General features: G+C 56.1%; 55 protein-coding genes, 5 tRNA genes and 1 other RNA gene (1 of these 61 running past the window's edge). 23 read left to right on the top strand and 38 right to left on the bottom strand.

Translation table 11 applies throughout. The annotated features are described in order from the left end of the window. Positions 1-9 precede the first annotated feature (9 nt). From eptA to pmrB, 3 genes are read left to right on the top strand one after another with little or no spacing between them, the layout of a single operon-like run. Positions 10-1656 carry a phosphoethanolamine transferase EptA gene (gene eptA / locus ACMYSK_RS11230; protein WP_434643049.1) on the top strand — a complete coding sequence of 549 codons (1647 nt, stop codon included), beginning with the start codon at positions 10-12 and terminating at the stop codon, positions 1654-1656. Next, positions 1653-2324, top strand: coding sequence for a two-component system response regulator PmrA (pmrA, locus tag ACMYSK_RS11235; RefSeq protein WP_434643051.1), 672 nt, complete (start codon positions 1653-1655; stop codon positions 2322-2324). Before eptA ends, pmrA begins: the two co-directional genes overlap by 4 nt. A gap of 4 nt (positions 2325-2328) precedes the next feature. Further along, positions 2329-3420: a two-component system sensor histidine kinase PmrB gene (gene pmrB, locus ACMYSK_RS11240; protein WP_434643053.1), complete on the top strand. Its 1092-nt coding sequence runs from the start codon at positions 2329-2331 to the stop codon at positions 3418-3420. Positions 3421-3650: 230 nt separating this feature from the next. Here the strand turns inward: pmrB and uvrB are convergent, their stop codons facing one another. After that, positions 3651-5672, bottom strand: coding sequence for an excinuclease ABC subunit UvrB (gene uvrB, locus ACMYSK_RS11245; RefSeq protein WP_434643055.1), 2022 nt, complete (start codon positions 5670-5672; stop codon positions 3651-3653). A gap of 737 nt (positions 5673-6409) precedes the next feature. On the opposite strand from uvrB, the gene ACMYSK_RS11250 reads away from it, so the two are divergent. Next, entirely contained in the window at positions 6410-7132 is a 723-nt protein-coding gene (locus ACMYSK_RS11250; protein ID WP_434643057.1) for an ABC transporter ATP-binding protein, read from the top strand. Here the strand turns inward: ACMYSK_RS11250 and bioD are convergent. From bioD to bioB, 4 genes are read right to left on the bottom strand one after another with little or no spacing between them, the layout of a single operon-like run. Then, entirely contained in the window at positions 7098-7796 is a 699-nt protein-coding gene (bioD, locus tag ACMYSK_RS11255; protein ID WP_434643059.1) for a dethiobiotin synthase, read from the bottom strand. The two genes, ACMYSK_RS11250 and bioD, sit on opposite strands and share 35 nt — an antisense overlap. Further along, a complete protein-coding gene (gene bioC / locus ACMYSK_RS11260) occupies positions 7789-8544 on the bottom strand; it encodes a malonyl-ACP O-methyltransferase BioC (RefSeq protein ID WP_434643061.1) in 756 nt (251 codons plus the stop codon). The genes bioD and bioC overlap by 8 nt, the downstream gene beginning before the upstream one ends. Further along, on the bottom strand, positions 8528-9685 hold the full coding sequence (gene bioF, locus ACMYSK_RS11265) for an 8-amino-7-oxononanoate synthase (protein WP_434643063.1): 1158 nt from the start codon (positions 9683-9685) through the stop codon (positions 8528-8530). The genes bioC and bioF overlap by 17 nt, the downstream gene beginning before the upstream one ends. Next, entirely contained in the window at positions 9682-10722 is a 1041-nt protein-coding gene (bioB, locus tag ACMYSK_RS11270) for a biotin synthase BioB (protein ID WP_434643064.1), read from the bottom strand. Before bioB ends, bioF begins: the two co-directional genes overlap by 4 nt. A gap of 85 nt (positions 10723-10807) precedes the next feature. Between bioB and bioA the strand changes: the two genes are divergently transcribed. Both bioA and ACMYSK_RS11280 read left to right on the top strand, forming a co-directional pair. Further along, positions 10808-12097 (top strand): adenosylmethionine--8-amino-7-oxononanoate transaminase, encoded by a 1290-nt coding sequence (gene bioA, locus ACMYSK_RS11275; RefSeq protein WP_434643066.1) that lies wholly within the window; start codon positions 10808-10810, stop codon positions 12095-12097. A gap of 70 nt (positions 12098-12167) precedes the next feature. Further along, positions 12168-12644, top strand: a complete 477-nt coding sequence (locus tag ACMYSK_RS11280) for a kinase inhibitor (protein ID WP_434643068.1) — start codon at positions 12168-12170, stop codon at positions 12642-12644. 90 nt (positions 12645-12734) lie between these two features. Here ACMYSK_RS11280 and ACMYSK_RS11285 read toward each other — a convergent pair whose 3' ends face one another. The 6 genes from ACMYSK_RS11285 to hutI all read right to left on the bottom strand — a co-directional run bounded on the left by ACMYSK_RS11285 (position 12735) and on the right by hutI (position 20668). Next, positions 12735-14129 (bottom strand): amino acid permease, encoded by a 1395-nt coding sequence (locus ACMYSK_RS11285; RefSeq protein ID WP_434643070.1) that lies wholly within the window; start codon positions 14127-14129, stop codon positions 12735-12737. Positions 14130-14226: 97 nt separating this feature from the next. Continuing rightward, on the bottom strand, positions 14227-15759 hold the full coding sequence (hutH, locus tag ACMYSK_RS11290) for a histidine ammonia-lyase (protein ID WP_434643072.1): 1533 nt from the start codon (positions 15757-15759) through the stop codon (positions 14227-14229). A gap of 1 nt (position 15760) precedes the next feature. After that, positions 15761-17446 carry a urocanate hydratase gene (gene hutU / locus ACMYSK_RS11295; protein ID WP_434643075.1) on the bottom strand — a complete coding sequence of 562 codons (1686 nt, stop codon included), beginning with the start codon at positions 17444-17446 and terminating at the stop codon, positions 15761-15763. A gap of 143 nt (positions 17447-17589) precedes the next feature. Beyond that, a complete protein-coding gene (locus tag ACMYSK_RS11300; RefSeq protein WP_434643078.1) occupies positions 17590-18315 on the bottom strand; it encodes a histidine utilization repressor in 726 nt (241 codons plus the stop codon). A 56-nt stretch (positions 18316-18371) separates the two neighbouring features. Further along, positions 18372-19328: a formimidoylglutamase gene (gene hutG, locus ACMYSK_RS11305; RefSeq protein ID WP_434643080.1), complete on the bottom strand. Its 957-nt coding sequence runs from the start codon at positions 19326-19328 to the stop codon at positions 18372-18374. Next, positions 19325-20668, bottom strand: coding sequence for an imidazolonepropionase (gene hutI / locus ACMYSK_RS11310; RefSeq protein ID WP_434643083.1), 1344 nt, complete (start codon positions 20666-20668; stop codon positions 19325-19327). The genes hutG and hutI overlap by 4 nt, the downstream gene beginning before the upstream one ends. Before the next feature lie 240 nt (positions 20669-20908). Between hutI and ACMYSK_RS11315 the strand changes: the two genes are divergently transcribed. From ACMYSK_RS11315 to ACMYSK_RS11350, 8 genes are all read left to right on the top strand, one after another. Next, positions 20909-22192, top strand: coding sequence for a putative acyl-CoA thioester hydrolase (locus ACMYSK_RS11315; RefSeq protein WP_434643085.1), 1284 nt, complete (start codon positions 20909-20911; stop codon positions 22190-22192). A gap of 268 nt (positions 22193-22460) precedes the next feature. Beyond that, positions 22461-22967 carry a tetratricopeptide repeat protein gene (locus ACMYSK_RS11320; RefSeq protein WP_434644045.1) on the top strand — a complete coding sequence of 169 codons (507 nt, stop codon included), beginning with the start codon at positions 22461-22463 and terminating at the stop codon, positions 22965-22967. Beyond that, the gene (locus ACMYSK_RS11325) at positions 22954-23505 is read left to right on the top strand and encodes an RNA polymerase sigma factor (protein WP_434644047.1); all 552 of its coding nucleotides are present in this window, start codon (positions 22954-22956) and stop codon (positions 23503-23505) included. Before ACMYSK_RS11320 ends, ACMYSK_RS11325 begins: the two co-directional genes overlap by 14 nt. Next, positions 23502-24305 carry an anti-sigma factor family protein gene (locus ACMYSK_RS11330; protein WP_434643088.1) on the top strand — a complete coding sequence of 268 codons (804 nt, stop codon included), beginning with the start codon at positions 23502-23504 and terminating at the stop codon, positions 24303-24305. The genes ACMYSK_RS11325 and ACMYSK_RS11330 overlap by 4 nt, the downstream gene beginning before the upstream one ends. A gap of 166 nt (positions 24306-24471) precedes the next feature. Beyond that, positions 24472-25044, top strand: a complete 573-nt coding sequence (locus ACMYSK_RS11335) for a peroxiredoxin (RefSeq protein ID WP_434643090.1) — start codon at positions 24472-24474, stop codon at positions 25042-25044. A 15-nt stretch (positions 25045-25059) separates the two neighbouring features. Beyond that, positions 25060-26298 carry a protein-disulfide reductase DsbD family protein gene (locus tag ACMYSK_RS11340; RefSeq protein WP_434643092.1) on the top strand — a complete coding sequence of 413 codons (1239 nt, stop codon included), beginning with the start codon at positions 25060-25062 and terminating at the stop codon, positions 26296-26298. Between the two features lie 17 nt (positions 26299-26315). After that, positions 26316-26873, top strand: coding sequence for a sigma-70 family RNA polymerase sigma factor (locus tag ACMYSK_RS11345; protein WP_434643095.1), 558 nt, complete (start codon positions 26316-26318; stop codon positions 26871-26873). Continuing rightward, positions 26860-27489 (top strand): NrsF family protein, encoded by a 630-nt coding sequence (locus ACMYSK_RS11350; RefSeq protein WP_434643097.1) that lies wholly within the window; start codon positions 26860-26862, stop codon positions 27487-27489. The genes ACMYSK_RS11345 and ACMYSK_RS11350 overlap by 14 nt, the downstream gene beginning before the upstream one ends. Before the next feature lie 385 nt (positions 27490-27874). Here the strand turns inward: ACMYSK_RS11350 and pgl are convergent, their stop codons facing one another. Next, positions 27875-28870 carry a 6-phosphogluconolactonase gene (gene pgl / locus ACMYSK_RS11355; protein WP_434643100.1) on the bottom strand — a complete coding sequence of 332 codons (996 nt, stop codon included), beginning with the start codon at positions 28868-28870 and terminating at the stop codon, positions 27875-27877. Between the two features lie 173 nt (positions 28871-29043). Here pgl and ACMYSK_RS11360 point away from each other — a divergent pair, with 173 nt between their 5' ends. Further along, positions 29044-29862, top strand: coding sequence for a pyridoxal phosphatase (locus ACMYSK_RS11360; RefSeq protein WP_434643102.1), 819 nt, complete (start codon positions 29044-29046; stop codon positions 29860-29862). Here the strand turns inward: ACMYSK_RS11360 and modC are convergent, their stop codons facing one another. The 4 genes from modC to ACMYSK_RS11380 form a co-directional block, all read right to left on the bottom strand. Further along, on the bottom strand, positions 29863-30921 hold the full coding sequence (gene modC, locus ACMYSK_RS11365) for a molybdenum ABC transporter ATP-binding protein ModC (protein ID WP_434643105.1): 1059 nt from the start codon (positions 30919-30921) through the stop codon (positions 29863-29865). A gap of 2 nt (positions 30922-30923) precedes the next feature. Next, the gene (modB, locus tag ACMYSK_RS11370) at positions 30924-31613 is read right to left on the bottom strand and encodes a molybdate ABC transporter permease subunit (RefSeq protein WP_434643108.1); all 690 of its coding nucleotides are present in this window, start codon (positions 31611-31613) and stop codon (positions 30924-30926) included. Then, positions 31613-32386 (bottom strand): molybdate ABC transporter substrate-binding protein, encoded by a 774-nt coding sequence (gene modA, locus ACMYSK_RS11375; RefSeq protein WP_434643110.1) that lies wholly within the window; start codon positions 32384-32386, stop codon positions 31613-31615. The genes modB and modA overlap by 1 nt, the downstream gene beginning before the upstream one ends. A gap of 151 nt (positions 32387-32537) precedes the next feature. Next, the gene (locus ACMYSK_RS11380; protein WP_032688779.1) at positions 32538-32687 is read right to left on the bottom strand and encodes an AcrZ family multidrug efflux pump-associated protein; all 150 of its coding nucleotides are present in this window, start codon (positions 32685-32687) and stop codon (positions 32538-32540) included. Between the two features lie 153 nt (positions 32688-32840). Here ACMYSK_RS11380 and modE point away from each other — a divergent pair, with 153 nt between their 5' ends. The 7 genes from modE (at position 32841) to gpmA (ending at position 40598) form a co-directional block, all read left to right on the top strand. Then, positions 32841-33629: a molybdenum-dependent transcriptional regulator gene (modE, locus tag ACMYSK_RS11385; protein WP_434643112.1), complete on the top strand. Its 789-nt coding sequence runs from the start codon at positions 32841-32843 to the stop codon at positions 33627-33629. 67 nt (positions 33630-33696) lie between these two features. Further along, positions 33697-35172, top strand: a complete 1476-nt coding sequence (gene modF, locus ACMYSK_RS11390) for a molybdate ABC transporter ATP-binding protein ModF (RefSeq protein WP_434643114.1) — start codon at positions 33697-33699, stop codon at positions 35170-35172. Between the two features lie 206 nt (positions 35173-35378). Beyond that, on the top strand, positions 35379-36395 hold the full coding sequence (galE, locus tag ACMYSK_RS11395; RefSeq protein ID WP_434643116.1) for a UDP-glucose 4-epimerase GalE: 1017 nt from the start codon (positions 35379-35381) through the stop codon (positions 36393-36395). Positions 36396-36404: 9 nt separating this feature from the next. Beyond that, on the top strand, positions 36405-37451 hold the full coding sequence (gene galT / locus ACMYSK_RS11400; RefSeq protein ID WP_434643119.1) for a galactose-1-phosphate uridylyltransferase: 1047 nt from the start codon (positions 36405-36407) through the stop codon (positions 37449-37451). Between the two features lie 2 nt (positions 37452-37453). Further along, on the top strand, positions 37454-38602 hold the full coding sequence (gene galK / locus ACMYSK_RS11405; protein ID WP_434643121.1) for a galactokinase: 1149 nt from the start codon (positions 37454-37456) through the stop codon (positions 38600-38602). Further along, positions 38596-39639, top strand: a complete 1044-nt coding sequence (gene galM, locus ACMYSK_RS11410) for a galactose-1-epimerase (protein WP_434643123.1) — start codon at positions 38596-38598, stop codon at positions 39637-39639. Before galK ends, galM begins: the two co-directional genes overlap by 7 nt. Positions 39640-39845: 206 nt before the next feature. Then, entirely contained in the window at positions 39846-40598 is a 753-nt protein-coding gene (gene gpmA / locus ACMYSK_RS11415; RefSeq protein ID WP_004859709.1) for a 2,3-diphosphoglycerate-dependent phosphoglycerate mutase, read from the top strand. A 94-nt stretch (positions 40599-40692) separates the two neighbouring features. Here the strand turns inward: gpmA and aroG are convergent, their stop codons facing one another. Beyond that, on the bottom strand, positions 40693-41745 hold the full coding sequence (gene aroG, locus ACMYSK_RS11420; protein WP_434643125.1) for a 3-deoxy-7-phosphoheptulonate synthase AroG: 1053 nt from the start codon (positions 41743-41745) through the stop codon (positions 40693-40695). Between the two features lie 417 nt (positions 41746-42162). On the opposite strand from aroG, the gene zitB reads away from it, so the two are divergent. Continuing rightward, a complete protein-coding gene (gene zitB, locus ACMYSK_RS11425) occupies positions 42163-43101 on the top strand; it encodes a CDF family zinc transporter ZitB (protein WP_434643126.1) in 939 nt (312 codons plus the stop codon). Here zitB and pnuC read toward each other — a convergent pair. The 21 genes from pnuC to sucC all read right to left on the bottom strand — a co-directional run. Beyond that, positions 43098-43817: a nicotinamide riboside transporter PnuC gene (gene pnuC / locus ACMYSK_RS11430; protein WP_434643128.1), complete on the bottom strand. Its 720-nt coding sequence runs from the start codon at positions 43815-43817 to the stop codon at positions 43098-43100. The genes zitB and pnuC overlap by 4 nt on opposite strands. 36 nt (positions 43818-43853) lie before the next feature. Further along, the gene (nadA, locus tag ACMYSK_RS11435; RefSeq protein WP_434643130.1) at positions 43854-44897 is read right to left on the bottom strand and encodes a quinolinate synthase NadA; all 1044 of its coding nucleotides are present in this window, start codon (positions 44895-44897) and stop codon (positions 43854-43856) included. A 290-nt stretch (positions 44898-45187) separates the two neighbouring features. Further along, positions 45188-45324, bottom strand: a non-coding RNA gene (locus ACMYSK_RS11440) — RtT sRNA. A 31-nt stretch (positions 45325-45355) separates the two neighbouring features. Then, a tRNA-Lys gene (locus ACMYSK_RS11445) sits at positions 45356-45431 on the bottom strand. A 129-nt stretch (positions 45432-45560) separates the two neighbouring features. Then, a tRNA-Lys gene (locus ACMYSK_RS11450) sits at positions 45561-45636 on the bottom strand. Between the two features lie 144 nt (positions 45637-45780). After that, a tRNA-Lys gene (locus tag ACMYSK_RS11455) sits at positions 45781-45856 on the bottom strand. Positions 45857-45859: 3 nt separating this feature from the next. Further along, a tRNA-Val gene (locus ACMYSK_RS11460) sits at positions 45860-45935 on the bottom strand. Between the two features lie 129 nt (positions 45936-46064). Then, positions 46065-46140: transfer RNA gene (locus tag ACMYSK_RS11465), tRNA-Lys, on the bottom strand. A gap of 162 nt (positions 46141-46302) precedes the next feature. Further along, positions 46303-47094 carry a cell division protein CpoB gene (gene cpoB / locus ACMYSK_RS11470; RefSeq protein ID WP_434643132.1) on the bottom strand — a complete coding sequence of 264 codons (792 nt, stop codon included), beginning with the start codon at positions 47092-47094 and terminating at the stop codon, positions 46303-46305. Positions 47095-47103: 9 nt separating this feature from the next. Then, complete coding sequence (pal, locus tag ACMYSK_RS11475; protein WP_004859700.1) at positions 47104-47628, bottom strand: peptidoglycan-associated lipoprotein Pal; 525 nt, start codon at positions 47626-47628, stop codon at positions 47104-47106. Positions 47629-47662: 34 nt separating this feature from the next. Next, on the bottom strand, positions 47663-48955 hold the full coding sequence (gene tolB, locus ACMYSK_RS11480) for a Tol-Pal system beta propeller repeat protein TolB (RefSeq protein ID WP_434644049.1): 1293 nt from the start codon (positions 48953-48955) through the stop codon (positions 47663-47665). A 129-nt stretch (positions 48956-49084) separates the two neighbouring features. Then, entirely contained in the window at positions 49085-50410 is a 1326-nt protein-coding gene (gene tolA, locus ACMYSK_RS11485; RefSeq protein ID WP_434643134.1) for a cell envelope integrity protein TolA, read from the bottom strand. Positions 50411-50513: 103 nt separating this feature from the next. Next, a complete protein-coding gene (gene tolR, locus ACMYSK_RS11490; RefSeq protein WP_434643136.1) occupies positions 50514-50942 on the bottom strand; it encodes a colicin uptake protein TolR in 429 nt (142 codons plus the stop codon). A 3-nt stretch (positions 50943-50945) separates the two neighbouring features. Beyond that, a complete protein-coding gene (gene tolQ / locus ACMYSK_RS11495) occupies positions 50946-51638 on the bottom strand; it encodes a Tol-Pal system protein TolQ (RefSeq protein ID WP_123756003.1) in 693 nt (230 codons plus the stop codon). Continuing rightward, entirely contained in the window at positions 51635-52039 is a 405-nt protein-coding gene (gene ybgC, locus ACMYSK_RS11500) for a tol-pal system-associated acyl-CoA thioesterase (protein ID WP_004859689.1), read from the bottom strand. Before ybgC ends, tolQ begins: the two co-directional genes overlap by 4 nt. A gap of 160 nt (positions 52040-52199) precedes the next feature. After that, entirely contained in the window at positions 52200-52484 is a 285-nt protein-coding gene (gene ybgE / locus ACMYSK_RS11505) for a cyd operon protein YbgE (RefSeq protein WP_434643138.1), read from the bottom strand. A 130-nt stretch (positions 52485-52614) separates the two neighbouring features. Beyond that, positions 52615-52728 (bottom strand): cytochrome bd-I oxidase subunit CydX, encoded by a 114-nt coding sequence (cydX, locus tag ACMYSK_RS11510; protein WP_434643140.1) that lies wholly within the window; start codon positions 52726-52728, stop codon positions 52615-52617. 15 nt (positions 52729-52743) lie between these two features. Next, entirely contained in the window at positions 52744-53883 is a 1140-nt protein-coding gene (gene cydB, locus ACMYSK_RS11515; RefSeq protein ID WP_434643143.1) for a cytochrome d ubiquinol oxidase subunit II, read from the bottom strand. A gap of 15 nt (positions 53884-53898) precedes the next feature. After that, entirely contained in the window at positions 53899-55467 is a 1569-nt protein-coding gene (cydA, locus tag ACMYSK_RS11520; RefSeq protein ID WP_434644052.1) for a cytochrome ubiquinol oxidase subunit I, read from the bottom strand. An 841-nt stretch (positions 55468-56308) separates the two neighbouring features. Continuing rightward, positions 56309-57178, bottom strand: a complete 870-nt coding sequence (sucD, locus tag ACMYSK_RS11525) for a succinate--CoA ligase subunit alpha (RefSeq protein ID WP_434643146.1) — start codon at positions 57176-57178, stop codon at positions 56309-56311. Further along, positions 57178-57671: the 3' end of an ADP-forming succinate--CoA ligase subunit beta gene (gene sucC / locus ACMYSK_RS11530; RefSeq protein WP_434643149.1), read on the bottom strand. It continues 673 nt past the right edge of the window; the window shows 494 of its 1167 coding nt (coding positions 674-1167); the start codon falls outside the window, past its right edge; it ends in the stop codon at positions 57178-57180. The genes sucD and sucC overlap by 1 nt, the downstream gene beginning before the upstream one ends.

Genomic DNA, 57671 nt, shown 5'->3' on the forward strand with positions numbered 1-57671 from the left:
ATAGTTGCTATGTCGTTATTCCCACTACGTCGGCCGGTCATGAGCCGTACGGTTTATCTGATTATTTTTGCCCTCTATATCGGGCTGCTGCTCAATCTTGCGTTCTATCGTCAGGTGTTCACGCTGCTGCCGGTCAACAGCCTGCACAACTGGCTGGTGTTCCTTAGCATGCCGGTTGTTGCCTTTAGCGTGATGAATATTCTCACCACGCTCGCCTCCTTCCTCAAGCTCGACCGCCTTGTTATCAGCCTGTTCATTTTGCTCAGCGCCTCGGCCCAGTATTTTATCTGGACCTTCGGGGTGGTTATCGACCGCGCCATGATTACCAATATTCTGGATACCACACCGGCGGAAAGCTTTGCCCTGATGTCCAGTAAGATGGTGCTGACGCTGGGGCTGTCCGGCGTTGTGATGGTTGCACTCGCCTGGTGGGTAAAAGTCAGTAAACCCAAATCGCTGTGGCGCGGCGTCGCCGTGCGGCTGCTGAATATTATCGTCTCCGCTCTGCTGATTATTCTGGTGGCGGCGCTGTTTTATAAAGATTACGCCTCGGTATTTCGCAACAATAAAGAGCTGGTGAAATCCCTGAGTCCATCGAACAGCATTGTCGCGATCAACTCGTGGTACGCGCACAATAAGATGGACAACCTGCCGCTGGTAAAAATCGGCGAAGATGCCGTGCAGAAGCCGGAAATGCGCCACGGCCCACGTAAAAATTTGACCATTCTGGTGCTGGGGGAAACATCCCGCGCGCAGAATTTCTCCCTGGGCGGCTACGAACGTGAAACAAACCCGCGTCTGAAACAAGATGATGTTATCTACTTCCCAAACACCACCTCATGCGGCACCGCCACGGCAGTATCGGTACCTTGCATGTTCTCCAACATGCCGCGTGCGCATTACGATGAGGAGCTGGCGCACCATCAGGAAGGCGTGCTGGATATTCTGCAACGCGCCGGTATCCGGGTGTTATGGAATGATAACGACGGCGGCTGTAAGGGCGCCTGCGACCGTGTCCCGCATCAGAACGTCACCGATCTGAACCTGCCAGGCCAGTGCATCGATGGCGAATGTTACGATGAAGTGTTGTTCCATAATCTGGAAAACTACATCGATAATCTGCAACAGGACGGGATTATCGTTCTGCACACAATCGGTAGCCATGGCCCGACGTACTACAATCGCTATCCCGCTGAATTCAAAAAATTCACGCCAACCTGCGATACCAATGAAATCCAGAGTTGTACCCAGCAACAGCTGACGAACACCTACGACAATACGATTCTGTATATCGATTATATTGTTGATAAAACAATAAAATTATTGCAATCAAAGCAGGATAAGTTCACTACCAGCCTGGTTTATCTCTCCGATCACGGTGAGTCGCTGGGTGAAGACGGCGTCTATTTACACGGGCTGCCGTGGTCAATCGCTCCAGAAACGCAAAAGCACGTGCCGATGCTTATCTGGCTGTCTCAGGATTACCAGCAGCGCTATGGCGTTTCCAGCCAGTGCCTGCAACAAAGAGCTAAAACAGACCCTTATTCTCAGGATAATCTGTTCTCTACCTTGCTCGGACTTCTTGGGGTAAATACCCGTGAGTACCAGGCAACCGATGATATTTTAACGCCGTGCAGAAGCGAGACCGCCAGATGAAAATCTTAGTCATTGAAGACGACGCACTCCTGTTACAAGGCCTGATCCTGGCGATGCAAAGCGAGGGATACGTCTGTGACGGCGTCGCCACCGCTCACGAAGCAGCCCTGTCTCTCGCCAGCAATCACTACAGCCTGATCGTGTTAGACCTCGGTTTGCCGGATGAAGACGGCCTGCACTTTCTGATGCGAATGCGCCGGGAAAAATTCAGCCAGCCGGTTCTGATTCTGACCGCACGCGATACCGTCGAAGACCGTATCAGCGGTCTTGATACCGGCGCGGATGACTATCTGGTAAAACCTTTCGCGCTGGAAGAGCTGAACGCCCGCATCCGCGCGCTGCTTCGTCGTCATAATAACCAGGGTGACAACGAAATGGCCGTCGGCGATCTGCGCCTGAATATCACCCGTCGCCTGGTGTGGCTGGGCGAAGAGGCGCTGGATTTGACGCCAAAAGAGTACGCCCTGCTCTCCCGTCTGATGATGAAGGCGGGCAGTCCGGTACATCGTGAAATTCTCTACAACGATATCTACAGCTGGGACAATGAGCCTGCCACCAACACCCTGGAGGTTCATATCCATAACCTGCGCGAAAAGGTGGGCAAAGCCCGGATTCGCACGGTCAGGGGGTTTGGCTATATGCTGGTGAATAATTCAGGAACGGAATAACGCCATGGCACTTTTCGACAGTGAAACCTGGACCATGCGCAACCGCCTGCTGCTGACGATTGGTTCAATTCTGGTGGTATGCCAGCTGATTAGCGTTTTCTGGCTTTGGCATGAAAGCAAAGAACAGATTCAGCTGCTGGTGGCGAGCGCCATAGAAGGGCATAACAATCAAAAGCACGTTGAACACGAAGTCCGTGAGGCGGTTGCCAGCCTGTTAATACCCAGCCTGCTGATCGTCGGCCTGGCATTGTATATCAGCCTGGTGGCGGTGAGAAAAATCACCCGCCCGCTGTCGAATCTGCAAACTGAACTGGAGAGCAGAACCCCGGACAACCTGCAGCCGATTACGCTGACAGAGTCCGTTCCGGAAGTCACGGCGGTGACGACGGCGATTAACCAACTGGTTTCCCGCCTTAACTTAACCCTCGATCGCGAACGCCTGTTCACCGCCGACGTGGCCCATGAATTGCGCACCCCGCTTGCCGGGCTGCGTCTGCATCTTGAGCTGATGGCGAAAGTACACCACGTAGAGGTGGCGCAGCTGATTCAACGTCTGGATCAGATGACCAATAGCATTTCGCAGCTGCTACAGCTGGCGCGCGTCGGACAGTCGTTTTCCGCCGGGAGCTACCAGCGCGTGCTGCTGAAAGAAGATGTGGTCGAGCCGATTCGCGGTGAGCTCGAGACCATGCTGGATCAACGTCAGCAAAAGCTGGAGCTTGCATACCCTGATGCAGAAGACGACGAAGATGTGGTTGTCTCCGGTGATGCCACCCTGCTGCGCGTTGTGCTGCGCAATCTGGTGGAGAACGCACATCGCTATAGCCCAGAAGGGTCGAAGGTAAAAATCTCGATACAGGCAGGCGCAACGCCGGTGATGGCCGTGGAAGATGAAGGTCCGGGGATTGATGAAGCAAAAAGCGGTGAGCTGAGTAAAGCATTTGTCCGTATGGACAGCCGCTATGGCGGAATTGGTCTGGGATTAAGTATCGTGACGCGGATCGTTCAGCTGCACGATGCCCAGTTCTTCTTACATAACCGCCAGCCGGGCCCCGGCGTTCGAGGCTGGATTTTGTTTCCTAAGCCTTCGCGTTAGAAAGTCAGCACCCACTGATGGAAAAAGGCAACAATCACAATAAAGGCGCAGGTTACGGCCAGGTACTCACGGACGTTTAATTTTTGCATGACACTATCCTCATCAGAATGAGGATAGTGTCTCCCGGCAAGATTAAGCGGACATTAAGCCAGCCTGAAAAGGCGCGGTAATGATAAAAAATCTGCTCTTCGTCACACTGCTGGTGTGCCAGCCTGTCGGATCCTGTGGTCTCAGGAAGCCGCAATAAACAGCTCGCGCAGCTGATGCAGCTGGTCACGAATTTGCGCGGCCTCTTCGAACTCCAGATTCTGCGCATGCTGCATCATCTGCCCTTCCAGCTCGTGAATTCTCTGCTGCAGCGCTTTCGGCGTCAGTACCACTTCCGGCGTATCTGCCTCAACCGGCGAGCGTGATTTACCGCGACCTTTCGCTTTCGTCTTCGCCAGGTTGCTGCCAAGCGCCAGAATATCGACCACTTTTTTATTCAGCCCCTGCGGAGTAATTCCGTGCTCTTCGTTATACTGCTGCTGTTTCTCACGACGGCGTTCGGTCTCGCTGATCGCTTTCGCCATCGAGGCGGTAATTTTATCGCCGTACAGAATCGCCTTCCCGTTGATGTTACGCGCCGCACGCCCAATGGTCTGAATCAGCGAACGTTCGGAACGCAGGAAGCCCTCTTTATCGGCGTCAAGAATCGCCACCAGTGAGACTTCCGGCATATCCAGCCCCTCACGCAGCAGGTTGATACCGACCAGGACATCGAACTCGCCCAGACGCAGATCGCGGATAATTTCCATACGCTCAACGGTATCGATATCCGAGTGCAGGTAGCGCACGCGCGCGCCGTGCTCTTCGAGATACTCCGTTAAGTCTTCGGCCATTCGTTTGGTTAACGTGGTGACCAGCACGCGCTCGTTTTCGGCAACGCGGATACGAATTTCTGACAGCAGGTCATCAACCTGAGTCGCCACCGGACGCACTTCTATAATGGGGTCAAGCAGCCCGGTCGGACGCACAACCTGATCGACCACCTCATCACCGGATTTTTCCAGCTCATAGGGGCCCGGCGTGGCCGACACGTAAATAGTCTGCGGTGCCAGCGCCTCAAACTCTTCAAACTTCATCGGGCGGTTATCCAGCGCCGAGGGCAGGCGGAAACCGTACTCCACCAGCGTCTCTTTACGCGCCCGGTCGCCGCGGTACATGCCGCCGATTTGCGGAATCGTCACGTGAGATTCGTCGATCACCAGCAAGCCGTCAGCCGGCAGGTAATCAAACAGCGTTGGCGGTGGCTCGCCCGGCCCACGACCGGAAAGATAGCGGGAGTAGTTTTCGATACCCGAGCAGTAGCCGAGCTCGTTCATCATTTCAAGGTCAAACTGTGTACGCTGCGACAGGCGCTGTTCTTCGAGCAGCTTGTTATTGCTCAGCAGCACCTTACGCCTGTCGGCCAGCTCAACTTTAATCTCTTCCATCGCCTGAACAATGCGCTCGCGCGGCGTCACATAGTGCGTTTTGGGGTAGATGGTATAGCGCGGGATCGTCGATTCAACCTGACCGGTGAGCGGGTCGAACAACGACAGGCGCTCAACCTCTTCATCGAACAGTTCAATACGCAGCGCGATGTCGTCAGATTCCGCCGGGAAGACGTCGATAACTTCGCCCCGCACGCGGAAGGTACCGCGCTGGAAGGCCTGATCGTTGCGGGTATATTGCAGCTCCGCCAGGCGGCGCAATATCGCCCGCTGGTCAATCAGCATGCCGGTGGTCAGGTGCAGCATCATCTTCAGATAGAGGTCAGGATCGCCCAGACCGTAGATAGCCGATACTGAAGCCACCACCACCACGTCGCGGCGCTCAAGCAGCGCTTTAGTCGCCGACAGACGCATCTGCTCGATATGTTCGTTCACAGACGCATCTTTCTCGATAAAGGTGTCCGAGCTCGGCACGTAGGCTTCGGGCTGGTAGTAATCGTAATAGGAGACGAAATACTCCACCGCATTGTCCGGGAAGAACTCTTTCATTTCACCGTACAGCTGCGCCGCCAGAGTTTTGTTCGGCGCCAGCACCATGGTCGGACGCTGAAGGTCGGCGATAACGTTAGCAATGGTGAAGGTCTTACCCGACCCGGTCACCCCCAGCAGCGTTTGGTGCGCCAGACCATCTTCCAGCCCCTCTTCCAGGCGCCGGATAGCTTCCGGCTGATCGCCAGAGGGACGGAATGCAGAATGCAGCGTGAACGTTTTACTCATATGTCTGACCCTGAAGAAGGATGAAGCGCCTGGTGATATGCGGCAGGTGTTTAATTCTACCCTTCACGCTCGCTTTTGCCAATAAATAACACTGGATATAAAACCAGTATCCTATTATTGTTTGTCTCTGAAATCGTCCGCCAGCGCGTCGTTATCGGGTGAAAATGGAGCATCTTGCAGAATAATCCGCCAGACAGTAGGGTTATCCCCAGAAAAATTTATCATTTAACATTTGTCAAGCAAGGTAATGAATCTTTTATGGCACCAGGTGACACTTTCCTTACAGCCATTGCTTTTATTCAACTAATTGATATTTAATGATATTAAACAAAAGATGGGTTTCGCGCCAATTCAGCCGCAGGCCGCGTAATCTCTAGCTTACCGCAAGTTCTCTAACTCTAATACACAAGGTTATCCACAGGAATAGTGGATAAGTATCTGCAGGCCAAGACCTCTGCCCCCCCGCAGAAATCGACCGTCGGTGAAAATCGACCGGCTAAAAAAAATTATCGAATTATTTTTGATATTTATCAGCTAAGGGAGCCTCCTTTTTTGTTGCTTTCTGCACCATTTTTCATACGTGTAAGCACCGGGAAAGTGCAACCGTCTCGCCAGACTGAATTCGCCATGCCTTGTGGCACCTGTCTTTGCAGGAAAACACCGAAACATCTTTTTCCTGGCAAGAGATTTGCAGAATCTTCATGTCGCCCGCTATCCCCAAAAAGGAGAAAACGTCTATGTTGAGTCTACGCGCAGTCAATCAGTACTACGGAAATCAGCACACGCTATGGAATGTCGACCTTGAACTTCAGCCAGGGGAGTGCACCTGTGTGATGGGGCTCCAGGGAATGGGGAAAACTACGCTGGTGAATTGCATCACCGGGCATCTCCCGGTGGCCAGTGGCAGCATGACCTGGCATGACGGCGGTTCGCCGCCCTGTGATATCACACCGCTCTCCGCCCACTCCCGTACGATTATCGGCATCGGCTATGTCCCGCAGGATCGGCGGATCTTTTCTCAGCTCAGCGTGGAGGAGAATCTGCATATTGCGCTGGCCGCCGGCGGGAATCCGGGCGCCGTCGTGAAGCGGGAGATTTACGATTTCTTTCCGGATTTGTACGGACTGCGTCAGCATAAAGGCGCCATGCTGTCAGAAGATGATCAGTACCAGCTGGCGCTGGCAAGAGCTCTGGTGGTCCAGCCGCGCCTGCTAATTCTGGATGAGCCATCCCGCGGCAGCGGGCAGCATTTCGTGCATAAACTGGGAGACCTGCTGGTCCGCCTGAACCGTGACATCGGCTTAACGGTGCTGCTTGCTGAACAGCATCTGCCGTTTATTCGTCGGGTAGCGGACCGATTTTGCCTGTTACACCGTGGGCGTAACGTAGCCCAAGGCAGTGTTATCCAGTTGGATGAGCCCCTGCTTACGCAGTGGATGACGCCCGATCCAGCGCGCTAAGATCAAGATACTGCCCAAGGTCCTCATGCTGCGGCGCATCCGCCAGCCACGGGATCTCGCCCAGGAACGGCGCCGCAAGCCGATCTTTAAGGGTCGCCAGATACTCCGCATGGCGTTTGCCCGGCGGCTGGATGTCATTTGCAATCCAGCCGACCAGCGGCAGCCCCGCCTGACGTACCGCCTGGGCGGTCAGCAGCGCATGGTTGATGCACCCTAGTTTGATGCCCACCACCAGAATAACTGGCAGCTGTTCATCGTGGACCCAGTCGGCAAAGCTCAGCGTGGAGGAAAGTGGCGTAAACCAGCCCCCGGCGCCTTCCAACAGCACCCATTCAGCCAGATTTTCCAGTTCTCTCAGCCCGGCGGAAAGCGCATCGCGGGTAATCAGACGCCCCTCCTCCGCGCTCACAATATGCGGCGAAGTCGGTTCAGCGAAGGTAAAAGGATTCACCTGGGCGTAGCTCAGTGCCACGGTACTGTTGCGCTGCAACGCCAGGGCATCTTCGTTGCGCAGCCCCTGTGGCGTATGCTCACTCCCGGACGCGACGGGCTTATAGCCCGCGCTTTTCAGTCCTGACAGATTCGCCGCCTGCAATAGGGCGCAGCTGGCGATGGTTTTTCCGACTTCAGTGTCGGTTCCGGTGACGAAAAAACGTTTAGTCACGTTCGATGACTCCTGTAAAAAGATGGTACGTCAGCGGGCACTGGCCCTGCTGTTTTGGCCAGGCCAGCTGCAGTTGACGCAGTTTTCCCCGGCTCAACGGCGCGGCGCGGCGCCCCTGATGCAAATGTGTCGCGCCAATGCCTTTAAGCGAACGCATCGCGCTCAGGGCGTCAGCGAACGGCAGGCTGACGGCGTGGATCTGCCCGACGGCCCGGCGTCCGGCCAGCGCCTCGCGCACCGCCTGCTCACTGAGAAAACGGTTGGCATGGGGATGCGCATCAATAGCGCGCCAGGCCTGATTCAGCTCGGGCAGTGAGTCGGCCAGCAATGTTGTGAAGGCTACTCGCCCGCCGGGACGCACGACCCGGCACAGCTCATCGAGCGCGCCGGTAAGACTCTCGCACCACTGCACCGCCAGGTTACTCCACGCCAGATCAACACAGGCATCGGCCAGCGGGAGCGACTCAATATCGCCTTCGAGGTAACGATGCGCGCACCGATCGCGCTGCGCCTGCGCCAGCATCTCGACCGACAGATCCAGCGCCGTGACGTAGCTTCCGGCATCGCGCCAGTAGCGGCTCATGCTGCCGGGTCCGCAGCCGGCATCCAGCACCGCGGCAAAAGAGCAACCATCGAGCTGGCGCAGCAGCAGTTCGGCGCTGTACCGCTGTAGCGCATCGTGCTGCGAATAGTGGGATGCCGCCCGGCCAAAGGCCGCTGCGACCGCACGTTTATTCACCGCCGCCATGCAGCACCTCCAGCAGACGAGTAATATCAGTCGGTTCGTGGGCCGCAGTCAGCGTCAGGCGCAGCCGCGCGCTGCCTGCCGGTACCGTTGGCGGACGAATAGCCGTCGCCCAGCATCCCTGCGCCTGCAGGCGGGCAGCCAGCCGCAATGCCCGCGTATTATCGCCGACGATCAGCGGCTGAATCGCACTGGTCGATGCGCTCAGCGCCACCGGAAAACCGGTCATGCCGTCGCGAAATTGCGCCACGCGGTTGGCCAGTTTTTCCCGCCGCTGCTGGCCGTCATCGCTGCGGATCACCGCCAGCGCGGCGCTCAGCGCCACCGCCTGGGCCGGCGGCATCGCGGTGCTGTAAATCAGATGGCGGGCAAATTGCAGCAGATAGTCTGCCAGCGCATCGTTGCACAGCACCGCCGCGCCGCTGACGCCAAAAGCTTTACCGAAGGTCACGACCAGCAGTTCCGGGCGGACGTTTTGCGCGTGACAGCTGCCGCGCCCTTCATCGCCCACGACGCCAATACCGTGCGCATCATCCACCAGCAGCCAGCCGCCGGCCGCTCGGGTCGTTTGGGCAATATCGCTAAGAGGTGCGCTATCGCCATCCATGCTGAACACCCCTTCCGTCACCACCAGCTGTTGCCCCGCCAGCGGCTTGCCGAGAAGTTCACTCAACTGCTGCACGTCATTGTGCGCAAAGCGTCTGAGCTGCGCCGGGCTCAGGCTGGCAGCCTCCAGCAAAGAAGCGTGGCTGAGTCGGTCCGCCACCGTCCGGTCGTCCTTTCCGAGCAGTGCGGCAATCAGCGCCTGATTGGCGGCAAACCCGGAAATAAACAGCAGCGCGCGCGGATATCCCAGCCAATCAGCCAGACTCTCTTCCAGTTCTCGATGCGCCTCGCTGTAGCCGCTGACGTGGCCAGAACCACCGCTGCCCACACCGTAACGCGCCGCCCCCTGCTGCCAGGCGGCGATAATCTCCGGATGTTGACTCAACCCGAGATAATCATTGCTGGAGAAATTCAGCCAGCGCCGATCTTCACGAATGAGCCAACGCCCGGCGCCCTGCGCCACCGGCTGACGGTGGCGGAATGCATCCGCCTCCCGCCGCTCGCTCAGCGCCTGGTCGATGCGTTGCTGCCAGCTCATAATACCGCCGCGTTATAGTATTCCTCTGTATCCGGCGTACGCAGCGCCTGCTCCAGACGCTGCTGCTGCTCGTTATCCCCTTCATGTACCGCCGTCTGCTGCGGGTTAAGCCCCAGCTTGCGGAACAGCTGCAGATCTTTGTCCTCTTCCGGGTTTGGCGTTGTCAGCAATTTACAACCGTAGAAAATCGAGTTGGCACCGGCCATAAAGCACATCGCCTGAGTCTGTTCGCTCATCTGCTCACGTCCAGCGGAAAGGCGTACGTAGGAGGTGGGCATCATGATGCGCGCCACGGCAATGGTGCGGATAAAATCAAAGGCATCCACATCGTCGTTGTCGGCCATCGGGGTGCCTTTTACCTTAACCAGCATGTTGATTGGCACGCTCTCCGGCGGCGTCGGCAGGTTTGCCAGCTGCAACAGCAGGCCGGCGCGGTCCTTCTCGGTTTCACCTAAGCCGACGATCCCGCCCGAACACACCTTAATCCCGGCGTCACGCACTTTGTCGAGGGTGTCAAGGCGCTCCTGATAGGTGCGGGTGGTGATGATGTTGCCGTAGAATTCCGGCGAGGTATCCAGGTTATGGTTGTAGTAATCCAGCCCGGCCCCCGCGAGGCGCTGGGCCTGGGTGTCGGTCAAGGTACCGAGCGTCATGCAGGACTCGAGTCCCAGCTCTTTAACGCCTTTAACCATCTGCTCCAGGTACGGCATATCGCGATCGTTGGGGTTTTTCCATGCGGCCCCCATGCAGAAGCGGGTTGAACCGGCGTTTTTTGCCTGGCGTGCAGACTCCAGCACCTGTTCCACTTCCATCAGGCGCTCCGACGCCAGGCCGGTTTTATAGCGCGCGCTTTGCGGGCAGTATTTACAATCTTCCGGGCAGGCGCCGGTTTTAATCGACAGCAGCGTGCTGACCTGGACCTGACGCGGATCGAAGTGCTGGCGGTGGGTCTGCTGCGCTTCAAACAGCAGATCTAACAATGGTTTATTAAACAACTCAGTAACTTGCGACATTGTCCAGCGTGCGTGGTGAGCCATTGGCCTCTCCAAAGGGTTTTGTTAATTGTCGGTTCGGTTTATACTCGTAAACCTAAATGTTTTCAAAATGGTTTACAAGTCACTTATGACAACGGACGATCTCGCCTTCGATCGGCGCCACATATGGCACCCCTACACTTCCATGACCTCCCCTCTGCCGGTGTACCCAGTCGTTGCCGCCCACGGCTGCGAGCTGTCCCTCGCCAGCGGTGAGCAGTTGATTGATGGCATGTCGTCATGGTGGGCGGCGATCCACGGCTACAACCACCCGCGCTTAAACGCCGCGATGAAGGCGCAGATTGACCAGATGTCGCACGTGATGTTTGGCGGCATTACCCATCCTTCAGCGGTCGCACTTTGCCGCCAACTGGTGGCGATGACCCCGGCGTCGCTGGAGTGCGTGTTCCTCGCCGACTCCGGTTCGGTCGCGGTGGAAGTGTCCATGAAAATGGCGCTGCAGTACTGGCAGGCAAAAGGTGAGCCGCGCCAGCGTTTTCTCACTTTCCGCAATGGCTACCACGGGGATACCTTTGGCGCGATGTCGGTCTGCGATCCGGATAACTCGATGCACAGCCTGTGGCAGGGCTATTTGCCGGATAATCTGTTTGCGCCGGCACCACAAAGCCGCTTTGGCGGCGAGTGGGATGAGCGGGATATGGTGCCGTTTGCCCGTCTGATGGCGGCTCACCGTGAGGAGATCGCGGCAGTCATTCTCGAACCGGTCGTGCAGGGGGCGGGCGGCATGAGGATGTATCATCCCGAGTGGCTGAAGCGTATTCGCAAGATGTGCGATCGTGAGGGCATTCTGCTGATTGCCGATGAAATAGCCACCGGATTTGGCCGGACCGGCAAACTGTTTGCCTGCGAACACGCGGGTATCGCCCCGGATATTCTGTGCCTCGGCAAAGCGCTGACCGGCGGAACCATGACGCTGTCGGCCACCCTCACCACCCGATCGGTGGCCGAGACCATCAGCAACGGTGAAGCGGGCTGCTTTATGCACGGCCCCACCTTTATGGGTAACCCGCTGGCCTGCGCGGTGGCGACAGAAAGTCTGCGTCTGCTGGAAAGTGGGGAATGGCAACACCAGGTGGCCGCGATTGAAACACAGCTTAACGCGGAGCTGGCTCCGGCACGGGAGTCTCCGCAGGTCGCCGATGTCCGCGTGCTGGGTGCCATCGGCGTGGTGGAAACACACCGCCCGGTCAATATGGCCGCGCTACAGCGTTTCTTCGTTGAGCAAGGGGTGTGGATCCGACCGTTCGGCCGCCTGATTTACCTGATGCCGCCTTACGTCATTTCCCCGCAGCAGCTGACGCGCCTGACCCAGGCAGTCAACGCAGCGGTGCGGAACGAAACACTTTTTAGCGAATAAGCAGCGGAAAGTGACCGTCAACAGGACTATACTTCTTTGTTAATCAGTAGATTATCCCTGAGGAGACGGCATGAAAATCATCAGTCACGATCTGCAAGATGGCGGAAAATTGCCCCACCGCCATGTATTTAACGGTATGGGCTATGATGGCGACAATATTTCACCGCATCTGGCGTGGGATGAGGTTCCCGACGGAACTAAAAGCTTTGTGGTGACCTGCTACGATCCCGATGCGCCTACCGGCTCCGGCTGGTGGCACTGGGTCGTCGCGAACCTGCCCGCACAAACGCGCGAGCTGCCGCAGGGAGCGGGCTCCGGCCTGGCCCCGCTGCCGGCCAGTGCACTCCAGACCCGCACCGACTTCGGCCTGCCAGGCTATGACGGCGCGGCGCCGCCGAAAGGGGAAAGTCATCGCTACATTTTTACCGTGCATGCCCTGGATGTAGATAAGATTGATGTCGATGAAGGGGCAAGCGGCGCGATGGTCGGCTTTAACGTCCATTTTCATGCGTTGGGCAGCGCATCCATCACCGCCCTGTTTATCTAACGCTCCCGGTAGCGGCACGCTGCGCCAGACCGGGCTACAGACCCGTGCGATTTGCGGGTTTTGTAGCCCGGACAGCTTCCAGGACGTTGACTACTGCTCCGTCACCGCGACCAGTGCGGTTTTTTTGACTTTCGCATACCACACAATCGTCAGCAGCCCCAGCCAGACCAGACCGGCGATCAGCGCGATACGCGTCTCTTCGACCATGCCCAGTACCGCAATCACCAGCCCCATAAACAGCAGCGTCAGCAGCGGCGCCACCGGCCAGAATGGCACCGGAAATTCAATCTGACGACGCTCTTCTGCCGATAAACTACGACGCATGGCGAAATGGGCCAGCAGGATCATCAGCCAGACCCATACCGTCGCAAATGCGGCCAGGGAGGCGATCAGCACAAAGACCTGTTCCGGCATCAGATAGTTCAGCACAACCGCCGCCAGCAGCGCGACGCCCATCACCACCACCGTCATCCACGGTACGCCGTTGCTGGCAATCCGCTGGAAGCTTTTCGGCGCCATCCCCTCTTTTGCCATGCCGTACATCATGCGGCCGGCGCCAAAAATATCGCTGTTAATAGCCGAAATACTGGCGCTGATCACGATAATGTTGAGGATCGTCGCCGCCGCCGGAATACCGAGGCCGCTAAAGATCAGTACAAACGGACTGCCCTGCTCGCCAAAGCTGTTCCACGGGAAAATGGCCATCAGGATCGCCAGCGTACAGACATAGAACAGCACGATGCGCAGCGGGATGGTATTGATCGCCTGCGGGATCACTTTCTTCGGGTTCTGCGCTTCCGCCGCAGTCACGCCGATAATTTCGACGCCACCAAAGGCAAACATCACTATGCCGAGCGAGGCAATAATCCCCTGCCAGCCATTCGGGGCAAAACCGCCGTGGCTCCACAGGTTTTCCAGCCCGGTCGCCGGGAAGGTATGACCAAAGCCGAAGAAGATAATACCGCCGCCGGCAACGATCATTGCAATAATGGCCACCACTTTAATCAGCGACAGCCAGAACTCCATCTCGCCGAAAATACGCACGTGGCACAAGTTCATCGCACCGATGAAGAAGATAATACTCAGCACCCAGATCCAGCGCGGCACGTCGGGGTACCAGAGCCCCATATAGATACCAAATGCGGTGACATCCGCCAGAGCGACAATCACCATTTCAAAGGTGTAGGTCCAGCCGGTAATAAACCCGGCCAGCGGCCCGAGATACTGGCGGGCGTAGCTACCGAAAGAGCCGGAAACGGGGTTGCGGACCGCCATTTCACCCAGCGCGCGCATAACGATAAACACCGCCGCGCCGCCGATCAGATAGGCTAACAGAACCGCCGGCCCGGCGGCCTTAATGGCGGCAGCAGAACCATAAAACAGCCCGGTGCCGATGGCGGAGCCGAGCGCGATGAAACGAATATGTCGGGCATTCAGCCCGCGCAGCAGGTGTGGCTTTTGTGGCGATTGAGGTTGTTGTTGCATATGCAAGTGTCCTGATAATTTTTGTATGACGACAAATATGCGCGTAGGACGGCCGGGGGACATTATCCCCCGGCGCGGGTACAGAAAACAGCGAGGGTCAGATCTGACCAGGTAAGACGGCAGGGAGCAGTCGCGTCAGGTGGCGCGCTGCCAGAAGCTCAATAGCGTTATCAATATCCGGTGCGAAGAAGCGGTCCTGGGTGTAATGCGATACCCGTTCACGTAGCAGATGGCGCGCCTCTTCCAGCAGCGGACTGCTGGCCAGGCCTTCGCGCATATCCAGCCCCTGGGCTGCGGCCAGCCACTCCACGGCCAACACGCCGCGGGTGTTTTCCGCCATCGCCCACAGGCGGCGGCCGGCGGCCGGTGCCATTGAGACGTGGTCTTCCTGGTTTGCCGAGGTCGGCAGGCTGTCAACGCTGTGTGGATGGGCCAGCGCTTTGTTCTCGCTGGCTAATGCCGCAGCGGTTACCTGGGCAATCATAAAGCCGGAATTGACGCCACCGTTCTTCACGAGGAATGGCGGCAGCTGCGACATATGGCTGTCCATCATCAGCGCAATGCGACGCTCTGACAGAGAACCGATTTCGGCTATCGCCAGCGCCAGATTATCCGCCGCCATCGCTACCGGTTCGGCATGGAAATTACCGCCGGAAATCACTTCATTCTCGGCGGCAAAGACCAGCGGGTTATCCGACACCGCGTTGGCCTCAATCAGCAGCACTTCGGCGGCCTGGCGAATCTGGGTCAGACAGGCGCCCATAACCTGCGGCTGGCAGCGCAGAGAGTACGGGTCCTGCACTTTGGTACAGTTGTGATGCGACTGCGAAATCGCGCTGCTGTCGGTTAATAAATGACGATACAGTGCCGCAGCGTCAATCTGCCCACGCTGGCCGCGGGCATCGTGAATGCGCGAGTCAAACGGACGACGGGAGCCCAGCGCCGCTTCGGTGGTTAATGCACCGCACACGACCGCAGAGGCAAACAGGTCTTCCGCGTCAAACAGGCCGCGAAGCGCAAACGCCGTCGACGCCTGAGTGCCGTTCAGCAGCGCCAGCCCCTCTTTTGCCGCCAGCGTAATAGGCTCGAGGCCCACTTTTTTCAACGCCTGCAGCGCCGGCATCCACTCGCCGTCGACGCGGGCTTTCCCCTCACCCAGCAGCGTCAGGGACATATGCGCCAGCGGCGCCAGGTCACCGGATGCGCCGACCGAACCTTTGGCCGGGATCCACGGCGTGACGCCTTTGTTCACCAGTTGAATCAGGGCCTGAATGACGCTCAGACGAATCCCGGAGAAGCCGCGAGAAAGGCTGTTAATCTTCAGCACCATAATCAGACGTGCCATGGCATCATCCAGCGGCTCGCCAATGCCCGCGGCATGAGACAGCACCAGAGAACGCTGCAGGTTTTCCAGATCGTCCGTAGAGATCCGCGTTGACGCCAGCAGGCCAAAGCCGGTGTTAATACCGTAAGCGGTACGCCCTTCGGCCAGAATCGCGTTGACGCAGGCGACGCTCTCATTAATGGCGGCATAAGCCTGCTCGTCGAGGGTGAGGGTCAGCGGCTGCTGAAACACCTCACGCAGCTGCGCCAGACTCAGTTGACCGGGAATAAGAGTTAAGTTTTTCATCTCAGCGTTGCCCCTGCGTTGCTGCTACCATAGGAAGATTCAGTCCTTGTTCCGCCGCGCACTCAATCGCGATGTCGTAACCCGCATCGGCGTGACGCATCACCCCGGTCGCCGGATCGTTATGCAGCACGCGGGCAATACGCGCGGCCGCTTCGTCGGTACCGTCACAGACGATAACCATCCCGGAGTGCTGCGAGAAGCCCATTCCTACGCCACCACCGTGATGCAGCGACACCCAGGTCGCGCCGCTGGCGGTATTCAGCAAGGCGTTCAGCAGCGGCCAGTCGGAGACCGCATCGGAACCGTCGCGCATGGATTCAGTTTCGCGGTTCGGGCTGGCAACAGAGCCAGAGTCAAGGTGGTCGCGGCCAATGACGATCGGCGCGGACACTTCACCGCTGCGAACCATTTCGTTAAAGGCCAGCCCCAGCTTCTGCCGCCACTCCAGGCCCACCCAGCAAATACGCGCCGGCAGCCCCTGGAAGCTAATGCGCTCACGCGCCATATCTAGCCAGTGGTGCAGATGCTTATCTTCTTTGATGATTTCTTTCACTTTGGCATCGGTTTTATAGATATCCTGCGGATCGCCGGAGAGGGCCACCCAGCGGAACGGGCCGATGCCGCGGCAGAACAGCGGACGAATATAGGCCGGAACAAAGCCCGGGAAGTCGAACGCATTGTCGACGCCCATTTCCTGTGCCATCTGGCGGATATTGTTACCGTAGTCAAAGGTCGGTACGCCCATTTCGTTGAAGGCCAACATTGCCTGAACGTGGTCTGCCATGGAGCGCTTGGCCGCCAGGATCGTCCCCTGCGGATCGGATTCGGCTTTTGCCTGGTACTCTTCCCAGGTCCAGCCCTTCGGCAGATAGCCATGCAGCGGATCGTGGGCGCTGGTCTGGTCGGTGACCATATCCGGGCGCACGCCGCGTTTCACCATTTCCGGCACGATATCGGCGGCGTTGCCGCACAGCGCGATGGAGATAGCCCGGCCTTCCGCGGTGTATTTCTTGATGCGCGCCAGTGCGTCATCCAGCGATGTCGCCTGCTCGTCGACATAGCGGGTACGCAGGCGGAAATCGATGCGGCTCTGCTGACATTCGATGTTCAGCGAGCACGCGCCTGCCAGGGTGGCCGCCAGCGGCTGAGCGCCGCCCATGCCGCCCAGACCGGCGGTTAAGACCCAGCGCCCCTTGAGGCTGCCCTGATAGTGTTGACGCCCGGCTTCGACGAAGGTTTCGTAGGTGCCCTGCACGATGCCCTGGCTACCGATGTAGATCCAGCTGCCCGCAGTCATCTGGCCGTACATCGCCAGACCTTTTGCGTCCAGTTCGTTGAAATGTTCCCAGGTCGCCCAGTGCGGGACCAGGTTGGAGTTGGCAATCAGCACGCGCGGTGAATTTTCATGGGTTTTAAAGACGCCAACCGGCTTACCGGACTGCACCAGCAGTGTTTCATCGCTTTCCAGGTTTTTCAGTGCCTTCACGATAGCGTCATAGCATTCCCAGTTACGCGCCGCGCGTCCAATGCCGCCGTACACCACCAGCTCATGTGGGTTCTCGGCAACATCGGGATCAAGGTTGTTCATTAACATACGCAGCGGAGCTTCGGTCAACCAGCTCTTTGCATTCAACGTCGTGCCACGCGGTGCACGTACGTCTTGCTGGCGATATTTGCTTTGCGACATCGGGGTTTCTCCTGACAATTAACGTTGTTTACGTAGATACATATACTTGTCTATACAACTCTACGCAAGCCAGGATTTAACAGAAATGATACAATTTTGTTATATTGCGTCAGCAATCACGCTTTTGCTGACGCGGGAGATAATCAGGAAGCAAAGTGTCCCTGCAGCCGGTAACGGCTACCCGGGAACAGCAGGCGGGCGTGGGAAACAATATGCGTGGTTGACCAGGTACGGCGACGAATCAGCAGGCAAGGATCGTGGGCGTGGATATGCAGTAGCTCGCACTCTTTGGCACTGGCCTGTACCGCCTCGACAATATGCTCGCCTTCGGTGAGCGGCGCAATCAGCGACAGATAATCATGCGGCGTGGTGGCGGTATAGTCCTGGCGTAGATATTCAGGCACCACCGTTGCATTGACGCAGCGGTCTTCAATCTGCACCGGAATATCGTTTTCAAAATGGACCATCAGCGAGTGAAAAATCCGCGTCCCCTCGGCGACATTTAGCGCAGCCGACTGGATAATATCGGCTTCGGTCTCCTCCAGCAGCAAAACCTCGCAGCGGTGATGATGATGGCGAGAGATAATCTCATCGGCGATGCTGCGCACTTCAAACAGCGCCGACTGCCCTTTTGGCTCCGCCACAAAGGTACCTACGCCCTGCAAGCGTACCAGTAAACCTTCATCCGTGAGTTCGCGGAGCGCCCGATTGATGGTCATGCGGCTGAAACCAAATTGCGCCACCAGCTCCGCCTCCGAGGGAATACGGTCGTGGGGACGCCAGACGCCGCGCTGTATTTTTTCGCTGATCGCCTGCTTCACCTTTTCATAAAACGGGGCAGGCGCGGTTCGAGGTTGCTGTGAAAACATAGCCTGGCTTTCCTTATACTCAACGGACGGCGAAACGATCAGAATATACTGAATCGTCAGTGCCACCAATGGGCGATTTGCCATGCCAGCCGGGCCGCCGCGCGGGCGCCCTGACTATCAATGTCAAACTGCGGGTTAAACTCCACCAGATCGACCGCCTGAAGTTTCCCGCTGCGGCACAGCGGCTCGACGATGCGCAACAGCGTCGCCAGCGTAATGCCCAGCGCAGCAGGCGCTGATACTGCCGGCATTTCGCGCGCTGGCAATACATCGAGGTCGATAGTCAGATAGATCCTGTCGTAGAGGGCGATATTGCGCGCGATTTCCGGCGCAATGCGTAATTCAAAGGCATTGAGCACATCCAGATCTTCAATCACTCGCACCTGACGGCGCGCGGCTTCATCCCACAGCGCCTGGGTGTTTGCCGCACGGCTGGCGCCGATGCAGGTATAGTGAAAGCCGCGCTGCTGTGCGTCACACTCCAGCGCCAGCTGGCGGAAAGGCGTTCCCGAGCTGGCCTGCCCGGCAACGCGTAAATCGAGGTGTGCATCGAGGTTGATGATCCCCACCTTTTCACCAGGAAAAGCATCCAGCACCCCGGCGCCATGGCCGAAAGCCGTTTCATGGCCACCGCCAAGCACCAGCGTGCGCTTGCCCGCGCGCTGACAGGCCGCCACCGCTTCGCGCAGAGCCTGCTGAGCCGCCTCCAGCCCCTCGCCCGCCACGCCAATGGTGCCCATATCGACGCAGCGATCATGACCGCTGTGGCTGGCCATATTCGCCAGCGCCCGGCGCAGCGTATCCGGCCCCTTTTCGGCCCCGATACGTCCGCGGTTGCGGCGTACGCCTTCATCGCAGGCGAACCCCAGCAGAGCAATATCACCCGCTAGCGCCTGCGGTGCAAAGCGCTCAGCCCGCACGATAGTCTGAAACAGGCGCAGCGCATTGGCAGCTTCCGCGCTGTCGTCGCGTCCTTGCCAGATGTCGGCGGGGGTGGGTTGCCACAGTGTCATTGTATTTCTCCTCGCACCACACGATGCCAGAGCGGACTCCGCCCCGGTTCATAGACCATTTCGACCGGATGCCCGGCGTCCCAGATAGCAAAATCGGCAACATATCCCGCCGCCAGCTGGCCGTGGCTGTTCTGGCGTCCCAGCGCTTGTGCAGCATGGCGGGTCACGCCCGCCCACGCCTCTTCCGGAGTTAAGCCAAACTTCACGCAGGCCATATTCATCGCCAGATGCAGGCTGGCAAACGGGCTGGTGCCCGGGTTGTAATCCGTCGCCACCGCCATCGGAACCTGATACTGGCGCAGCAGATCAACCGGTGGTTTGCGGGTTTCATTGAGGAAATAAAACGCGCCGGGCAGCAGCACCGCCACCGTCGCACTGCGGCTCATCGCCGCCACCCCTTCTTGCGTTAAATATTCGATATGATCGGCCGATAGCCCTCGATAGCGGCTCACCAGCTGCGCGCCACCCAATGAAGACAGCTGTTCAACGTGCCCTCTGACCGGGATACCGCGAGCCTGTGCGGCCTGGAACACGCGTTCGGTCTGCTGGGGGCTGAAACCAACGTTTTCGCAGAAAACATCGACGCTTTCAAACAGCCCTTCTTCCCAGAGCGTCGGTAGCAGGGTTTCACACACCAGCGTGATATACGCATCCGGGTCGTCTTTATATTCCGGCGGCGTGGCGTGGGCGGAAAGCAGCGTCGGCGACAGTTCAACCGCATTGTTTTCCGCCAGGCGGCGAGCGACCCGCAGCATCTTGCGTTCGTTGTCCAGATCCAGTCCGTAGCCGGATTTAATCTCAAGCGTGGTCACACCTTCACGCAGCAGGCGATCTAACCGCTGCTGCGCCAGCGCCAGTAGCTGCTCCTCGCTACTTTCGCGGGTGGCGCGAACCGTTGAGTTAATCCCGCCACCGTTGGCGCTGATCGTCTGGTAAGAGACGCCGTTCAAACGCTGCTCCCACTCCTGCGCCCGGCTGCCGCCGAAAACCAGATGAGTGTGACAGTCAATCAGTCCCGGCGTCAGCAACCGGCCGCCAAGATCGACGCTGTGCCCGGCCGGGGCATCGTTTTCAGGCACAATGGCTTCAATCCGGCCATTGCGCACCAGCAGCGCATGACCATCCCGCAGACCATAAGGTTGCGAATCATGAGGGTTCAGGGTGGCGAGGCGCGCATTTCGCCAGATAACGCGTTCGGAAGTGGCTTCAGTCATACCAGTCAACTTGTCATGGGTTGTATAGACATTTATTTTCATTCCACGCGGAATGTCAATAAAAGCAGGGTTAATTGTTATTTTTTTGTGACCAGACACGGGCGAAGCTTCAGCCGTCTGACGCATTTGCGGCAACTTTTTCGCATAGCGTCTTCCCGTTTCGCTCAACTTAGTATAAAAAGCAGGTTTTAAAGGACGTTATACGCGTAATTCATTCCTTATCGGCCTGACGCCGTCTGGATGTTTTTTGTATAATGCCTACCCAAATCATTCGGGTTGCTTTAAGGCGGAAATCAACACATGCGCCGACAGAAAGGCAGCCTGAAGAATGACAGGTCTTGTTAATTGATTCTTGCCCGGAGCAACATGAACACATTCTCAGTTTCCCGCCTGACGCTGGCACTGGCTTTCGGCGTGACGTTATCCGCCTGTAGCTCAACCCCAGCCGATCAACAGCCCTCAACGCAGACTGCGCCGGGCACCGCCTCTCGCCCTGTATTATCCGCTGATGAAGCGAAAAATTTCACCGCGGCAAGTTATTTCCAGTCTCTGGATCCAAACGCGGCGGCGTGGACTCCGGCGGCCATCAGCACCCCGGCTCAGCCTGACTTCGTTGTCGGCCCGGCGGGCGCTCAGGGCGTGACCCATACCACTATCCAGGCAGCGGTTGATGCGGCCATCGCCCGCCACTCCGATCGTCGCCAGTTTATTGCGATTCTGCCGGGTGAATATACGGGTACCGTTTATGTCCCTGCGGCCCCTGGGGCGCTGACGCTGTACGGAACCGGCGAGAAGCCGCTGGATGTAAAAATCAGTCAGGCCATTGACTCGGAAATGGACGTAAATACCTGGCGCCACCTGGTCAACCCGGCCGGTAAATATATGCCGGGTAAACCGGCGTGGTATATGTTTGACAGCTGCCAGAGCAAACGCGCCGCCACCGTCGGTATGATGTGTTCTGCGGTATTCTGGTCGCAGAACAATGGCCTGCAGCTGCAGAACCTGACCATCGCCAACAACCTTGGCGACAGCGTGGATGCCGGGACACACCAGGCCGTTGCGTTGCGCAGCGATGGCGATCAGGTCCAGATTAACAACGTCAATATTCTCGGTCGTCAGAACACCTTCTTCGTGACCAACAGCGGCGTGCAGAACCGTCTGCAAAGCGATCGCCAGACCCGCACTCTGGTGAGCAACAGCTACATTGAAGGCGATGTGGATATCGTTGCCGGCCGCGGCGCCGTAGTGTTCGATAACACCGATTTCCGCGTCGTGAACTCACGCACCCAGAAAGAGGCCTATGTCTTTGCACCGGCAACGCTGAAAAGCGTCACCTACGGCTTCCTGGCAGTGAACAGCCGCTTTACCGCTTCCGGCGATGGCGTGGCGCAGCTGGGCCGTTCTCTCGATGTTGACAGCGCGACTAATGGCCAGGTTGTCATCCGCGACAGCGCCATTAATGAAGGCTTTAACGTGGCGAAACCATGGGCCGACGCGGCAATCTCCAACCGCGCATTCAGCGGCAACACCGGGGCGGTGGACGCGAAAGGCGTTGCCCAGCGTAATCTCAACGACAACAGCGTCAACCGCATGTGGGAATATAATAACCGCGGCGTGGGCAGCGTGATTGTCGCCGAGCCGAAGCAGTAAATCTTATCAAGGGGGAGCCTCTCCCCCTTTTTCTGCCGCTATCTCCCTCAGTCCCCTTTTCCCTCGACCTGACCCAGGGTCTGACGACAAAAAAATCTTTTCCGAATAATAATCCCCGCTCGCGCGTTTACTCACTGTAAGAACACACCGGCCTTCGGCATGGCCCATTGCCGTATATGACATGCCGTCTGGCTACCTGCTTCGCCGCTCCTGGAGACGAAAAATGAACGCGCTCACCTCATCAATTCTGCCCGCTTCGCGCCGCTTAATGGTTCCGGCACTGCTATGTTTCTTATATGCATCGCCGTCGTTTGCTATGGGTGATAACAGCACCGAAAGCAAAACACCGGACTGCCCCAGCGGGCAGGTTTACGACAGCGTCAGCAAAAAATGCGTACCGGAAAAAACCAGCAGCCTTAGCGACCAGGATAAAACCAACTACGCCTACCACCTGGCCAAAAAAGGGGAATATCAGGCGGCATTGAACCTGCTGGATTCATTGAAAAACGGTAACACGGCAGAGGCCTGGAACTATCGCGGCTATGCCACCCGTAAGCTCGGACGCACGGATGAAGGGATTGGTTATTATCAACGCTCGCTGGCGCTTGAGCCCAACTACGCGAAAGCGCGCGAATACCTTGGCGAAGCCTGGATGATAAAAGGCCGCCGGGATCTGGCGCAGGAACAGCTTAAAGTCATTGCCGGTATTTGCGGTCAAAGCTGCGAAGAGTATCGCGATTTGCAGGCCGCTATAAACGGGCATCCGGAATCCTGAAGATCGTCGCGAGGGTAAGAAAATTACAACCAGCGAAGTTCGTTCCCAGCTTGCAGCACATCTGGCCCGTCTTTGGCGCTACGGGCTGGTTCTGTCGCACAATCGCGATATTGCCGAGGAGCTGGTTCAGTCCACCTGCGTGCGCGCGCTCGAAAAGAGCGCGCAGTTTACACCCGGCACCCGCATCGACCGGTGGCTGTTCGCCATTCTCCATTCGATATGGATTTCCGAGCTGCGGGCACGTCACGTCAGGATGGGGCAAGGCTTCGCAGAAACTGACCAGTTGCTCGCCCCCGATGACCGCGAGATGAATGAAGATCGCCGCCAGTATCAGCAGCTCATGCGTCAGGTCAGCGCCCTTCCGGAAGCCCAGCGCAACGCCGTATTTTTAGTTTATGTCGAAGGTTTTACCTACCAGGAGGCGGCCGACACGCTATCAGTCCCCATCGGCACGGTGATGAGCCGACTGGCGGCGGCACGATTGACGCTGGCAAAATCGGCAGCGGCCCCCACCTCAGCGAGGGAGAAACGCTTATGAAATCATCCGTGTTTACCCCCCCCTATAGCGACGAAGCCATCGTCGCCTGGCTGGATGGCGAAATGAATGCCCCAGACGCCCGCAGGTTTGAGGCCGCCTTCAGAGACGATCGGCAGCTGGCCGCCCGCGCCGACGAACTGATGCGCAGCAATCTGAACTATCGGCAGGCGTTTGCCCCCCTGCTCGAACAGGCTCCCGTGCCCCGAATGCAGGGCCAGCTTGACGCCTGGCTGGCAACGCTGCCGGCGTCGGACAGCGCTGTTCCCCCTCCGGCGTTTAGCCGCCGCGCCATGATTGCCGCCTCGCTCGGCTTTTTACTTCTTGGCAGCGGCTTAGGATATCTGGTGCAGCCGGGCGCCGGCGAGCCTGACGAGAGCGAGAACATTCGCGATCTTGAGGCCCGCTACATGTCGCTCTATAGCACGGAAACGCTGCTCGACATGGACAGTTCGCCGGCGGTTATTCAGCGTGGCCTGGCGCGTACCGTCGAGGATATCGGCCTCCCGCTCAGCCAACGGCAGCTCGTGCTCCCGGGCGCCGAGTTAAAAATGGTGCGCATGCTGCGCTACGAACGCACGGCTATCGCGCAGATTGCCTGGATTCATGCGGCGTATGGCCCGATGGCGCTGTGTATTTCACCGGCCGACGCACAGGAAGGTGGAAAGGTCAGCACCGAACGGCGGCACGGCATGAATCTCGCCTGGTGGCGCGCCCGGGGATATCAGTTCGTTCTGATTGGCCGCAATCCTGTCGCGCAACTCCACGACGACGCACGCGCATTGCAGAGTTTGCTGTCATAGTCCGCGCCAGCCTTTGCGACGATGGTAAGCCACTATTCGACCAGAATGACGGTTGTTGAGCCTGGCCGCTAAATATTTTTTATCCGGCGAAACTTTCGCGCTCACTCTGGCGAACTGATTAACAGAGTCACCTAACCGGAACGCCCTGACATCGCTGGAGCTGATAATGAAACTGATAAAAAACGTTGCTCGTACCCTGACCCTGACCGTCGCGCTTGGCCTGTCCGCCACTGCGTTTAACGCCGGAGCGGCGCTGCCCGTCGGCGCCAAAGCCCCCGGATTCGAACTCCAGGGGGCTTTAGCCGGTAAACCGATCGCCTTCTCCTTGCAGCAGGCATTGCAAAAAGGCCCGGTGGTACTCTATTTCTTCCCGGCGGCATTTACCGCAGGCTGCACTATTGAGGCCCATGATTTTGCCGAAGCCACCGATGAGTTCAAAAAAATGGGCGCGACCGTTATTGGCGTGACCGCTGGTAACACTGACCAGGTAAGCGATTTCTCTAAACTTGAGTGCCGCGATAAGTTCGCCGTCGCCGCAGATCCGGGTGCCAAAGTGGCAGCGCAGTATCACACGCTGATGGAGATGAAGGGCAAGACCGTCTCCGACCGGACATCGTATGTCATTGCGCCAGATAGCACGATTCTGCTCAGCTACACCGACAGAAATCCAGATACTCATATTGAGAAAACGCTGGCCGCCGTCAAGCAGTACGACGCAGCCCATCCGCAAACCCACTAAGCAAAGAGGCCAGCGATGTTAACCGCCATGCTGGCCGCCTTTATTGGCGGCATCATACTCAACTGTATGCCCTGCGTTTTTCCGGTTATCTCCCTGAAAGCGCTCGGACTTCTGCGCCATGCGGATAACGCCGTGGGCGCGCGTCGTGAAGGGCTGGCTTTTTTACTTGGCGTAGTCGTCACCATGATGCTGCTGGCCGGCGTTCTGCTGGCCGCGCGCGCCGGTGGCCTCGCCGTTGGCTGGGGCTTCCAGCTGCAATCGCCTCTGGTGATTGCCCTGCTTTCACTGGTAATGCTGGCCGCCGCGCTCAACCTGCTGGGCGTATTCGAGGTCGGGCTATCGGCGCAGCGCGTTGGCGCCCTGGATATTGGTCGCGGCGCGTTTTTACGTTCGGCGATGACCGGCGCACTGGCGATTATCGTAGCCACCCCGTGTGCGGCGCCGTTTATGGCCAGCGCGATTGGCTACGCGCTAGTGCAGCCGCCAGCCACCGCGCTGGCCGTGTTTTTTGCCCTCGCGCTCGGATTTTCTGCGCCGTTCACCCTGGTCTCGCTGTTTCCGGCGCTGGCGTCTCTTCTCCCGCGCCCAGGGGCCTGGATGGATATTTTGAAACGTGCCCTGGCGTTCCCGATGTTTGGTGCTTACGCATGGCTGATATGGGTGCTGGCACAGCAGGCCGGTAGCGGCGCGCTGGCAACGCTGCTGGCAGCCTCGGTGGTACTAAGCTTTGCTGCCTGGATCTACGGCATCGCCCAGCAACGCCGCTTTCAGGGAAAAGGACATAAGAGCCTGTTCGCCGTCACCGCCGTGCTCGCCGTCGCGGTCATTGCCCCACTGGCCGGGCTGATTCATCCCGGTTCCGCATCCCCCGGCCCACAGACTGTGGCGGCCACTGATACCGCTATGGAGAAATGGACGCCGCAGGCCGTCGCGGCGCAGCGCGGGCACGGCAAGGCCATCTTTGTTAACTTCACCGCCTCCTGGTGTATCACCTGCCAGGTGAATGAAAAGACCTCGCTTTCAACCCAGGCGGTAAAAGATGCGCTGGCGAAAACCGGGACGCTGTATATGGTGGCAGACTCGACTAAATTTAATCCGGACGTCGATGATGCGCTGAATCAGTTTGGTCAGGGCGGCCTGCCGCTGTACGTGGTCTATCCTGCCGACGGCGGACCGCCGAAGGTGTTGCCGCAGGTGCTGACTCCGGGCATTGTCGTGAACGCGCTAAATCAGGCCATCGGCAAAAAGGCGTAAACGCAACAAGGCGGATTATGGAAACAAATGATAGCGCGCGTGAAAGCTGGCCCGCGCTAATGGAGCAGGCGCAGGCGGGCGATCAGCACGCCTACACCCGGCTGTTAAAAGCGCTGGTCCCGGTGATTCGTTCGCAAACACGTAAGCGGATCGCCGACGACGCGTTGGTCGAAGATGTGATTCAGGATGTGCTGCTGACGGTGCATCGGGTGCGTCATACCTACGATCCGGCATTCCCTTTTCTGCCCTGGTTAATGGCTATCATCTCAGCCCGAGCCGTAGATGCACTGCGCCGCCGCGGCCGCTATCAGCAGTGGGAGATCCCCGAAGAGACGCTGCCAGAACCGGCAACATCCCCGGATCTGCAAAAACGGGATAGCCGGGAAGAGCTGGCGGGCTATCTACGCCAGCTTCCCTCGCGGCAAAGAGCCATTGTTGAGCACGTCCATTTGCGTGAAATGAGCCTGACAGAAGCGGCCGCGCATAACAATCTGAGTGTCGCCGCAGTGAAATCACTGCTGCATCGGGCGCTGAAAAACCTGCGCCGTTTTGGAGCTCACCATGACCAATCATGACCTGTTAATTGAAAAGCTGGGGCGCGATATGCGGCCGGTGAAACGGCTGCCCTCAACCGGCAGACGCGTTCTGACCTGGCTGGCGGCGGCCCTGCCCTGTGCGGTTGCCGCCAGTTTTCTGGTGCAACGTAGCCCGACCGACTGGTCGCAGCCCGGCGCCCCCCTGGCGATACTACAGCTGCTGCTGGCTTTTGTGCTCGGCGCACTGGCTATTCGTAGCGCCTTTACGATGAGTATTGCCGGTCGGCGTCCCCTCGGCTGGAAAGCCCTGCTGCCCATTGGGTTGATGTGGCTGGGGTTGAGCATCAGCAGCATTCCGCACCCGTCGCTGCCGGTGGCGGACAGTGACAGTACGCCCTGCTTTACTTTTTTGCTGGTGGTCAGTACACCGATGATGGTGCTGATGATTGCCAGCCTGCGCCGTACCCGGGCGCTGCGCCCTGTGCGCAGCCTGGCGATGGCCGGGCTGGGTATCGCCTGCATGGCGGTCAGCCTGCTGGCGTTTTGTCATCCGGTGCATCTGCACGCGATGGATTTTGTCATGCACCTGGCGGCGATAGTGACGATTGTGGCGCTGACGGTGCTCGTGGGGAAACGCTGGGTCTCACTGACATAGCGCAACGGGTATGGGGTCCTGGAGGTCATTGACTCCGCAATGTTTACTCGATCCCACCGCCGTGCGGGAAATGTTGTTGGCTACGATCTGACAGCGAGGGGGTTGGCGCATAAAGAAAATTGGCGGGAACGCAGGTGCGCATCCAGGACTGGCCACCAGGACGGTGGCCAGAGGGCAGGTCGAGACAGGGATGTCGAGTCCAGCCCGGTCCGCCAGATGAAGCCGGAGTGGAGCACACCGCGAAGCGGCAATTTTCAGCGCAATGCCGGGGGTCCTGGGGGGCGAGCGAAACGCCCCCCAGGCCGTTCACCCGCAACGGCGTTAAGAAAAGATGCCGGACCCATCGTGAACGGAACGGCCCACTGAAGGGTATTCTGTCAACCGGTTAATACGCGTTAACCACCACCCACATTGGCCCCTGACCGACGGCATAACGCCCTTTTTCTTTCAGCAGGCCCTGCTCACCGGCTATCTCATAGACCGCAATATGGTGCGATTTCTGCCCGGCGGCGATAAGATATTTCCCGCTATGATCGACGTTAAAACCGCGCGGCTGCGCTTCCGTCGGCTGATAGCCCTCAACGGACAGCACGCTGCCATCTTCAGACACGCTGAAAATGGTAATGATGCTAGCGGTGCGGTCACAGGTGTACAGATGGCGGCCGTCCGGGGTCAGATGAATATCCGCCGCCCAGCGTACGCCGGTAAAATCGGCAGGCATCATATCCAGCGTCTGGACGCATTCGACTTTGCCGTACGGATCTTTCAGCTCCCAGACGTCAACAGAGCTGTTCAGTTCGTTAACGCAGTAGCCGTATTGCTGATTCGGGTGGAACACCATATGACGCGGTCCGGCCCCTTCAACGGTGGTGACTTCCGCCGGGTCTTGTGCGGCGAGGAACCCGTCATCGCTGAGGGTAAACAAGCAGATACGATCCTGCTTCAGCGCCGGTACCCACAGGGTACGATTATCGGGAGAAATATTCGCCGAGTGGCAACCTTCCAGCCCTTCAACAACCGCCACCGTTTCACCCGGCAGGCCATCATTCAGCGGAGTGACGCTTACGCAACCAGAGTTATACGACGCGCTAAAGACAAAACGCCCCTGATGATCGGTCGAAATATGCGTCGGACTACCCGGCAGTGCCGCTTCGCCGGCAAAGGTCAGCGCACCGTTATCGGGCGCAATGCGGTAAGCCAGTACGCGAAACTCCGGACGCACGCCAACGTAGAGATACTCTTTATTCGGGCTCACCACCATCGGCTGAACCTGACCTGGGGCATCAACAACCTGAACAAGCTTCAGGTCACCCTCAAGATCCAGACTCCAGACATGAATCTGCTGACTTTCCGGGCTGGCGGTATAAACGGTTTGTTTCATGACTGCTCCTTTCCTCACTGCACAGGGAAAACGTATACATTTCATTTATCAAACTGCTGAGTTGATGCAATGTATAGACTCTTTTAACGGTAGATGCTGAAAAATTTGCCCCAAAGGCATAGCGGTGTACCATCATGCCAGGCAATTTTTTCATCATTAACCGGAAACAACACATGACCTCACGCGTGATTGCACTGGATTTAGACGGTACCCTGCTCACCTCCAACAAGACTATCCTGCCCGCCTCACTGGAGGCCCTGGCACGTGCCAGAGCAGCGGGGTTCCAGGTGATCGTCGTCACTGGCCGACATCACGTCGCTATCCATCCTTTTTATCAGGCACTGGCTCTGGATACACCTGCAATTTGTTGTAATGGCACTTACTTGTATGATTATCAGGCAAAAAAGGTTCTGCAGTCCGATCCAATGCCGGTTGATAAAGCGCTGAGTCTGACCGACATGCTGGCCGATCATGATATCCACGGCCTGATGTACGTTGACGATGCCATGCTGTATGAACGCCCGACCGGGCACGTAATCCGTACCACTAACTGGGCGCAGTCTCTGCCGGCAGATCAGCGCCCGGTGTTCACCCAGGTCGATTCGCTGGCTCAGGCCGCGCGCGATGTCCGCTCGGTGTGGAAGTTTGCCCTGACCGATGAAGATATTCCTAAGCTGCAGCAGTTTGCTCTCAATGTGGGTAAGACGCTGGGGCTGGAGTGTGAGTGGTCGTGGCACGATCAGGTCGATATCGCCCGCGCAGGCAACAGCAAAGGCAAGCGCCTGGCGCAGTGGGTGGAAGCACAGGGCCTGTCCATGCAGGACGTGGTAGCCTTTGGCGATAACTATAATGACCTCAGCATGCTGGAAGCCGCCGGAACCGGAGTGGCAATGGGCAATGCGGTTGAGGAAGTCAAAGCCCGCGCCAACGTCGTCATTGGCGAAAACGAAAGTAACAGTATTGCCGACTTCATCAACCGCAACCTGCTGTAATCAGGCGGCAATCGATACGCTTTTAATCTGCGCATACAGCCATTGACCTGGCGTTACCGCCAGGTCATCTCTGGCCCACGGGCTGATGCGCGCCCACAGCGTGCGACCGCTGACGTTCAGCTGCACCTCTATCTGCCCGTAGGTTTCAATACATTGCACCACCAGCGCCGGCAAAACGTTACGAATGCTGGTCTGCTGCGGCTGTTCCAGCACCAGTGAGACGTCAGAGGCCTGAATACGAATTCGCGTCACGTCGCCGATCGGGCGGTCAAGATAATTCACCCAAATCTGCTGCTCGCCAAGAGCCAGAGCGGTCATAGCATAGTGGGGATGCTGAGCAACAACGGACACATTCAGTATCGTGCTCTGCTGATCCTGCGGCAGCCACGGATGCATTACGCTGCTGCTCCACACCTCTTCCAGATCGCCAAAGGCTTTTACGCTCCCCTCCTCCAGCACCAGAACCTTATCCGCCAGATGTTGAATCTCATCGAGTGAGTGGCTGACGTAGAGCATCGGGATATGTATTTCACGCGCCAGCCGCTGCAGATAAGGCAGCAGTTCACGTTTGCGTGGGATATCCAGCGAGGCCAGCGGCTCATCGAGCAGCAACAGCTCAGGTGCCGTCAGGAGCGCCCTGCCAATGGCCACCCGCTGCTTTTCTCCACCGGAAAGGCCCCCCGGCAGGCGGTCAAGCAGCGGTTCAATCCCGAGCAGCGCCACCAGCTTATCAAACTGACCGGCCATACTTTTCGCCATGCCGTACTTCAGATTGCCGCGCACCTTATAGTGCGGAAACAGGCGGGCATCCTGAAAAACATAGCCAACGCGCCGCTTTTCCGGAGCCAGGCAAATACGCTTTTCGGTATCATTTAGCACCCTGCCGTTGAGCACGATCCGCCCTTTCTGCGGCCGTGTCAGGCCACTGATGGCGTTAATCAGGGAGGTTTTCCCCGCGCCGGAAACGCCGAAAACGGCAGTAATGCCGCTGGCGGGCAGCGTTTCATTGATATTCAGGCAGTGGGTGCCCAGCGTCTGGGTAAAATTAAGTTCAAGCATGATTATTTCCCCGTGCGCACCCGGCTAAGACGCGCCAGCCATTCAGAAACCAGCAGCGATATCAGCGCCAGCACAATGGAGATCAGACATAAGCGCGCGGCAGCACCTTCGCCGCCCGGGGTTTGAATCAGGGTATACATTGCCGAAGGGATGGTGCGCGTTTCGCCCGGGATGTTGGAGACGAAGGTGATAGTAGCGCCAAATTCCCCTAACGAGCGGGCGAAGGCCAGAACGGTACCCACGATAATGCCCGGCAGCGTTAGCGGGAGCGTAATCGTGAAAAACACTCGCCAGCGTCCGGCGCCCAGGGTTCGCGCCGCCTGTTCAAGCTTGACGTCTACCCCTTCCAGCGCCAGGCGAATAGCCCGCACCATCAGCGGAAACGACATGACCGCCGCCGCCAGGACCGCACCGCGCCAGCTAAAGGCAAAGGTCAAACCGAACCAGTCATACAGCCAGCTACCGATAAAACCACGCCGCCCCATGGCAATCAGCAGTAAATACCCCACGACCACCGGCGGTAGCACCAGCGGCAGATGGATAATACTGTCGAGCAACGCTTTTCCTGGGAAATTGCGCCGCACCAGCAGCCATGAGATAAAGATCCCAAATGGTAAGCTTAACACCACCGCCAGGGATGATACTTTCAGGCTCAGCAGTACCGCCTGCCATTCAGGATCGCTTAAAATCATTAGCGGGTGGTAAATCCATATTGTTTAAAGATGGCAGCCGCTTGCGGCCCTTTCAGATAGTCATAAAACCCGGTGACGGTCGCATTTTTATGTCCATCAACGATAGCCAGCGGATATTCGACTTTCTTATGTGAATCTTCCGGGAAAGTCCCGACCACTTTTACCCCTTTGCTCGCCACCGCGTCGGAACCGTAAACAATACCCAGCGGGGCTTCATTACGTTCAACCAGCGCCAGCGCTCCGCGTACGTCTTCAGCCGGAGCCAGTTTCGGGGAAAGCGTCTCCCAGGCACCCAGTTTTTGCAGCGCTTCTTTCGCGTAGATACCCGCCGGGACGTGCTCCGGATCGCCAACGGCCAGACGACCGCCTTTCAGCAGGCTGGTCCAGTCGGTTTTGTTATTAATGACGATATCGCCCTGTTCGCTGGCTTTTGGGGCGACAACCACCAGGCTGTTACCCAGCAACGTTTCACGCGAGGCGGTATCAATTGCTTTTTTCTCAACCGCGTAATCCATCCATTTCTGGTCGGCAGAGATAAACAGGTCCGCAGGCGCGCCCGCTTCGATTTGCCGTGCCAGCGTCGATGAAGAGGCAAACGACGAGACGACATCGACGTTTTTCTCTTTCTTATAGGCCTTCGCAATATCCTGCATCGCGTTCGTTAACGATGCCGCAGCAAACACCGTGATTTTCCCTTCTTCCGCCAGCGCATGACCAGCAACGGAGAGCGTTAACGTCGCTCCGGCAAACAAGCGTAACCATTGACGTGCCATCTGAAACTCCTTTATGTGCGTTATGTAGGAGCTAATATAGCGATAAGAATGGGGTTTTCCCAGCGCGAATTGGGAGTAGGTAGAGGAGGATCAAAGAGAAGAGGAAAAGAGAGGGGAAATAAAAACGCCCGGAAAACCGGGCGTTGGGAAATCAGTTGTTCTGCTGGCCGCGATCTTTGTGACCTACGCCGGAGAAGATGTTAAACACTTCGCCCAGACCGTAAATCAGACCCAGGATGATAGCCATCACCACCGGGACCATGACAACGGCAAAAACCAGACTTTTCAATAGCTCTAACATGGTTGGCTCCAGAAAGTACGAATGCTTTATTGTAACCGCTTCAGCTGGAAAAACACGCCCCATTTGTGCGGTGGCTGGCCGACAACGATGACAGATGCATCTTGCAAGATGACCACTATCGGTCACAATACTCTTTTTTGCCAGGATATCATTATGCAGGCCGAAATTCTTCTGACCCTTAAGTTACAGCAGCGCCTGTTCGCCGATCCTCGCCGTATCGCTCTGTTAAAACAAATCGATAGCACCGGGTCGATTAGCCAGGGCGCAAAAAATGCCGGTATCAGCTATAAAAGCGCATGGGATGCCATCAATGAGATGAATCAACTCAGTGAACAAACGCTGGTTGACCGGGCAACCGGCGGTAAAGGCGGCGGCGGCGCCGTTCTGACTCGCTACGGACAGCGGCTGATTCAACTGTACGATCTCCTGGCGCAAATTCAGCAGAAAGCCTTCGACGTACTGAGTGACGACGACGCCCTGCCTCTCGACAGCCTGCTGGCTGCCATTTCACGTTTCTCGCTACAAACCAGCGCACGTAATCAGTGGTTCGGCACCATCACCGGTCGCGACCACCAGCAGGTGCAGCAGCACGTTGAGGTATTGCTCGCCGATCGCCAGACCCGCTTTAAAGTTGCGATTACTGCGCAAAGCGCAGAACGCCTTGGCCTGGATGAAGGTCAGGAAGTGCTGGTGCTGCTGAAGGCTCCCTGGGTGGGGATCACTGTGGATCCGGCGGTTGCCAGAGAGGCCGATAACCAGCTGGCCGGGAAAATTAGCCACATCGAATACGGTCCGGAACAGTGTGAAGTCCTGATGGCGCTTCCGGACGGTCAGAGCTTGTGCGCGACCTTACCGCTGGAACAGACCCGAAAACTGGCAGAAGGTGCTGAGGCAATAGCATATTTTAACGCCGATCGAATCATTCTCGCCACGTTGTGCTGACGGCATTGACATTGCGTGCGTGACGTCGTATCCCTGTGACAAATCGCTGCAAAAAGTGGGATACACAATGTCATCATTGCAAATTTCGCAAGGCACGTTTCGCCTGAGCGACACAAAAACGTTAAAAATTGAGCACCTCACCGTTGGCGCAGGTGAAAGCTGGGCATTCGTCGGCAGCAACGGTAGCGGAAAGTCGGCGCTGGCTCGCGCGTTGTCCGGTGAGCTCACTCTCCTCTCTGGCCAGTGTGATAACCGCTTTTCCCGGGTTACCCGCCTCTCCTTTGAACAGCTGCAGAAGTTGGTCAGCGATGAATGGCAACGTAACAACACGGATTTGCTCAGCCCTGGCGAAGAAGATACGGGTCGCACAACCGAAGAAATTATTCAGGAAGAGTCCAAAGACGCCGCCCGCTGCGCACGCCTGGCGGAGCTGTTCGGCATCACCTCTTTGCTCCAGCGTCGCTTTAAATACCTTTCCACCGGGGAAACGCGTAAAACGCTGCTCTGTCAGGCGCTGATGACGCAGCCGGATTTGCTGATCCTCGACGAGCCGTTTGATGGCCTTGACGTGGCTTCCCGCCAGCAGCTTGCCGGACTGCTAGAGACGCTGCACCGCGAGGGGATCACGCTCGTTCTGGTGCTTAACCGCTTCGATGAAATCCCGTCATTCGTCAAGTCTGCCGGCGTGCTGGCCGATTGCACCCTGAGCGAAACCGGTGAAAAACAGGCGCTGCTGCAACAGGCGCTTATTGCTCAGTTGGCCCACAGCGAAAAACTGGCTGGTATGGCCTTGCCGGAGCCGGATGCTCCCGCAGCTCGCCACGCTCTCGATGCTGATGCACCGCGCATCGTTCTACATGATGGCGTCGTGTCGTACAACGATCGGCCGATCATCGAACACCTGAGCTGGACGGTTAACCCAGGTGAACACTGGCAGATAGTCGGTCCCAACGGCGCCGGGAAATCAACGTTGCTCAGCCTGGTGACCGGCGATCACCCGCAGGGCTACAGTAACGATTTGACCCTGTTTGGCCGTCGCCGCGGCAGCGGTGAAACCATCTGGGATATCAAAAAACATATTGGCTACGTCAGCAGCAGTCTGCACCTTGAGTACCGCGTCAGTACGACGGTCCGCAACGTGATTCTGTCAGGCTATTTCGACTCTATCGGTATTTATCAGGCCGTTTCTGACAAGCAGCACAAGCTGGTACAGAACTGGCTGGATATGCTGGGGATCGACAAGCGTACCGCCGATGCGCCTTTCCATAGTCTCTCCTGGGGACAGCAGCGGCTAGCGCTGATTGTCCGCGCCCTGGTGAAGCACCCGACGCTGCTGATTCTTGACGAGCCCCTTCAGGGACTGGACCCGCTAAACCGCCAGCTGGTGCGTCGTTTCATTGATGTTCTGATTAGCGAAGGTGCCACGCAGCTGCTGTTTGTCTCCCACCACGCGGAAGATGCACCGGACTGTATTACCCATCGTCTGGCGTTTGTTCGCAGTGGAGACGGTTACACTTATCAGGTCGGTCCACTGGCTAACTAAGGCAATACAGGGGTCTGCAGATCCCTGTATTTTTTCAGAGAAATAACCAAAAACACACTCAACAACATGTTTTAAAAGGAAAACATTAAAAAATCACGCGTTGTGTATTTTAGTGTAAACGATTCCACCAATTTGGCCTGTGTCACACTTTCGACTTCTTTGGTATGCTATCTTCATCACACACGATAAGCCTATTGGAGCGAATCATGAAAGTACTGGTTACAGGTGGTAGCGGTTACATTGGAAGTCATACCTGCGTTCAACTGCTGCTGCAGGGACACGAAGTGATTATTCTCGACAATCTCTGCAATAGTAAGCGCAGCGTATTGCCGGTCATTGAACGTCTTGGCGGGAAAACAGCCACCTTTGTCGAAGGCGATATTCGTAATGAAGCGCTGATGACGGAAATTTTGCACGATCACGCCATTGAAGCCGTGATCCACTTCGCCGGCCTGAAGGCCGTCGGCGAATCCGTCGCCAAGCCGCTGGAATACTACGACAATAACGTCACCGGTACACTTAAATTAGTTTCCGCCATGCGCGCTGCTGGCGTGAAGAACTTTATTTTCAGCTCCTCCGCAACCGTCTACGGCGATCAGCCAAAGATCCCTTATGTTGAAAGCTTCCCGACCGGGACGCCGCAAAGCCCGTATGGCAAAAGCAAGCTGATGGTCGAGCAAATCCTGACCGACCTGCAAAAAGCCCAGCCGGACTGGAGCATTGCACTGCTGCGTTACTTTAACCCGGTTGGCGCGCATCCGTCAGGCGACATGGGTGAAGACCCGCAGGGCATCCCGAACAACCTGATGCCCTACATCGCCCAGGTGGCTGTCGGTCGCCGCGAATCGCTGGCCGTGTTTGGCAACGATTATCCGACGCCTGACGGCACCGGCGTTCGCGACTATATCCATGTCATGGATCTCGCCGACGGTCACGTTGCCGCGATGGAAAAACTGGCTGGACGTGAAGGCGTACACATTTATAACCTCGGCGCAGGCGTCGGCAGCAGCGTCCTCGACGTGATCAATGCCTTCAGCAAAGCCTGCGGCAAATCTGTTAATTACCACTTCGCGCCGCGCCGCGATGGCGACCTCCCGGCCTACTGGGCGGACGCTGAAAAGGCCGACCGCGAGCTGAACTGGCGCGTTACGCGCAACCTTGACGAAATGGCGCAGGACACCTGGCACTGGCAGTCCCGTCATCCGCAGGGTTACCCAGACTAAGGAACCGTCATGAGCGTATTTAACCCCGTCGACCATCCGCATCGTCGTTATAACCCGTTAACCGGGCAGTGGATTCTGGTATCACCGCATCGCGCCAAGCGCCCCTGGCAAGGGGCGCAGGAAACGCCGGCAAATTTAACCTTGCCGGCGCACGATCCGGATTGTTTTCTGTGCCCGGGTAACACCCGCGTCACCGGCGACACGAACCCGAATTACACCGGTACCTACGTGTTTACCAATGACTTTGCGGCATTGATGACCGATACCCCCGATGCCCCGGAAAGTGACGATCCGCTGATGCGCTGTCAAAGCGCACGCGGCACCAGCCGGGTCATCTGCTTCTCGCCAGATCACAGCAAAACGCTGCCTGAGCTGAGCGTTGAGGCGCTGGAAGGCGTGGTTAATACGTGGCAGGAACAGACCGCCGAGCTGGGCAAGACGTATCCGTGGGTGCAGGTTTTTGAGAACAAAGGCGCAGCGATGGGCTGCTCCAACCCGCACCCGCACGGCCAGGTCTGGGCCAACAGCTTCCTGCCGAATGAGGCAGAACGCGAAGATCGTCTGCAAAAAGAGTACTTCGCCAGCCAGGGTTCACCGATGCTGGTGGATTACGTGCAGCGCGAATTAGCCGACGGCAGCCGGACTGTCGTCGAAACAGAACATTGGCTGGCCGTGGTGCCTTACTGGGCGGCGTGGCCCTTTGAGACGCTACTGCTGCCGAAGGCGCATATCCTGCGTCTTACCGATTTAACCCCAGCCCAGCGCAGCGATCTTGCCCTGGCGCTGAAAAAGCTGACCAGCCGTTACGACAACCTGTTCCAGTGCTCATTCCCGTACTCCATGGGCTGGCACGGGGCGCCGTTTAATGACGAAGAAAATAATCACTGGCAGCTGCACGCTCACTTTTATCCGCCGCTGCTGCGTTCTGCAACGGTGCGCAAATTTATGGTCGGCTACGAAATGCTGGCCGAAACTCAGCGCGATCTGACGGCCGAACAAGCCGCCGAACGCCTGCGGGCAGTTAGCGACGTCCATTTTCGCGAATCCGGAGAATAACAATGAGTCTGAAAGAGAAAACCCAAAACCTGTTTGCTGAAAAATTCGGCTACCCTGCTACCCACGTTATTCAGGCACCGGGCCGCGTCAATTTGATCGGTGAGCACACTGACTATAACGACGGCTTCGTACTGCCCTGCGCGATTGATTACCAGACGGTAATCAGTTGCTCTGCGCGCACGGACCGTATCGTGCGGGTGATTGCCGCCGATTATGACAATCAGACCGACGAATTCTCCCTTGATAAGCCGATTGTCAGCCACGACACCCAGCAGTGGTCAAACTACGTCCGCGGCGTGGTGAAGCATCTGCAAAAGCGCAATAGCCATTTTGGCGGCGCTGACCTGGTGATCAGCGGCAACGTGCCGCAGGGAGCGGGTTTAAGCTCTTCCGCGTCCCTGGAAGTTGCCGTCGGTACCGTGTTCCAGCAGCTGTACCATCTGCCGCTGGACGGTGCGCAAATCGCCCTTAACGGTCAGGAAGCGGAGAACCAGTTCGTCGGCTGTAACTGTGGCATCATGGACCAGCTTATCTCGGCGCTGGGCAAGAAAGATCACGCGCTGCTGCTTGACTGCCGCACCCTGGGTACCAAAGCCGTCTCGATGCCGAAAGGCGTCGCGGTCGTGATCATCAACAGTAATTTTAAACGGACCCTGGTCGGCAGCGAATACAACACCCGCCGCGAGCAGTGCGAGACCGGTGCGCGTTTCTTCCAGCAGCCTGCGCTGCGCGACGTCAAAATCGCTGAATTCAATGCCGTCGCCAACGAGCTGGATCCGGTGGTGGCAAAACGTGTCCGTCACGTGCTGACCGAAAATGCGCGTACGCTCGAAGCCGCTACCGCGCTGGAGAAAGGTGACCTGAAGCGTATGGGGGAACTGATGGCAGAATCTCATGCCTCGATGCGCGATGATTTCGAAATTACCGTACCGCAAATTGACACCCTGGTCGAAATTGTCAAAGCCACCATCGGCGATAAAGGCGGCGTACGGATGACCGGCGGTGGGTTTGGCGGCTGCGTCGTAGCGCTGGTCCCCGAAGAGTGCGTAGATACCGTCCAGCAAGCCGTTGCGCAGCAGTATGAAGCGAAGACCGGCATTAAAGAGACCTTCTACGTTTGCAAACCGTCGCAGGGGGCCGGCCAGTGCTAAATCAAACGACAGAACTGGCGCCAGACGGCCAGCCGTGGAACCTGATCACCCTGCGTAATAATGCAGGGATGGTGGTCACGCTGATGGACTGGGGCGCAACGTTATTATCGGCCCGGGTACCGCTGGCCGATGGCGAAGTGCGCGAAGCGCTGCTCGGCTGCGCGACGCCAGAAAATTATACCCGTCAGGCGGCCTATCTCGGCGCCTCGGTGGGCCGTTATGCTAACCGTATCGCCAACAGCCGTTTTACCCTGGATGGCCACACCGTCCAGCTGACCCCGTCTAACGAGGTCGGCCATCAGCTGCACGGTGGGCCTGAAGGGTTTGACAAACGCCGCTGGCAGATAGTCAGCGCGGATGAGCATCAGGCACTGTTTGCTGTCGCCTCCGATGACGGCGACCAGGGCTTTCCGGGCCACCTGAAAGCCACCGCGCACTACCGTCTTACCGAAGATAACCGCATCGCTATCGAATATCGGGCGACGGTTGACAGACCATGCCCGGTTAACATGACCAACCACGTCTACTTCAACCTGGACGGCGGGCAGACGGACGTTCGCCATCACCAGCTGCAAATTCTCGCCGACAGCTACCTGCCGGTAGAGAGCGACGGGATACCGAGCGGTGGGCTGCGGGACGTCGCCCGGACCAGCTTCGATTTTCGCACCCCGAAAGTCGTGGCGGCCGATTTCCTTAGCGATCCAGACCAGCAGAAGGTAAAAGGATACGATCATGCCTTCCTGCTACAGGCAAAAGGAGATGCCCGCAAAGCGGCAGCACACGTCTGGTCTCAGGATGGCAAATTACAGATGGCGGTTTATACCTCCGCCCCTGCTCTGCAGTTTTATTCTGGTAACTATCTGGGTGGCACACCGTCCCGTACAGAACAGCCGTACGCCGACTGGCAAGGCCTGGCCCTGGAGAGTGAATTCCTTCCCGACTCACCTAATCACCCGGAATGGCCTCAGCCCGACTGTATATTGCGCCCAGGCGCAGAGTACGTCAGCCTGACGGAATATCAGTTTATTGCCGGATAATGCCCAGCCCTCCTGACGGAGGGCTTTTTTTCGTCATCTTGCTGCAAATTGCGCCACTTACAGACAAAAAGATAACCGTCGATTTACAAGCATCTTACACTGAGCCACTATTTTCGCTATGGTTAGGGATAAGCGTTGCCGTGACGCAAATTGCGGCAATATAATGAGAATTGTTATCATTCAAACAAAGCTTGAGGAGTAAGTGTATGGCTGTAACTAAGCTGGTACTGGTCCGTCATGGCGAAAGCCAATGGAACAATGAAAACCGTTTCACCGGTTGGTACGACGTCGATCTGTCCGAGAAAGGCGTGGGTGAAGCTAAAGCGGCAGGCAAACTGCTGAAAGACGAAGGCTTCAGCTTCGATTTTGCTTATACCTCTGTGCTGAAACGTGCCATCCATACTCTGTGGAATGTCCTGGATGAACTGGACCAGGCCTGGCTGCCGGTTGAAAAATCCTGGAAACTGAACGAGCGTCACTACGGTGCATTACAGGGTCTGAACAAAGCTGAAACCGCTGAAAAATACGGTGACGAGCAGGTTAAACAGTGGCGCCGTGGCTTTGCCATTACCCCGCCGGAGCTGACCAAAGACGACGAGCGCTACCCGGGCCACGATCCGCGTTATGCAAAACTGACCGATAAAGAGCTGCCGGTTACCGAAAGCCTGGCGCTGACCATCGAGCGCGTCGTGCCTTACTGGAATGAAACCATTCTGCCGCGTCTGAAAAGCGGTGAGCGCGTGATTATCGCCGCTCACGGTAACTCCCTGCGTGCGCTGGTGAAATACCTGGACAACATGGGCGAAGACGAAATCCTCGAACTGAATATCCCGACCGGCGTACCGCTGGTGTATGAGTTCGACGAAAACTTCAAGCCGATCAAACACTACTATCTGGGCAATGCGGATGAAATCGCCGCGAAAGCCGCAGCGGTAGCAAACCAGGGTAAAGCGAAGTAACTTTCGCCAGCCATAAAAAAAGCGTGGATTGGTCCACGCTTTTTATTTGTCCGGAATCCCGCCGTCGCCACACTCTGGCGGAATCGGCAGCGGATTAACCGCGGCGGGCTTTTACCGCATCCGCCAACTGACGCAGGATAATATCGGTATCTTCCCAGCCGATGCAGGCATCCGTGATGCTTTTGCCATAGGCCAGCGGCTCACCGCTCTCCAGGCTCTGGCTACCTTCCACCAGATGGCTTTCAATCATCACGCCCATAATCGCCTGCTCACCGCTGGCAATCTGCTGGCAAACGTCCGCGCCCACTTCCATCTGCTTTTTAAACTGCTTGCTGGAGTTGGCGTGGCTGAAGTCAATCATGATCTGCGCCGGCAGGCCCGCTTTCGCCAGACCGACCTTCACTTCAGCAACGTGCTTAGCGCTGTAGTTCGGCTCTTTACCGCCGCGCAGAATGATATGGCAGTCGCTGTTACCACTGGTATTCACAATCGCCGAATGACCCCATTTGGTCACTGACAGGAAGCAGTGCGGAGCGCCAGCGGCGTTGATCGCATCAATCGCCACTTTGATCGTCCCGTCCGTGCCGTTTTTAAACCCTACCGGGCAAGAGAGGCCTGATGAAAGCTCGCGATGCACCTGAGATTCCGTGGTGCGTGCGCCGATAGCGCCCCAGCTCATCAGGTCAGCAACGTACTGCGGGGTTATCATATCGAGGAACTCACCCGCCGCCGGCAGCCCGCTGTCGTTAATCTCCAGCAGCAGCTTACGCGCAATACGCAGGCCATCGTTGATACGGAAGCTGTTGTCCATATGCGGGTCGTTGATCAACCCCTTCCAGCCAACGGTGGTGCGCGGTTTTTCAAAATAAACGCGCATGACCACTTCCAGCTCACCCTTCAGCTCTTCACGAAGCGTCAGCAGGCGTTCTGCATACTCTTTCGCCGCGGCAGGATCGTGGATGGAGCACGGGCCAATCACAACCAGCAGACGATCGTCATTACCTTTCAGGATCTGATGGATCGCTTTACGCGCGTGCGCCACGGTGTTAGCAGCATTTTCGGTCGCGGGGAATTTTTCCAGGAGTGCAACGGGGGGTAATAATTCGTTGATCTCTTTAATACGTAAATCGTCGTTCTGATAATTCATTTTCTTTCCAGCGTTGCCATACTTAATCAGTTGAGTGCAATGCTTTCAATCTAACTCGCCGCCAGAAAAGTGTAAACAGACTTTTACACTCTCAGCGATAATTCACTGATTAAACAAAGAAAAACGATACAAACAATAAGAATAGTTAAAACCACAACCGTCACACTAGTGATAAATACTATTAAATGTATGGATATAAATATTTTATATTGCGATAGTGTGGTTATTACCCTATATCACTTCCCCATCGAGTATTTTCACGAGGATGCTGCTGTATCCTCGGCTCGCTGATGGCCAATCATCAGTACGATAAGGCATATTGCCCAATCGGCATTAGCAGATGGAAGAGACGCCCGATTGTGGTTAATCTGTAATAAGGTCAGAGACTAATTGATAAAATAATGACAGGATTCTGTAATGACCCACGCGCACACTCCTTCAGAAACCACGGACACCGGTAACGAAAAACGCCTGTTGCAGGCATTCATCGTCACCGCCGGTTTTATGCTTGTCGAAGCTATTGGCGGCGTCGTTTCCGGCTCGCTGGCGCTACTGGCCGATGCTGGCCACATGCTGACCGATTCTGCCGCTCTGTTGTTCGCACTGTTGGCGGTCCGTTTCGCCAGCCGCCCTCCCAACACTCGTCACACGTTTGGCTGGTTGCGTCTGACGACGCTGGCAGCCTTCGTCAACGCCATTGCGCTGGTGGTGATCACCATCCTTATCGTCTGGGAGGCGATTCAACGCTTTAACCACCCGCAGCCCGTCGCCGGCACCGCGATGATGGTCATTGCCGTAGCCGGGCTACTGGCGAACATACTGGCATTCTGGATCCTGCATCGCGGTAGCGAAGAGCGAAATCTCAACGTTCGTGCCGCAGCATTGCACGTTCTGGGTGACCTGCTGGGTTCCGTCGGGGCAATTATTGCCGCCATGGTGATAATCACCACCGGCTGGACGCCTATTGACCCGATTTTATCGGTGCTGGTGTCATGTCTGGTGCTTCGCAGCGCCTGGCGCCTGTTGCAGGAAAGTATGAACGAACTGCTGGAAGGCGCGCCGCGGTCGCTGGATGTTGAAGGGCTAAAAAGAGACTTACGCCGCTCTATTGCGGAGGTCCGCGATGTACATCATGTTCATGTCTGGCTGGTCGGCGAAAAAACGGTGATGACGCTGCATGTTCAGGTGGTTCCCCCGCACGATCACGATGCCCTGCTCAATCGTATTCAGGCATTTTTGCAGCATAAGTACGATATTGAGCACGTGACCGTACAGATGGAGTACCAGCCCTGTAGCGGCCCGGAATGCCGTCTAAACATGACGCACGCCGGGCACGACCCTCATCACCATCATTAGCGAGAAAACGCGTGAGAACCTCGCTCACGCGCGCTGTTCATCCACATCCGGCTGCCGTTTAAAGCAATAAAGGTCAGCAGGAGATATTCCAGCGACATTGCATAGACGCCCTGAAGAGCAAAAATCACCACGCTGATAACGTTGATGATCACCCAAAGCAGCCAGTTTTCGACATATTTGCGGGTCATCAGAATCATGGCGGCTATCGACAGCACCATCATGCAGGAGTCCCAGAACGGAAAAGCGTCCGGCTGTAGCTCCGGCATCGTGACCTGCAGCCCCATGCCCTGCATCAGCGTCACTGCAATACGCGTCAGAACGGCGAACACCGGGTTAATGAATACCGTCATCAGCGCAATGGCCACGATGCACACCGTCAGCCAGCCCAGCGCCTTAGGCAGTGGCAACCAGCGAATGCGCAGCTCGGCTTCATTGCTGCTGGTTTGCCTGGACCAGGCATACCAGCCGTATACGTTGGCGGCAAAGAAAAAAATCTGCAGCAGCAGGCTGGCGTACAGCTGAATCTGAAAGAAAATAATGGCAAACAGAGTGACGTTGACCAGCCCAAACGCATAGTTGCTGATCTTTTCCAGACTCGCCAGCCAGATACACAGCAGCCCGGCAAGGGTGCCGACCGCCTCAATCCATGATAAGTCGTATCCACCGGCGCCTATGGGTATATGCACCAGGATATTCTGCGTACTAAAAAAATCCATATTTTCCCCGAACTGTATTGATGGCGTAATTGACCACTATCCCCGAAGTGTAGCCGCAAAATCCAGCATTCTGTTAAGCGGGATTAACGCACCAGTACGCAGTTGCGCATCGACCTCAATTTCGTGTTCACGCCCGCCGTGTTCCAGCCCCTCAGCAATCGCTCTCAGGCCGTTCATCGCCATCCACGGGCAGTGGGCGCAGCTGCGACAGGTTGCCCCCTCCCCGGCCGTCGGCGCTTCCAGCAGCTCTTTTTCCGGCACCGCCTGCTGCATTTTGTAGAAAATACCGCGATCGGTAGCCACGATGAGCTGACGCGACGGCAACGTTTTCGCAGCGGCGATCAGCTGGCTGGTTGAACCTACCGCATCCGCCATATCAACAATGGACTGCGGCGACTCGGGGTGTACCAGAATGGCAGCATCCGGATACAGTGCTTTCATCCGCGTCAGGGCCTGGGTTTTAAACTCATCATGCACAATACAGGCGCCCTGCCAGCACAGCACATCGGCGCCGGTCTGTTTTTGCACGTAGTAGCCAAGATGGCGGTCCGGCGCCCAAATAATTTTTTCACCCAAACTATCGAGATGCTCAATCAGTTCGACCGCAATGCTTGAGGTCACCACCCAATCGGCACGTGCTTTGACCGCCGCAGAGGTATTGGCATAGACGACCACGGTACGATCCGGATGGGCATCGCAAAACGCGTTGAACTCCTCAATCGGGCACCCCAAATCCAGAGAGCACTCGGCATGTAAGGTTGGCATCAGGATCGTTTTTTCCGGGCTGAGGATTTTTGCCGTTTCGCCCATAAAGCGCACCCCGGCCACCAGCAGCGTCGAGGCAGAGTGGCGAGCGCCGAAGCGAGCCATCTCCAGGGAATCAGCAATGCACCCGCCGGTCTCTTCAGCCAGCTGTTGAATTTCGGGGTCGGTATAGTAGTGGGCAACCATGACCGCATCACGTTCACGCAGCAGACGTTTAATCTTCTCGCGGTAAAAGTACTTTTCATCGCGACTTAATGGCACCGGTTTGGGCGGGAATGGATAAATCGCCGTTTCTGGGTCAAACATTACGCTCATCTTGCAATCTCGTTTTACTGGCTTAACTCAAATGCCGTTAATATGCCCTGAGATGGCATAGCGTCGGCCATAGTGTTTTATATGCTAAACAAGATAGCGGATTGTACAGAAAATGTCGTGGGGAATTTATTATCGTCTGGTGTCAAAATGAGGGGGATAGCTATTTATGGAGAGAAAACAACAGGCGACAGGACGGCGCCGTTTTGCCGGGATACTGACGGTGGCTGACACTTCTCATCCAGCACAAATTGCACATAGCAAAAAGGCGCCTTTAGGGCGCCTTTCTACATTGGTGGGTCGTGCAGGATATCACTCGTCTCATCCTGAGACTCGCCCTTTGGGTCGCCGTGAACGGCGATGCAAAATTGCTCCCGGCAATTTTGTCGAACCTGAGGCAGGTTCTCATCCAGCACGGATTACGCATAGCAAAAAGGCGCCTTTAGGGCGCCTTTCTACATTGGTGGGTCGTGCAGGATTCGAACCTGCGACCAATTGATTAAAAGTCAACTGCTCTACCAACTGAGCTAACGACCCCTTGCGGGATTGAATACTTTAAACATTCAGGATGGTGGGTCGTGCAGGATGACTCGCTTTCGCTCGCCCTACGGGCCGTTGCTGTGCAACGTTATCCTTTACGTTTAACATCAACGTTCGATGTTAAATTGGTGGGTCGTGCAGGATTCGAACCTGCGACCAATTGATTAAAAGTCAACTGCTCTACCAACTGAGCTAACGACCCGCTCGGGTACTACCTGAATTATTTTTCACTCGTCACCAACGTTAAATTGGTGGGTCGTGCAGGATGACTCGCTTTCGCTCGCCCTACGGGCCGTTGCTGTGCAACGTTATCCTTCACGTTCAACATCTGAGTTCGATGTTAAATTGGTGGGTCGTGCAGGATTCGAACCTGCGACCAATTGATTAAAAGTCAACTGCTCTACCAACTGAGCTAACGACCCGAGTGGTGGGTGATGACGGGATCGAACCGCCGACCCCCTCCTTGTAAGGGAGGTGCTCTCCCAGCTGAGCTAATCACCCGATACTACGCTGGATACTGCTAGTTAGTGGTGGGTCGTGCAGGATGACTCGGCTTCGCCTCGCCCTACGGGCCGTTGCTTACGCAACGTTATCCTTCACGTTTTACTACCGTTCCACCTTGGTAGTTAGTGGTGGGTCGTGCAGGATTCGAACCTGCGACCAATTGATTAAAAGTCAACTGCTCTACCAACTGAGCTAACGACCCACTTTTTTTGCCGCTTCAGGCTTGTTCGATATCCCTTGGCAACGGCGGCATATATTACTGATTTAAGAATTCAGCGCAACAAGTATTTCGATAAAAAACATCTGACTGCTTAGGATTCATGCGACAAGACCAGAAATAACGCGATTTCTGGTCATGCCATAATCACCCGAGGGTATTAAGACGTTTCTGAGCTTGTTTTGCGCCATCGGTGCCAGGAAATTTACTGACCACCTGTTGGTAAACAGCCTTCGCCTTCGCGGTATCACCTTTATCCTGCATAATCACGCCGACCTTAAACATCGCATCAGGCGCTTTCGGAGATTTAGGGTAATTCTTCACCACGGAAGCAAAATAGTACGCGGCATCATCTTTTTTCCCCTTGTTGTAATTCAACTGACCGAGCCAATAGTTGGCGTTCGGCTGATAAGTTGAATCCGGGTACTTTTTGACGAAATTCTGAAAAGCCACCAGTGCGTCATCCTGACGGGATGAATCCTTCACGAGCGCAATAGCCGCATTGTAATCGGTGTTCGCATCTCCGGTCGACGCCGGTGCACCGGAAGAGGCCGCAGGAGCAGCCGTAGCTGCCGCTGCGCTCTGATCGCCCGTAGATGACGATGTCTGTGCACCTGCCGCTGCCCCACCGCTGCTCAGACCGTCGATCTGTAACAGAATCTGCTTCTGGCGTTCGACAACCTGATTCAGCTGATACTGACTTTCCTGAATCTGACCGCGCAGAGAATCAATATCATTCTGGTTATCGGAGAGCTGTTGCTGAAGTTGGGTTAAAAGCTGACTGTGAGCGTTAGAAATACGCTCGAGTTGAGTGACGCGGTCTTCGACCGAGCCTGAGCCGACACTACTGATTGGCGCCTGAGCAAAAGCGGCCCAGGGGGCCGCTATGCCAACCAGTAACGACAGACTCAACAGATGATGTCTGAAGTTACTGCTCATGCAATTCTCTTAGTAAACCAGTACGGCGCGACGGTTTTTAGCGTAAGCCGCTTCGTCGTGGCCCAGTACTGCAGGTTTTTCTTTACCGTAAGAAACGATGGAGATCTGGTCGGCAGAAACACCTTTGCCCTGCAGATACATCTTAACGGCGTTAGCACGACGCTCACCCAGAGCGATGTTGTATTCCGGCGTACCGCGTTCATCCGCGTGGCCTTCAACAGTCACTTTGTAGGATGGGTTGCTACGCAGGAAGTTAGCATGCGCATCCAGCATTGCTGCGAAATCAGAACGGATATCGTACTTGTCCAGATCGAAGTAAACGATGTTGTTCTGCTGCAGCTGCTGCATTTGCAGACGAGCTTGCTCTTCGGAAGACATGTTGCCACCGTTAGCGTTAGCATCCATACCAGTGCCGGCACCCAGCATGCCTTCACCGCTCTGGTCGTTGCTGGCGTTCTTGTTAGAAGAACACGCCGCGATTGCCATAACCGGCAGAGCGATCATCAGCCCTTTCAGCACTTTGTTCAGTTGCATTTCTTTGATTCCTTTAATAATCAATTATTTATTATCACAGATACGGAGACCAGGCAGGGAATTTTACCTGTCCATCAGTCGCCGGAAGACGCGCTTTGAAACGCCCATCTGTAGAAACCAGATTCAGCACGGATCCCATCCCCTGAGAAGAGCTGTAGATTACCATAGTGCCGTTAGGTGCCAGACTTGGCGTTTCATCCAGGAACGTTGACGACAGAACTTGTACGCCACCCGCTACCAGATCTTGTTTGGCAATGTGCTGCTGCCCGTTATTCGAGCTAACCATTACCATAAATTTACCGTCGCTGCTGACATCCGCATCCTGGTTCTGAGAACCTTCCCAGGAAATACGTTGCGGAGTACCGCCGCCGACGCTGACTTTATACACCTGCGGACGACCGGCCTGGTCAGACGTAAAGGCCAGGTTCTGACTGTCCGGGAACCAGCTTGGTTCGGTGTTGTTGCTGCGACCATTGGTCACCTGGCGAATCTGACCAGAGCCCAGATCCATCACATACAGGTTCAGGCTACCGGTTTTCGACAGTGCGAAAGCCAGTTTGCTACCGTCCGGCGAGAAGGCCGGTGCCCCGTTATGCTGCGGGAAGGAGGCAATCTGACGTACCGCGCCGTTAGCCAGGGTCTGAACCACCAGCGCAGAACGACCGCTTTCGAAGGTCACGTAAGCCAGTTTTGAACCATCCGGAGACCATGCCGGAGACATCAGCGGCTGTGGTGAACGGTGGACAACAAACTGGTTGTAGCCATCATAATCAGATACGCGCAGCTCATACGGGAACTGACCGCCGTTGGTCTGTACAACGTAAGCAATACGGGTACGGAAGGCGCCCTTAATCGATGTCAGCTTCTCAAATACCGCATCGCTGGCGGTGTGTGCCGCATAGCGCAGGTACTGTTTAGTGACCTTATAAGAGTTCTGAGCCAGAATCGTCCCCGGTGCACCGCCGGTATCGACCAGCTGGTAAGCAACGTTGTACGAACCGTCCGGGTTACCCGTCACCTGACCGACAACGACCGCATCAATGCCCAATGCAGACCAGGCTGCGGGTTGGACCTCTTGCGCTGTCCCCGGTTGTTGAGGCAGGCGTGAGCGATCCAGTGGATTAAACTTACCGCTGTTACGCAAGTCAGCCGCCACGACACCGCCAATATCCTCAGGTGCAGCACCCGGCCCTGCCCACTGGAACGGTACGACACCGATCGGGCGTGCCGAGTCCACCCCTTGGGTGATCTCGATACGTACTTCTGCGTGCAGCACAGCCGCCCACAGCATTAAAAAACCAAATGCTACTCGTAATGCCTGCTTCATCATATCTCCCTTATCCGGGCGGAAAGCCCACGATAATTTAGCAGAATGTTAACAAACTCAAATACACAAAACTACCAAAACCCGGTGACTACCCTATATTGTTTTTCCCCGTATCCACGGGGAAAACTATTACAGTTTAAAGTCCAGTTTGGCATCTTTAATTTTCTCATAAACAGCCTGGCTAGGCGGTTTAGGAATACGGGCTGTCTTCGCTGCGGTTACCGCAGCCTGGCAAAGCGCCGGATCCCCACCTTCCTGTTGAACATCAAGCAATTGACCATCAGATCCTAGCTTGATATGCAACACGCAAGACTTACCTGCATACAAATCTGCACCATACAACTTGCTCTGAATAGCATTCCGGATTTGCGAAGCATAGGCGCTAATATCTGCTCCAGATGCCCCACCATTGCTACCCGACGTGCCTGCTGCATTAGCTGGCTGTCCCTGGCCTTTGGCACTGCCACCTTTCGGCGCATTCTTACCTGAGCTCAGGTCGCCAAGCAGGTCATCTACGCCGTCAGCATCTTTCGCTGCCGCCGCTTTTTTCGCTGCGGCTGCTTTTGCTGCGGCGGCTTTAGCGGCCTTATCCGCGGCGGCTTTTTCCGCTGCCGCAGCTTTGGCTGCTGCTGCTTTTTCCGCTTTATCGGCGGCTGCTTTTTCTGCCGCGGCGGCTTTTTCTGCTGCCGCTTTTTCAGAAGCTGCTTTTTGCGCCGCTGCTTTTTCTGCTGCCTTCTCGGCGGCAGCCTTCTCAGCCGCTGCCTGTTTAGCCGCTTCTTGCTGAGCTTGTTTCTCAGCCTGCTGCTGCGCTTTTTTCGCGGCATCCGCGGCGGCTTTCGCCGCTACAGCTTCAGCTTTTTTCTGAGCATCCGCAGCCGCTTTCGCCGCTTCTGCTTCGGCCTGTTTCTTCGCATCAGCGGCGGCTTTGGCTGCCGCGGCTTCCGCCACTTTCGCCTGAGCATCTGCTTTCGCCTTCGCATCAGCCGCAGCTTTTGCTGCCGCTTCCTGCGCTTCTTTCGCCTGAGAATCCGCTTTGGCTTTCGCCGCAGCTGCCGCTTTCTCCGCCGCTTCTTCGGCTTGCTTCTGCTGTTCTTTCGCTTCTTTAGCCGCTTCCTGCGCCTGCAGACGATCCTGCTCAAGCTGCTTCAGACGTTCCTGCTCCGCGGCCTGCTTTTCACGCAGTTCTTCGGCCTGCTGCTGAGCCTGCTTTTCGCGCTGCTCAGCGGCGCGGCGCGAGCTGGCCTGTTGCTGCTGCTGACGGTTGTAGTTATTTACCACCGCCCCAGGATCAACCATCACCGCATCAATAGAAGAACCTCCACCGCCGCCGGCTGAGGCATCCAGATGCTCGTCGAACGAACTCCAGATCAGCAGCGCGATCAGAATGATGTGCAGCGCGACTGAAACTATGATCGCTCGTTTAAGCTTGTCGTTTTGTTCGGTTGCCTTTGACACTATCGGTTCCCAAAAACTGTTCACCTGTTCCCGCGACTCTCGCTGGCCACGAGACTGTTATTCTCGCAGCCAACGGCCCGGCGGGCGCACATACCCGAAGCGATTAAATAGGCTTGGTCATTAAGCCAACCGATTTAACCCCTGCGCTATGCAACAGGTTAAGCGCTTTAATAATTTCATCGTAAGGTACGTCTTTCGCACCGCCGATCAGGAACACCGTTTTCTCGTTCGCCTCAAGTCGGCGTTTCGCTTCGGCAATAACCTGCTCCGGCGGCAGCTGCGACAGCGTTTCCGGGCCAACCTTTACGCTGTACTGCCCTACTCCGGAAACTTCAACGATCACCGGCGGATCATCATTACTTTTGACCGCTTGTGATTCCGTCGCATCCGGCAGGTCGACCTCTACGCTCTGCGTAATGATCGGCGCCGTCGCCATAAAGATCAGCAACAGCACCAACAAGACATCCAGCAGCGGAACGATGTTGATCTCGGACTTCAGTTCGCGACGTCCGCGTCCACGTGCTCTGGCCATGGCTTACCCCTTATTGCTTTCGCTGCTGGTAAACGCCTGACGGTGCAGAATCGCGGTGAACTCTTCCATAAAGTTGTCGTAGTTCAGTTCAAGTTTGTTCACACGTTGGTTCAGACGGTTGTAGGCCATAACCGCCGGAATTGCCGCGAACAGACCGATTGCCGTGGCGATCAGCGCTTCTGCAATACCCGGAGCAACCATCTGCAGGGTGGCCTGTTTTACCGCACCCAGTGCGATAAAGGCGTGCATGATCCCCCAGACGGTACCGAACAGACCGATATACGGGCTGATGGAACCCACGGTCCCGAGGAACGGAATGTGCGTTTCCAGCGTTTCCAGCTCACGGTTCATTGAGATACGCATAGCGCGTGATGCCCCTTCAACCACCGCTTCTGGCGCATGGCTGTTAGCACGGTGCAGACGAGCAAACTCTTTGAAACCACTGTAGAAAATTTGTTCCGACCCGACCAGATTATCGCGACGCCCCTGGCTTTCCTGATACAGGCGAGAAAGCTCAATGCCCGACCAGAACTTGTCTTCAAAGGCTTCCGCCTCGCGGCTTGCCGTGTTGAGGATGCGCGTTCTCTGAATAATAATGGCCCAGGAAGCGATAGAAAAACCAATCAAAATCAACATGATAAGTTTAACCAGAAGGCTCGCCTTCAGGAACAAATCAAGGATATTCATGTCAGTCACTGCTTAAACTCCGCGACAATAGACTTGGGAAGCGCACGAGGCTTCATTAAGAGTGGATCAACGCACACAATGAGAACCTCAGCTTCATTCAAAACTGTATTCTCTGCGTTGACGATTCGCTGCGTGAAAACCAAAGAGGTGCCTCTCATCGAGGTGATTTCCGTCTGGATTTCGAGCATGTCGTCGAGTCTGGCGGGCGCAAAATATTCCAGCGTCATTTTGCGAACCACGAAGGCAACTCGTTCAGCCAGCAAAACCTGCTGACTGAAGTGATGGTGGCGCAGCATCTCTGTGCGTGCTCTTTCATAAAAAGCGACGTAACTGGCGTGGTAAACCACACCACCGGCATCGGTATCTTCATAGTAGACACGAACCGGCCATCGAAACAGCGTTGTATTCACTTTACATCCCGGTAATGCAAAAAAAGATTAGTGCTTTCAAACTTCGCTACTATACGCGCGGGGAACGTGGTTTGGAATGGGGGAAAGTAAACAGCGAGTAAATTTTTATGGGCTTATGCAAGCCCATGAGGTTAACAGAGTTCTCTTATTCTCTTCTCTTTCAAAAGAAGAAAAAAAACAGCCCCGTAATGAGGACAATATCAGCGATAAGTGGACAAAAAATCCCTTGCCAGTGGATGGCCTGCGGGCGGAAGCCCACGCCGTGGATAACGCCGGCACAAACGGCCCACATCAGCAGGAAACCATGCCAGATCTCCAGCTCACTGGTCTTTGCCGCAAAGCGCGACGGGTCCCAGAAAATGCAGCCTGCCAGCAGCAGAGCCATCAATAAGGAAAGCGCCCTTAACGGGCGCTTGTCCATCATCGCATACAAATACTTTATCATTCACTTTGCCTTTTTGTTGGCTTCGCCTGCTCACCCCAGCCACTTACTCGTGTAAGCGCCTGGGGTTTGACTGACTTGCCGCCTCGATGCAACCCGAATGATTTCGTATATCGCATCGCGATAATACTCATCAGTGTTCTTCTTTACCTGCTTTGGTCGTTTCCACGTGCTCAAGCGCTAACGCGGTGATAACCCCAAAGGCACAGGCAAGAAGCGTTCCCAAAATCCATGCGAAATACCACATATCTAGCTCCTTACCTTAATACAACGAATGGGTGTTCTTTTCGATGTCTTCGCGAGTGATACGCCCGAACATCTTCCAGTAACACCAGGTGGTGTAGCCCAGAATAATCGGCACAAAGACAATCGCCACGTAGGTCATCAGGTTCAGCGTCATCTGGCTGGAGGTCGCATCCCACATGGTCAGGCTAACGTTCATCATCGTGCTGGACGGCATAATGAACGGGAACATAGCGATACCCGCAGTCAGGATGATGCACGCCAGCGTAATGGAAGAGGAAACAAACGCCAGGGCGCCCTTCTCCATCCGCGAGGTCAGGATAGTCAACAGCGGCAATACGACGCCCAGCGCAGGGATAGCCCACAGCGAAGGCATATTATTGAAGTTCACTAACCATGCACCGGCCTGACGTACGACTTCTTTCGTCAGCGGGTTAGACGGCGCAGAGTGGTCGATAGCCGAAGTGACAACATAACCGTCGATACCGTATACCACCCAGACACCAGCCAGCAGGAAGCAAACCATCGTCACCAGTGCCGCAACCTGCGAGGTGGCGCGAGCACGCAGGTGCAGTTCACCGACGGTACGCATCTGCAGATAGGTAGCACCCTGAGTCAGGATCATCGCCACGCTAACAATACCGGCCAGCAGACCAAACGGATTCAGCAGCTGGAAGAAATTGCCGGTGTAGAACAGGCGCATATATTCATCCATATGGAACGGCACGCCCTGCAGCAGGTTACCGAACGCGACGCCAATCACCAGCGGCGGTACGAAGCTACCGATGAAGATGCCCCAGTCCCACATGTTACGCCAGCGGGTATCTTCAATCTTCGAGCGGTAGTCAAAACCCACCGGACGGAAGAACAACGACGCCAGTACCAGAATCATCGCCACATAGAAGCCGGAGAACGCTGCGGCATAGACCGTTGGCCAGGCCGCAAACAGCGCGCCACCGGCGGTGATCAGCCACACCTGGTTTCCGTCCCAGTGCGGAGCGATGGAGTTAATCATGATTCGACGCTCGGTGTCATTACGACCGAGGAAGCGGGTGAGCATGCCCACCCCCATGTCGAAACCATCGGTGACGGCGAAACCAATCAGCAGAATACCGATCAGTAGCCACCAGATTAAACGCAATACTTCATAATCGATCATTTGACGACTCCTGTCTTAGCGTGCCGGCTGAGTAGTCGTGGAAGACTGCTCGTAGTGGTAGCGACCGGTTTTCAGGCTGCTTGGTCCACGGCGTGCGAATTTGAACATCAGATACAGCTCCGCGACCAGGAACAGGGTGTACAGACCGCAAATCAGCAGCATCGAGAAGATCAGGTCACCCGCTGTCAGGGACGAGTTTGCTACCGCCGTAGGCAGTACCTCACCTATCGCCCACGGCTGGCGGCCATATTCCGCTACGAACCAACCGGATTCGATAGCAATCCACGGCAGAGGAATCGAGTACAGCGCAATGCGCAGCAGCCATTTCTTCTCGCCAATCTGGTTACGGATAACGGTCCAGAAGGACGCCGCGATGATACCGAGCATCAGGATGCCGCAGGCCACCATGATACGGAACGCGAAGTACAGTGGGGCCACGCGAGGAATAGAGTCCTTCGTCGCCATGGCAATCTGCGCTTCCGTCGCGTCAGAGACGTTCGGGGTATAGCGTTTCAGCAGCAGACCGTAACCCAGATCTTTCTTCACGTGGTTGAATTCATCACGTACAGCCTGATCGGTTGAGCCAGAGCGCAGCTCTTCGAGCAGAGTGTAGGCCTTCATCCCGTTACGGATACGCGCTTCGTGCTGGGCCAGCAGGTCTTTCAGACCAATAACCGGCGTGTCCACGGAGCGAGTGGCAATAATGCCCAGCGCGTAAGGAATCTGAATGGCAAAGTGGTTGGTTTGCGCATCCTGGTCCGGAATACCAAACAGGGTAAAGGCAGCCGGAGCAGGCTGTGTTTCCCATTCGGCTTCGATGGCCGCAAGTTTAGTTTTCTGCACGTCACCCATTTCGTAACCGGATTCATCACCCAGCACGATAACGGAGAGAATCGCCGCCATACCGAAGCTGGCAGCAATGGCAAAGGAGCGTTTAGCGAAAGCGAAGTCACGACCGCGCAGCATATAGTAGGAGCTGATACCCAGAACGAACATCGCGCCGCAGACATAACCAGATGCGACGGTATGCACGAATTTCACCTGAGCAACCGGGTTCAGAACCAGTTCGGAGAAGCTGACCATTTCCATACGCATGGTTTCGAAGTTGAAATCCGATGCGATCGGGTTCTGCATCCAGCCGTTAGCGACGAGGATCCACAATGCCGACAGGTTGGAGCCCAGAGCCACCAGCCAGGTCACGGCCATGTGCTGAACTTTACCCAGACGATCCCAACCGAAGAAGAACAGACCTACAAAGGTAGATTCGAGGAAGAAGGCCATCAGACCTTCAATGGCCAGCGGCGCACCGAAGATATCGCCCACATAGTGAGAGTAATAGGACCAGTTTGTCCCGAACTGGAACTCCATGGTCAACCCGGTTGCTACACCCAGCGCAAAGTTGATACCAAACAACTTGCCCCAGAACTTGGTCATATCTTTATAAATCTGTTTGCCGGAAAGGACGTAGACCGTTTCCATGATGGCCAGCAGGAACGCCATACCGAGCGTCAGTGGCACAAAAAGGAAGTGGTACATCGCGGTCAAGGCAAACTGTAAGCGCGACAGTTCGACTATATCTAACATCATGACTCCTTGCTCATCGCATGAAGACTCCGAGAGTGAACCCCGTTAGAAAGGGTCACACGCATGCCCCAATACAAAATAACTTGCTTCCCGCTTCGTTACCGTTTCGTCGCCAGATGAAACAGTCCCTCGCAAAGGTTACAAATACGTTAACGAAAAAACCAATTGATTCCCCAATATATTACGCCGCAATAACCTTACAATAAACAGGATTTTATTGAATCCTTTTTACATTTACGACGGTGATCAATATATAGCGAAAATACCTGATTTAGGCCAATTTGATTGGCGACAATTTAACGTTTTTTTGTGGTTTTTTCCAAGCTTTAAGTATTGATATAAATCAATTTTTCCCATTCATGTTAATTATGTATCCCAACAAAGAATAATGGTGAAACTAATGTTAAATAGATGTTTAAAATACACCGGTAATGGTTACTAAAAAGAGAGATATGAGAAGTATAGGTAATATGATTTAACTTTAAGCCGTATCACGTTAAAAAAAATAGCGATCTGATTAATGTTAGACGCTTCACAGTATTTTTCCTGATAGATAGCATCAATTAAATCATCATTTTTATCTTTTCATTTTCTAGCAAAAAATAGCAGTGAGAATCATTCCCTTCCCTGCCGAAAAATAGCTTTCTATTATTTATAAAAAATAGGTGTTAAATCAATACAATAGGAATGGTTTTTCTTAAAGGATAAGGCCCGCTATCGCGAGGCTGAGCCCAGAGTACCGTTGCAGCTGCGGGAAACGACAGGCATAAAAAAGGCCACCTGACGGTGGCCAACCATGTCGAAATCTGACATTTAACTGCTCAGTGCGAGCAGAGAGGGTTTACTTAATGATTGATTTCAGCGCTTCGCCGATATCCGCCAGGCTACGAACGGTTTTCACGCCCGCCGCTTCCAGCGCAGCAAATTTCTCATCAGCAGTACCTTTACCGCCTGCGATAATGGCGCCTGCGTGGCCCATACGCTTACCTTTCGGCGCGGTAACACCGGCGATGTAACCCACAACCGGCTTGGTCACATGATCTTTGATGTAGGCTGCAGCTTCTTCTTCAGCGCTGCCGCCGATCTCACCGATCATCACGATCGCTTCAGTCTGCGGGTCTTCCTGGAACAGCTTCAGGATATCGATGAAGTTAGAACCCGGAATCGGGTCGCCGCCGATACCTACGCAGGTAGACTGGCCGAAACCGTAGTCAGTAGTCTGCTTAACCGCTTCATAGGTCAGCGTACCGGAACGGGAAACGATACCCACTTTACCCGGCTGGTGAATGTGACCCGGCATGATGCCGATTTTGCAAGCGCCTGGGGTGATAACGCCCGGGCAGTTCGGGCCGATCATACGCACGCCAGCTTCATCCAGCTTCACTTTCACCGTCAGCATATCCAGCGTCGGGATACCTTCAGTGATGGTGATGATAAGCTTAATGCCTGCATCGATAGCTTCCAGGATGGAGTCTTTACAGAACGGAGCCGGAACATAAATCACGGTCGCCGTCGCGCCAGTGGCATCAACAGCTTCACGGACGGTGTTGAACACCGGCAGGCCCAGGTGAGTCGTACCGCCTTTACCCGGCGTAACACCGCCGACCATTTGAGTGCCGTAAGCGATCGCTTGTTCAGAGTGGAAAGTCCCCTGGCTACCGGTAAAGCCCTGGCAGATAACCTTGGTGTTTTTATCGATTAAAATGGACATTATTTCCCCTCCACTGCGGCAACAACCTGCTGTGCTGCGTCCGTCAGACTTTTCGCTGCAATAATATTCAGGCCGCTGTCAGCCAGTTTCTTCGCGCCCAGTTCGGCGTTGTTCCCTTCCAGACGAACGACAACAGGCACGTTTACGCCAACTTCTGCGACCGCACCGATGATGCCGTCAGCGATCAGGTCGCAACGGACGATACCGCCGAAGATGTTAACCAGTACAGCTTTAACATTGCTGTCGGAAAGGATGATTTTGAACGCTTCGGTCACGCGCTCTTTGGTTGCGCCGCCGCCAACGTCAAGGAAGTTAGCCGGTTCGCCGCCGTGCAGTTTAACGATGTCCATGGTACCCATCGCCAGGCCTGCGCCGTTGACCATACAACCGATGTTGCCGTCCAGCGCAACGTAGTTCAGTTCCCACTGTGCAGCCTGAGCTTCACGCGGGTCTTCCTGAGACTGGTCACGCATTTCACGCAGATCCGGCTGGC

Origin of the sequence: Klebsiella sp. I138, assembly GCF_051131765.1 — a bacterium.
In the GTDB taxonomy this organism is placed as follows: Bacteria; Pseudomonadota; Gammaproteobacteria; order Enterobacterales; family Enterobacteriaceae; genus Klebsiella.

Excerpts from the sequence above, each read along its gene's own strand:
- ACMYSK_RS11300 (WP_434643078.1), bottom strand. The coding sequence starts at position 18,315 with ATGTTTTCACAGCAACCTCGAACCGCGCCTGCCCCGTTTTATGAAAAG.
- bioF (WP_434643063.1), bottom strand. The coding sequence starts at position 9,685 with ATGAGCTGGCAGCAACGCATCGACCAGGCGCTGAGCGAGCGGCGGGAG.
- hutU (WP_434643075.1), bottom strand. The coding sequence starts at position 17,446 with ATGTCGCAAAGCAAATATCGCCAGCAAGACGTACGTGCACCGCGTGGC.
- ACMYSK_RS11285 (WP_434643070.1), bottom strand. The coding sequence starts at position 14,129 with ATGCAACAACAACCTCAATCGCCACAAAAGCCACACCTGCTGCGCGGG.
- modA (WP_434643110.1), bottom strand. The coding sequence starts at position 32,386 with ATGGCACGTCAATGGTTACGCTTGTTTGCCGGAGCGACGTTAACGCTC.
- pmrA (WP_434643051.1), top strand. The coding sequence starts at position 1,653 with ATGAAAATCTTAGTCATTGAAGACGACGCACTCCTGTTACAAGGCCTG.
- ACMYSK_RS11360 (WP_434643102.1), top strand. The coding sequence starts at position 29,044 with ATGACCTCACGCGTGATTGCACTGGATTTAGACGGTACCCTGCTCACC.
- ACMYSK_RS11380 (WP_032688779.1), bottom strand. The coding sequence starts at position 32,687 with ATGTTAGAGCTATTGAAAAGTCTGGTTTTTGCCGTTGTCATGGTCCCG.
- cydX (WP_434643140.1), bottom strand. The coding sequence starts at position 52,728 with ATGTGGTATTTCGCATGGATTTTGGGAACGCTTCTTGCCTGTGCCTTT.
- pgl (WP_434643100.1), bottom strand. The coding sequence starts at position 28,870 with ATGAAACAAACCGTTTATACCGCCAGCCCGGAAAGTCAGCAGATTCAT.
- uvrB (WP_434643055.1), bottom strand. The coding sequence starts at position 5,672 with ATGAGTAAAACGTTCACGCTGCATTCTGCATTCCGTCCCTCTGGCGAT.
- modF (WP_434643114.1), top strand. The coding sequence starts at position 33,697 with ATGTCATCATTGCAAATTTCGCAAGGCACGTTTCGCCTGAGCGACACA.
- ACMYSK_RS11345 (WP_434643095.1), top strand. The coding sequence starts at position 26,316 with ATGGAAACAAATGATAGCGCGCGTGAAAGCTGGCCCGCGCTAATGGAG.
- ACMYSK_RS11340 (WP_434643092.1), top strand. The coding sequence starts at position 25,060 with ATGTTAACCGCCATGCTGGCCGCCTTTATTGGCGGCATCATACTCAAC.
- tolB (WP_434644049.1), bottom strand. The coding sequence starts at position 48,955 with ATGAAGCAGGCATTACGAGTAGCATTTGGTTTTTTAATGCTGTGGGCG.
- galT (WP_434643119.1), top strand. The coding sequence starts at position 36,405 with ATGAGCGTATTTAACCCCGTCGACCATCCGCATCGTCGTTATAACCCG.
- pmrB (WP_434643053.1), top strand. The coding sequence starts at position 2,329 with ATGGCACTTTTCGACAGTGAAACCTGGACCATGCGCAACCGCCTGCTG.
- aroG (WP_434643125.1), bottom strand. The coding sequence starts at position 41,745 with ATGAATTATCAGAACGACGATTTACGTATTAAAGAGATCAACGAATTA.
- ACMYSK_RS11335 (WP_434643090.1), top strand. The coding sequence starts at position 24,472 with ATGAAACTGATAAAAAACGTTGCTCGTACCCTGACCCTGACCGTCGCG.
- pnuC (WP_434643128.1), bottom strand. The coding sequence starts at position 43,817 with ATGGATTTTTTTAGTACGCAGAATATCCTGGTGCATATACCCATAGGC.
- ACMYSK_RS11280 (WP_434643068.1), top strand. The coding sequence starts at position 12,168 with ATGAAAATCATCAGTCACGATCTGCAAGATGGCGGAAAATTGCCCCAC.
- hutG (WP_434643080.1), bottom strand. The coding sequence starts at position 19,328 with ATGACACTGTGGCAACCCACCCCCGCCGACATCTGGCAAGGACGCGAC.
- ACMYSK_RS11330 (WP_434643088.1), top strand. The coding sequence starts at position 23,502 with ATGAAATCATCCGTGTTTACCCCCCCCTATAGCGACGAAGCCATCGTC.
- bioC (WP_434643061.1), bottom strand. The coding sequence starts at position 8,544 with ATGGCGGCGGTGAATAAACGTGCGGTCGCAGCGGCCTTTGGCCGGGCG.
- galK (WP_434643121.1), top strand. The coding sequence starts at position 37,454 with ATGAGTCTGAAAGAGAAAACCCAAAACCTGTTTGCTGAAAAATTCGGC.
- cydB (WP_434643143.1), bottom strand. The coding sequence starts at position 53,883 with ATGATCGATTATGAAGTATTGCGTTTAATCTGGTGGCTACTGATCGGT.
- bioB (WP_434643064.1), bottom strand. The coding sequence starts at position 10,722 with ATGGCTCACCACGCACGCTGGACAATGTCGCAAGTTACTGAGTTGTTT.
- modC (WP_434643105.1), bottom strand. The coding sequence starts at position 30,921 with ATGCTTGAACTTAATTTTACCCAGACGCTGGGCACCCACTGCCTGAAT.
- ybgE (WP_434643138.1), bottom strand. The coding sequence starts at position 52,484 with ATGATAAAGTATTTGTATGCGATGATGGACAAGCGCCCGTTAAGGGCG.
- ACMYSK_RS11315 (WP_434643085.1), top strand. The coding sequence starts at position 20,909 with ATGAACACATTCTCAGTTTCCCGCCTGACGCTGGCACTGGCTTTCGGC.
- ACMYSK_RS11350 (WP_434643097.1), top strand. The coding sequence starts at position 26,860 with ATGACCAATCATGACCTGTTAATTGAAAAGCTGGGGCGCGATATGCGG.
- ACMYSK_RS11250 (WP_434643057.1), top strand. The coding sequence starts at position 6,410 with ATGTTGAGTCTACGCGCAGTCAATCAGTACTACGGAAATCAGCACACG.
- tolR (WP_434643136.1), bottom strand. The coding sequence starts at position 50,942 with ATGGCCAGAGCACGTGGACGCGGACGTCGCGAACTGAAGTCCGAGATC.
- hutI (WP_434643083.1), bottom strand. The coding sequence starts at position 20,668 with ATGCGTCAGACGGCTGAAGCTTCGCCCGTGTCTGGTCACAAAAAAATA.
- galE (WP_434643116.1), top strand. The coding sequence starts at position 35,379 with ATGAAAGTACTGGTTACAGGTGGTAGCGGTTACATTGGAAGTCATACC.
- ACMYSK_RS11320 (WP_434644045.1), top strand. The coding sequence starts at position 22,461 with ATGGTTCCGGCACTGCTATGTTTCTTATATGCATCGCCGTCGTTTGCT.
- zitB (WP_434643126.1), top strand. The coding sequence starts at position 42,163 with ATGACCCACGCGCACACTCCTTCAGAAACCACGGACACCGGTAACGAA.
- eptA (WP_434643049.1), top strand. The coding sequence starts at position 10 with ATGTCGTTATTCCCACTACGTCGGCCGGTCATGAGCCGTACGGTTTAT.
- bioA (WP_434643066.1), top strand. The coding sequence starts at position 10,808 with ATGACAACGGACGATCTCGCCTTCGATCGGCGCCACATATGGCACCCC.
- modB (WP_434643108.1), bottom strand. The coding sequence starts at position 31,613 with ATGATTTTAAGCGATCCTGAATGGCAGGCGGTACTGCTGAGCCTGAAA.
- sucD (WP_434643146.1), bottom strand. The coding sequence starts at position 57,178 with ATGTCCATTTTAATCGATAAAAACACCAAGGTTATCTGCCAGGGCTTT.
- modE (WP_434643112.1), top strand. The coding sequence starts at position 32,841 with ATGCAGGCCGAAATTCTTCTGACCCTTAAGTTACAGCAGCGCCTGTTC.
- pal (WP_004859700.1), bottom strand. The coding sequence starts at position 47,628 with ATGCAACTGAACAAAGTGCTGAAAGGGCTGATGATCGCTCTGCCGGTT.
- hutH (WP_434643072.1), bottom strand. The coding sequence starts at position 15,759 with ATGAAAAACTTAACTCTTATTCCCGGTCAACTGAGTCTGGCGCAGCTG.
- nadA (WP_434643130.1), bottom strand. The coding sequence starts at position 44,897 with ATGAGCGTAATGTTTGACCCAGAAACGGCGATTTATCCATTCCCGCCC.
- gpmA (WP_004859709.1), top strand. The coding sequence starts at position 39,846 with ATGGCTGTAACTAAGCTGGTACTGGTCCGTCATGGCGAAAGCCAATGG.
- cpoB (WP_434643132.1), bottom strand. The coding sequence starts at position 47,094 with ATGAGCAGTAACTTCAGACATCATCTGTTGAGTCTGTCGTTACTGGTT.
- cydA (WP_434644052.1), bottom strand. The coding sequence starts at position 55,467 with ATGTTAGATATAGTCGAACTGTCGCGCTTACAGTTTGCCTTGACCGCG.